The 57,039-nt window shown below is 60.0% G+C and carries 55 protein-coding genes (1 of these 55 only partly in view); 33 read left to right on the forward strand and 22 right to left on the reverse strand.

Going from position 1 to position 57,039, the window contains the following annotated elements; genetic code table 11:
• Positions 1–943, reverse strand: partial view of a 3-hydroxyacyl-CoA dehydrogenase NAD-binding domain-containing protein gene (locus FOM92_RS11025; RefSeq protein ID WP_143776921.1) — the 5' portion only. It extends 1,058 nt beyond the left edge of the window; only the first 943 of its 2,001 coding nucleotides appear in the window; it begins with the start codon at positions 941–943; its stop codon lies off the left edge, out of view.
• A gap of 160 nt (positions 944–1,103) precedes the next feature.
• Between FOM92_RS11025 and FOM92_RS11030 the strand changes: the two genes are divergently transcribed.
• Together FOM92_RS11030 and FOM92_RS11035 are read left to right on the forward strand one after the other, a co-directional pair.
• Entirely contained in the window at positions 1,104–1,748 is a 645-nt protein-coding gene (locus FOM92_RS11030; protein ID WP_143776922.1) for a PilZ domain-containing protein, read from the forward strand.
• Between the two features lie 210 nt (positions 1,749–1,958).
• Complete coding sequence (locus FOM92_RS11035) at positions 1,959–2,609, forward strand: LuxR C-terminal-related transcriptional regulator (RefSeq protein WP_143776923.1); 651 nt, start codon at positions 1,959–1,961, stop codon at positions 2,607–2,609.
• A gap of 164 nt (positions 2,610–2,773) precedes the next feature.
• Here FOM92_RS11035 and FOM92_RS11040 read toward each other — a convergent pair whose 3' ends face one another.
• Positions 2,774–5,287 carry a TonB-dependent receptor gene (locus FOM92_RS11040; protein WP_143776924.1) on the reverse strand — a complete coding sequence of 838 codons (2,514 nt, stop codon included), beginning with the start codon at positions 5,285–5,287 and terminating at the stop codon, positions 2,774–2,776.
• Between the two features lie 88 nt (positions 5,288–5,375).
• Between FOM92_RS11040 and FOM92_RS11045 the strand changes: the two genes are divergently transcribed.
• The 6 genes from FOM92_RS11045 to FOM92_RS11070 are packed head-to-tail and all read left to right on the forward strand — an operon-like array spanning position 5,376 to position 12,777.
• Positions 5,376–6,050 carry a GntR family transcriptional regulator gene (locus tag FOM92_RS11045; RefSeq protein ID WP_143776925.1) on the forward strand — a complete coding sequence of 225 codons (675 nt, stop codon included), beginning with the start codon at positions 5,376–5,378 and terminating at the stop codon, positions 6,048–6,050.
• A gap of 43 nt (positions 6,051–6,093) precedes the next feature.
• Positions 6,094–7,005 (forward strand): hydroxymethylglutaryl-CoA lyase, encoded by a 912-nt coding sequence (locus FOM92_RS11050; RefSeq protein WP_143776926.1) that lies wholly within the window; start codon positions 6,094–6,096, stop codon positions 7,003–7,005.
• 11 nt (positions 7,006–7,016) lie between these two features.
• Entirely contained in the window at positions 7,017–9,065 is a 2,049-nt protein-coding gene (locus FOM92_RS11055) for a hydantoinase/oxoprolinase family protein (protein WP_143776927.1), read from the forward strand.
• Between the two features lie 13 nt (positions 9,066–9,078).
• Positions 9,079–10,953 (forward strand): hydantoinase B/oxoprolinase family protein, encoded by a 1,875-nt coding sequence (locus FOM92_RS11060; RefSeq protein ID WP_143776928.1) that lies wholly within the window; start codon positions 9,079–9,081, stop codon positions 10,951–10,953.
• Between the two features lies 1 nt (position 10,954).
• Positions 10,955–12,145, forward strand: coding sequence for a CaiB/BaiF CoA transferase family protein (locus tag FOM92_RS11065; RefSeq protein ID WP_246087265.1), 1,191 nt, complete (start codon positions 10,955–10,957; stop codon positions 12,143–12,145).
• Positions 12,145–12,777: an isochorismatase family protein gene (locus FOM92_RS11070; RefSeq protein WP_143776930.1), complete on the forward strand. Its 633-nt coding sequence runs from the start codon at positions 12,145–12,147 to the stop codon at positions 12,775–12,777. The genes FOM92_RS11065 and FOM92_RS11070 overlap by 1 nt, the downstream gene beginning before the upstream one ends.
• 352 nt (positions 12,778–13,129) lie before the next feature.
• Here the strand turns inward: FOM92_RS11070 and FOM92_RS11075 are convergent, their stop codons facing one another.
• Positions 13,130–13,906, reverse strand: a complete 777-nt coding sequence (locus FOM92_RS11075) for an EAL domain-containing protein (RefSeq protein ID WP_143776931.1) — start codon at positions 13,904–13,906, stop codon at positions 13,130–13,132.
• 489 nt (positions 13,907–14,395) lie between these two features.
• Here FOM92_RS11075 and FOM92_RS11080 point away from each other — a divergent pair, with 489 nt between their 5' ends.
• From FOM92_RS11080 to FOM92_RS11120, 9 genes are all read left to right on the forward strand, one after another.
• Positions 14,396–14,581: a hypothetical protein gene (locus FOM92_RS11080; RefSeq protein ID WP_143776932.1), complete on the forward strand. Its 186-nt coding sequence runs from the start codon at positions 14,396–14,398 to the stop codon at positions 14,579–14,581.
• A 10-nt stretch (positions 14,582–14,591) separates the two neighbouring features.
• The gene (locus FOM92_RS11085) at positions 14,592–15,539 is read left to right on the forward strand and encodes a complex I NDUFA9 subunit family protein (RefSeq protein ID WP_143776933.1); all 948 of its coding nucleotides are present in this window, start codon (positions 14,592–14,594) and stop codon (positions 15,537–15,539) included.
• Positions 15,536–16,336, forward strand: coding sequence for an undecaprenyl-diphosphate phosphatase (locus FOM92_RS11090; RefSeq protein WP_143776934.1), 801 nt, complete (start codon positions 15,536–15,538; stop codon positions 16,334–16,336). Before FOM92_RS11085 ends, FOM92_RS11090 begins: the two co-directional genes overlap by 4 nt.
• Before the next feature lie 160 nt (positions 16,337–16,496).
• Entirely contained in the window at positions 16,497–17,939 is a 1,443-nt protein-coding gene (locus FOM92_RS11095; RefSeq protein ID WP_143776935.1) for an NAD(P)-dependent oxidoreductase, read from the forward strand.
• Positions 17,940–17,957: 18 nt separating this feature from the next.
• Positions 17,958–19,070, forward strand: a complete 1,113-nt coding sequence (locus tag FOM92_RS11100) for a DUF2059 domain-containing protein (protein WP_143776936.1) — start codon at positions 17,958–17,960, stop codon at positions 19,068–19,070.
• Positions 19,071–19,082: 12 nt separating this feature from the next.
• Positions 19,083–23,609 carry a glutamate synthase large subunit gene (gene gltB, locus FOM92_RS11105; protein WP_143776937.1) on the forward strand — a complete coding sequence of 1,509 codons (4,527 nt, stop codon included), beginning with the start codon at positions 19,083–19,085 and terminating at the stop codon, positions 23,607–23,609.
• A 145-nt stretch (positions 23,610–23,754) separates the two neighbouring features.
• Positions 23,755–24,252 (forward strand): hypothetical protein, encoded by a 498-nt coding sequence (locus FOM92_RS11110; protein WP_143776938.1) that lies wholly within the window; start codon positions 23,755–23,757, stop codon positions 24,250–24,252.
• A 189-nt stretch (positions 24,253–24,441) separates the two neighbouring features.
• A complete protein-coding gene (locus FOM92_RS11115; protein ID WP_170226868.1) occupies positions 24,442–25,479 on the forward strand; it encodes an aspartyl/asparaginyl beta-hydroxylase domain-containing protein in 1,038 nt (345 codons plus the stop codon).
• A gap of 27 nt (positions 25,480–25,506) precedes the next feature.
• Positions 25,507–27,258, forward strand: coding sequence for a DUF885 domain-containing protein (locus FOM92_RS11120; protein ID WP_143777815.1), 1,752 nt, complete (start codon positions 25,507–25,509; stop codon positions 27,256–27,258).
• Positions 27,259–27,265: 7 nt separating this feature from the next.
• Here the strand turns inward: FOM92_RS11120 and FOM92_RS11125 are convergent, their stop codons facing one another.
• The 9 genes from FOM92_RS11125 to FOM92_RS11165 form a co-directional block, all read right to left on the reverse strand.
• Positions 27,266–27,859 carry a hypothetical protein gene (locus FOM92_RS11125; RefSeq protein ID WP_143776940.1) on the reverse strand — a complete coding sequence of 198 codons (594 nt, stop codon included), beginning with the start codon at positions 27,857–27,859 and terminating at the stop codon, positions 27,266–27,268.
• Positions 27,860–27,921: 62 nt separating this feature from the next.
• Positions 27,922–28,470 (reverse strand): demethoxyubiquinone hydroxylase family protein, encoded by a 549-nt coding sequence (locus FOM92_RS11130; protein WP_143776941.1) that lies wholly within the window; start codon positions 28,468–28,470, stop codon positions 27,922–27,924.
• Positions 28,449–28,928: a disulfide bond formation protein B gene (locus tag FOM92_RS11135; protein ID WP_143776942.1), complete on the reverse strand. Its 480-nt coding sequence runs from the start codon at positions 28,926–28,928 to the stop codon at positions 28,449–28,451. Before FOM92_RS11135 ends, FOM92_RS11130 begins: the two co-directional genes overlap by 22 nt.
• Before the next feature lie 3 nt (positions 28,929–28,931).
• Positions 28,932–30,308 carry a S41 family peptidase gene (locus FOM92_RS11140; RefSeq protein WP_143776943.1) on the reverse strand — a complete coding sequence of 459 codons (1,377 nt, stop codon included), beginning with the start codon at positions 30,306–30,308 and terminating at the stop codon, positions 28,932–28,934.
• Positions 30,309–30,421: 113 nt separating this feature from the next.
• The gene (locus FOM92_RS11145) at positions 30,422–31,588 is read right to left on the reverse strand and encodes a murein hydrolase activator EnvC family protein (protein WP_143776944.1); all 1,167 of its coding nucleotides are present in this window, start codon (positions 31,586–31,588) and stop codon (positions 30,422–30,424) included.
• A gap of 4 nt (positions 31,589–31,592) precedes the next feature.
• Positions 31,593–32,015 carry a 23S rRNA (pseudouridine(1915)-N(3))-methyltransferase RlmH gene (locus FOM92_RS11150; protein ID WP_143776945.1) on the reverse strand — a complete coding sequence of 141 codons (423 nt, stop codon included), beginning with the start codon at positions 32,013–32,015 and terminating at the stop codon, positions 31,593–31,595.
• A 24-nt stretch (positions 32,016–32,039) separates the two neighbouring features.
• Positions 32,040–32,432, reverse strand: a complete 393-nt coding sequence (rsfS, locus tag FOM92_RS11155; protein WP_211347428.1) for a ribosome silencing factor — start codon at positions 32,430–32,432, stop codon at positions 32,040–32,042.
• Positions 32,433–32,444: 12 nt separating this feature from the next.
• On the reverse strand, positions 32,445–33,107 hold the full coding sequence (locus FOM92_RS11160) for a nicotinate-nucleotide adenylyltransferase (protein WP_211347396.1): 663 nt from the start codon (positions 33,105–33,107) through the stop codon (positions 32,445–32,447).
• A complete protein-coding gene (locus FOM92_RS11165) occupies positions 33,071–34,354 on the reverse strand; it encodes a glutamate-5-semialdehyde dehydrogenase (protein WP_143776948.1) in 1,284 nt (427 codons plus the stop codon). The genes FOM92_RS11160 and FOM92_RS11165 overlap by 37 nt, the downstream gene beginning before the upstream one ends.
• A 287-nt stretch (positions 34,355–34,641) precedes the next feature.
• Here FOM92_RS11165 and FOM92_RS11170 point away from each other — a divergent pair, with 287 nt between their 5' ends.
• Both FOM92_RS11170 and FOM92_RS11175 read left to right on the forward strand, forming a co-directional pair.
• Positions 34,642–35,811 (forward strand): M23 family metallopeptidase, encoded by a 1,170-nt coding sequence (locus FOM92_RS11170; protein WP_246087266.1) that lies wholly within the window; start codon positions 34,642–34,644, stop codon positions 35,809–35,811.
• Between the two features lie 7 nt (positions 35,812–35,818).
• Positions 35,819–36,235, forward strand: coding sequence for a bactofilin family protein (locus tag FOM92_RS11175; protein ID WP_246087267.1), 417 nt, complete (start codon positions 35,819–35,821; stop codon positions 36,233–36,235).
• 198 nt (positions 36,236–36,433) lie between these two features.
• Here the strand turns inward: FOM92_RS11175 and FOM92_RS11180 are convergent, their stop codons facing one another.
• The 7 genes from FOM92_RS11180 to tldD form a co-directional block, all read right to left on the reverse strand.
• Complete coding sequence (locus tag FOM92_RS11180) at positions 36,434–37,897, reverse strand: ammonium transporter (RefSeq protein ID WP_143776950.1); 1,464 nt, start codon at positions 37,895–37,897, stop codon at positions 36,434–36,436.
• A 31-nt stretch (positions 37,898–37,928) separates the two neighbouring features.
• Positions 37,929–38,267: a P-II family nitrogen regulator gene (locus tag FOM92_RS11185; RefSeq protein ID WP_143776951.1), complete on the reverse strand. Its 339-nt coding sequence runs from the start codon at positions 38,265–38,267 to the stop codon at positions 37,929–37,931.
• A 170-nt stretch (positions 38,268–38,437) separates the two neighbouring features.
• A complete protein-coding gene (locus FOM92_RS11190) occupies positions 38,438–39,142 on the reverse strand; it encodes an endonuclease/exonuclease/phosphatase family protein (protein WP_143776952.1) in 705 nt (234 codons plus the stop codon).
• On the reverse strand, positions 39,139–39,351 hold the full coding sequence (locus tag FOM92_RS11195; protein ID WP_143776953.1) for a putative signal transducing protein: 213 nt from the start codon (positions 39,349–39,351) through the stop codon (positions 39,139–39,141). The genes FOM92_RS11190 and FOM92_RS11195 overlap by 4 nt, the downstream gene beginning before the upstream one ends.
• An 8-nt stretch (positions 39,352–39,359) precedes the next feature.
• Positions 39,360–39,917, reverse strand: a complete 558-nt coding sequence (locus FOM92_RS11200) for a pyridoxamine 5'-phosphate oxidase family protein (protein WP_143776954.1) — start codon at positions 39,915–39,917, stop codon at positions 39,360–39,362.
• Positions 39,918–39,966: 49 nt separating this feature from the next.
• Positions 39,967–41,154, reverse strand: a complete 1,188-nt coding sequence (locus FOM92_RS11205) for a hypothetical protein (protein ID WP_143776955.1) — start codon at positions 41,152–41,154, stop codon at positions 39,967–39,969.
• A gap of 102 nt (positions 41,155–41,256) precedes the next feature.
• Positions 41,257–42,684, reverse strand: a complete 1,428-nt coding sequence (tldD, locus tag FOM92_RS11210; RefSeq protein ID WP_143776956.1) for a metalloprotease TldD — start codon at positions 42,682–42,684, stop codon at positions 41,257–41,259.
• Positions 42,685–42,801: 117 nt separating this feature from the next.
• Between tldD and tgt the strand changes: the two genes are divergently transcribed.
• The 9 genes from tgt (at position 42,802) to FOM92_RS11255 (ending at position 50,876) form a co-directional block, all read left to right on the forward strand.
• Positions 42,802–43,929 (forward strand): tRNA guanosine(34) transglycosylase Tgt, encoded by a 1,128-nt coding sequence (gene tgt / locus FOM92_RS11215; protein WP_143776957.1) that lies wholly within the window; start codon positions 42,802–42,804, stop codon positions 43,927–43,929.
• Positions 43,926–46,610, forward strand: coding sequence for a bifunctional [glutamine synthetase] adenylyltransferase/[glutamine synthetase]-adenylyl-L-tyrosine phosphorylase (locus tag FOM92_RS11220; protein WP_143776958.1), 2,685 nt, complete (start codon positions 43,926–43,928; stop codon positions 46,608–46,610). The genes tgt and FOM92_RS11220 overlap by 4 nt, the downstream gene beginning before the upstream one ends.
• Before the next feature lie 13 nt (positions 46,611–46,623).
• Positions 46,624–47,085, forward strand: a complete 462-nt coding sequence (locus FOM92_RS11225; RefSeq protein ID WP_143776959.1) for a peroxiredoxin — start codon at positions 46,624–46,626, stop codon at positions 47,083–47,085.
• On the forward strand, positions 47,082–47,882 hold the full coding sequence (locus FOM92_RS11230; RefSeq protein ID WP_425473384.1) for a ferritin-like domain-containing protein: 801 nt from the start codon (positions 47,082–47,084) through the stop codon (positions 47,880–47,882). Before FOM92_RS11225 ends, FOM92_RS11230 begins: the two co-directional genes overlap by 4 nt.
• A gap of 122 nt (positions 47,883–48,004) precedes the next feature.
• Positions 48,005–48,733: a M23 family metallopeptidase gene (locus tag FOM92_RS11235; RefSeq protein ID WP_143776960.1), complete on the forward strand. Its 729-nt coding sequence runs from the start codon at positions 48,005–48,007 to the stop codon at positions 48,731–48,733.
• A 109-nt stretch (positions 48,734–48,842) separates the two neighbouring features.
• Positions 48,843–49,178, forward strand: a complete 336-nt coding sequence (locus tag FOM92_RS11240; RefSeq protein WP_211347397.1) for a HesB/IscA family protein — start codon at positions 48,843–48,845, stop codon at positions 49,176–49,178.
• Positions 49,179–49,283: 105 nt separating this feature from the next.
• Complete coding sequence (gene xth, locus FOM92_RS11245) at positions 49,284–50,057, forward strand: exodeoxyribonuclease III (RefSeq protein WP_143776962.1); 774 nt, start codon at positions 49,284–49,286, stop codon at positions 50,055–50,057.
• A gap of 64 nt (positions 50,058–50,121) precedes the next feature.
• A complete protein-coding gene (locus FOM92_RS11250) occupies positions 50,122–50,535 on the forward strand; it encodes a hypothetical protein (protein ID WP_143776963.1) in 414 nt (137 codons plus the stop codon).
• Complete coding sequence (locus FOM92_RS11255; protein WP_143776964.1) at positions 50,532–50,876, forward strand: hypothetical protein; 345 nt, start codon at positions 50,532–50,534, stop codon at positions 50,874–50,876. The genes FOM92_RS11250 and FOM92_RS11255 overlap by 4 nt, the downstream gene beginning before the upstream one ends.
• A gap of 2 nt (positions 50,877–50,878) precedes the next feature.
• On the opposite strand, the gene FOM92_RS11260 is transcribed toward FOM92_RS11255, so the two are convergent.
• Positions 50,879–51,403 (reverse strand): TetR/AcrR family transcriptional regulator, encoded by a 525-nt coding sequence (locus FOM92_RS11260; protein WP_170226869.1) that lies wholly within the window; start codon positions 51,401–51,403, stop codon positions 50,879–50,881.
• A gap of 137 nt (positions 51,404–51,540) precedes the next feature.
• Here FOM92_RS11260 and guaA point away from each other — a divergent pair, with 137 nt between their 5' ends.
• Genes guaA through purT form a run of 4 tightly spaced genes read left to right on the forward strand, consistent with a single transcriptional unit; the run spans position 51,541 to position 55,252 of the window.
• Entirely contained in the window at positions 51,541–53,100 is a 1,560-nt protein-coding gene (guaA, locus tag FOM92_RS11265) for a glutamine-hydrolyzing GMP synthase (RefSeq protein WP_143777818.1), read from the forward strand.
• Positions 53,091–53,543: an AAC(3)-I family aminoglycoside N-acetyltransferase gene (locus tag FOM92_RS11270; protein WP_143776966.1), complete on the forward strand. Its 453-nt coding sequence runs from the start codon at positions 53,091–53,093 to the stop codon at positions 53,541–53,543. Before guaA ends, FOM92_RS11270 begins: the two co-directional genes overlap by 10 nt.
• Positions 53,544–53,557: 14 nt before the next feature.
• Positions 53,558–54,064 (forward strand): GFA family protein, encoded by a 507-nt coding sequence (locus FOM92_RS11275; protein WP_143776967.1) that lies wholly within the window; start codon positions 53,558–53,560, stop codon positions 54,062–54,064.
• On the forward strand, positions 54,065–55,252 hold the full coding sequence (gene purT / locus FOM92_RS11280; RefSeq protein ID WP_143776968.1) for a formate-dependent phosphoribosylglycinamide formyltransferase: 1,188 nt from the start codon (positions 54,065–54,067) through the stop codon (positions 55,250–55,252).
• Positions 55,253–55,604: 352 nt separating this feature from the next.
• On the opposite strand, the gene FOM92_RS11285 is transcribed toward purT, so the two are convergent.
• Positions 55,605–55,916, reverse strand: a complete 312-nt coding sequence (locus tag FOM92_RS11285; protein ID WP_143776969.1) for a hypothetical protein — start codon at positions 55,914–55,916, stop codon at positions 55,605–55,607.
• Between the two features lie 172 nt (positions 55,917–56,088).
• Positions 56,089–56,298: a DUF6980 family protein gene (locus FOM92_RS16255; RefSeq protein WP_143776970.1), complete on the reverse strand. Its 210-nt coding sequence runs from the start codon at positions 56,296–56,298 to the stop codon at positions 56,089–56,091.
• A 209-nt stretch (positions 56,299–56,507) separates the two neighbouring features.
• Here FOM92_RS16255 and FOM92_RS11295 point away from each other — a divergent pair, with 209 nt between their 5' ends.
• Entirely contained in the window at positions 56,508–56,906 is a 399-nt protein-coding gene (locus tag FOM92_RS11295) for a hypothetical protein (protein WP_143776971.1), read from the forward strand.
• Positions 56,907–57,039 lie beyond the last annotated feature (133 nt).

Below are 57,039 nucleotides of genomic sequence, written 5' to 3' on the forward strand. Positions count from 1 at the left end.
CGGGAATGCCCTTGGCGAGGAAATTCATCGAAATGCCGCCACCCATCGTACCTGCACCGATGACGCCCACCTTGTTCACCGTACGAAGGGGCAAGTCTTTGGGAAGACCGTCAATCTTGGCCGCCTGACGTTCGGCAAAAAACATGTGCCGCTGCGCCGCTGACTGGGAACCTCCCATCAGCTTCATAAATTCGGCGCGTTCAAAGGCCATCCCCTCGTCAAAGGGCAATTTCGTGGCGGCTTCGACGCAGGCAAGATTGGCATAGGGGGCTTCGAACCCTTTCCACTTGCGCGCATTGGCCGCCTTGAGCTGCTCGATAATAGCGGTATCGCCCTTGACCGGCAGATCGCGCGTCGCGCGCGGACCGACGGCTATCAGTTCTTTTGCATAGGCGATGGCATCTTCAGCCAGGCTGCCTTCCCCTGCTATGCGGTCGACAAGACCCATGGATGCCGCCTTGGACGCGCTTACCGGTTCACCCAGCGAACACATGGTGGCGGCCGCTTCTACACCCACGATACGCGGCAAACGCTGCGTTCCGCCGGCCCCTGGCAGCAGGCCAAGCTTGACCTCCGGCACACCCAGCTTCGCCGAAGGAACGGCAATGCGGTAATGGCAGACAAGCGCGGTTTCCAACCCGCCGCCAAGAGCGGTCCCGTGGATGGCACCGACAACAGGCTGGGTCGCCGATTCAATCGTCCGGAGCACCTGGTTGAAATCGGGTCCTTGGGGTGGTTTGCCAAATTCGGTGATATCCGCACCCGCAATGAAGGTGTTGCCGTCGCAACGCAGAACCATCGCTTCGATCTCCGGATCGTTCAGCCCTTGGTCCACCCCGTCCGAAAGCCCCTGGCGCACATGCCAGGAAAGCGCATTTACAGGAGGGTTGTTGACCACAATCACAAGGATGTTGCCAATTTTCTGCGTCGTCACGGATTGCATTCTGAACTCCTAAATTGTGGCTATTGATTTTTGCCGACGTTGGTTGATTTGGACGCGCTTGGCAAGGGCATGCCGTGTCCCGAATGCACGCAAATGTCCATCGGCCCGTTAACCTTATTCATCATGCACAAAGTTAGACTTTACGGGCAAATGGGGGAGCATGATGGACCAAATCTCAACCTTGCTGCCCAATGGGCAGTCCCTGTCGGATTCGTTGCCCGACGCCGCGAACGACCGTGACCGGCGACAGTATAGCCGTAATGTAAAGGTGATGCGCGTCGCCCGCCTGAAGGACCTGAATGTGCATGCTGAATGCCTTGGTCTTGTGCGCGATGTGTCGCCGGGCGGAATGATGATCGACGCCGATTTCCCGCTGGAGATCGGACAGACGGTTGCCATCGCCCTGCTCGATGATCAGGAATTGAAGGGCGACGTCATCTGGCTGGACGGCAAGACCGTAGGCGTTGAATTTGCGCAGCCCATAGATGTCGAGCAGATTCTGGCAAAGCCGTCGATCAAGCCCGACGGCCGCCGCGCGCGCCTGCCGCGTTTCAGGCTCGACAAGCCGGTGACGCTCCGCATTGAGGAAAAGGTGGCGGATGCCATGTTGCTTGACCTTTCCCAACGCGGCGCAAAATTCTGCTGCGATGTGAAACTGAAACTGCATGCTACCGTCCTCGTCCGATTGGACCGCGAACATGCGGTGCGCGCGACGGTCAAATGGCGGGCAGGCAATATGATTGGAGTCGAATTCCACCGGCTTCTGTCCGTCGACGAACTGGGTGTCTGGCTGAAGGATAGCTAGGGCAACGTCAGCCGAATTGCGGCTCGATTGACATCGGTGGACATATTTCTGTTCATCTTGGATGTATTTTTACATCAGGTCTGCAGAAAGGTAGCAGGCGAAATGCATCCCAATCTTGACAGTGTGCCACCCGCTAAAGCAAGAAGTAACCAGTGGGGATGGAAGGCCGAACAGTGATGCTGATTGGCAGTCGAGTTTTAAGGGTGGACGATGCAAAATATTCTACTGATCGTCGACCATAGCTTTTTCTTGCATGGGTTTTGCCAGTATCTTGGCGATACTGGCCATTTCGATGTTTCAACTGCAATCAGTGCAAATGAAGCAACGGCTAAAATAGAAGAAACACCACCCGATATTGTTGTTCTTGATCCCCGGATGAACGATGGCGCGGGCACGCAGGTTTCCCAATATTTACGACTGCATTATCCCAACATTCCAATCATATTGCTGGTTACGCAGATCGACCCTGAGCAGTCGATCGAAGCGATGCGGATGGGGGTTAAGGGCATTGCCCTGAAAGACAGCGACCCTGATTTGATGGTCGACGGAATCCGCACCATTTTGGCGGGTGGCTATTGGTTCGAGACGAACATAACGCAACCGGCGCTACAATATTCCCTGGACCGTCCCAACCGCATCAACCGCAGCGACGATCTTCTCACCAAAAGGGAGCATCAGATTGTCGATCTCGTCTGCATGGGCCTGCGCAACCGGCAGATTGCCGATCAGTGCAGCCTGACCGAAGGCACGGTCAAGATTCACCTCAACAGCATTTTCCGCAAATTGAGTGTGACATCACGTGCGGAATTGATTGTGAACCGCGAAGGCATGCGTTCCAAGAAATCCTCGTCCGCCAGTTAAGGCAGGACATCCCCGGCACAGGAAAAGGAACTGCGGCAATCGTCAGGATAAACCTGAAAGGATTGCCCGACACGGCCATTCGCTCCCTTGCCAGCCACGGAAGCACAAATGGCTGGCATTTAGGAAATGGGTGCCGGGCATCCTTGCCCCCTGTGGGTCAGGAGTTAGAATTTATATCCGACTTCAACCCCGATCAGGCGACGCGCACCCGGCGAGATGAACGAGCCGCCAAATTCGATCGCCGGGATCGCTTCGTTGATATATTTGCGATCCAGCATATTGTCGGCAAAGGCAGTCAGGTTCCAGTTTTCACCCTCCAGCCCGAAGCGCAGGTTCAGCACGCCAAAGGCATCGCGCTTGGCAACGCTGTAATTGGCATTCCCGACAAAGCCTGGCAGTGCCAGAGCAGAGATTGGCAGCAACTGGCTGAAGATGGTTGCGCGGGTCTGGTCCTGCACGGTGTGGAACCAAGTGGGTCCGGTGATGCGGTAATCGGCGCGCATCACGAGATCGAGGCTATCGTTCAGAGGCGTGTCGATCTGGCTGCCAAGGTTGATGGTATAATCAGCCGTATAGGGCGACTTGTTCCCGACCGTATAGGGCCGTGACGCATTCGCTTTAATCTCGCTGTCGGTCAGGTTGACCGATCCGAACAATTTCCAGCCGTCCACGATTTTGACCGTGCTGTTGAGCTCGACACCCTTCACATCAACCTTGTCGATGTTCGACACCACGCGCAGCAAGCCGAAAGAACCGACGAAGAATTCGAAAAACTGCATGTCGGTGATGCGCGTATAATAGCCGGCAAGGTCGAAGGTGACGCGGTTGTCAAACAGCGATCCCTTGATGCCCGCTTCAAACGCGCTCGAACGTTCCTTGCGGAACTGGTCATTGATCGTCACGCCCGCGCCGATGGCCGGCACGTTGAAGTTGGCGTTAACAAGCGCGGACGACCCTGTATTGTTGAAGCCGCCCGATTTGAAACCGATGCCCCAGTTGGCATAGATATTGGTCGAATTGTTAGGCGTGAAGCTGAGCGTCAGCTTTGGCTGCAACTGCTTGAAGCTAGCCGATTTGTCGGCGATGGCACCTGTCGCAGGAAGGCCGGGATTGATCTTGGCGCCCGTAATGGGGTCAAAAACATTGGGCACAAGATTGGACGTGCTGCGATCCTCGACATCATAGCGCAATGCGACACCGGCCTTGAACTTGTCCGATGCGGCATAGTCCACCGAACCGAAGGCGGCATACACGTCGGTCTTGAACTTGTCGTAGAAAAGCTGCGATGTCGGGTTGCTGCTGCCCGGTGCGTTGTACAGCGAGGTGCTGACACCCTGGCCAAGATCCGCGCCCAGGCTGACGCCCACTTCGCGGTCAATATGCAGGCCATATACGCCCAACTGCCAGTTCAGCGGACCGTCATTGTTCGATGCCAGACGGATTTCCCCGCTGATATCCTTCTGGTTGCGGATCTGAAGCTGCGTACCGTCGCAGGTCGTAGGGCTATAGGCACCGAAGGTCGAACCGGTCGCGGGTGCAAAGATGAAGGGGACGGGAATCTGCCCGATAAAGCCCGGCGCGTTTACAGGGAAACCGGTCAGCGCCGCGGTGGTTGCAAAGCACTGGTTCTGCACCGCCAGATTGGTGGCGTTCGCAGGAGCGCCAAGGGCAGGCGAGATATAGCGGGCAAAGTCCGCCGAGGTGCCGTCTGCCGTCAGGCTCTGGTCAACATCGGAATAGAGCGCCCAGGCGGTCAGCTTGGTCGATCCGAAATCATGTTCCAGCTTGACCGAGAAATCGATGGACTTCTGATCATTGGTCGGGCGGATATTGCCATAATAGCCGAGCTCATGGTCATCGACATCTTCGAAGAAGGCGCCGCCAAAGGCTTCGATATGGAATACGGAGTTGAAGTTGATCGATGCGCCGGAAAGCTTCGCATAGCGGGCCTTCACGTCAATATTGGTCGTCTCGCCCAGATCGGCCATGAAACGGCCATCGATCGAATAGACTTCCTGATCGTCGACAACTTTGCGGTCAAGGAAGGTGTTGCGGTAAAAACCGTCGGTAGTCCGGTAATTCCCCGAAAGCACAAATCCGGCATTGTCGCCGAGCGGCGCCGAAATATAGGCCGTGCCTTCTATGGTCTTTTCATTGGCGTAGCTGAACTTCACCGCCCCCTCGAGTGCATCGCCCGGCTTCACCGTCGAAATCACAATGGCACCGGCCGCGGCATTGCGTCCGTAGATAGCGCCCTGCGGACCTTTCAGGATTTCGATCTGCCGCAACGTTCCCTGTGTCTGGTTCAACTGCGCGGTGTTGGTTTTCAAAATCCCGTCGACGACCAGCGCGACGGAGCTTTCCGCGTCGCGTGCGCCGTTGATACCGCGAATGTTGATCTGCGTATCACCGGCCTCTGCCGTGCCGGTAACGATGGTGACGCCCGGCGTCAGTTGCGCGAAACCCTGGGCATTGTCCGCCCCTGTCTTGGACAGCGAGTCGGCGTCGATCACCGAGACCGATGCGGGTACTTCGACAAGCCGTTCATTCTGCCGGCGGGCGGTGACGATGATTTCTTCAACCTCGGCCCCGTCTTCAGCATCTTGCGCGAACGCCATGCTGGGCAGCATTGCGGCGGCCGCAATGGACGTGAGGAGTGCACTTTTGGTGATACGCATGTAACAAAACTCCCTTGATATCGCTTTTATTGCTTTCGTAGCAGCTTATTGTATACAAATACCATTCGTCAAGAGGAGCATTATACCTATGTCCCGGGCCTCGGATCGCGCCTATGATCATATCCGCAACATGATCCTGTCGGGGGAATTGTCGCCGGGCGAACAGATCCGCGAGGAAGCTCTGGCGGAGCTTTGCGGCGTTTCGCGGACCCCAGTGCGCGACGCCCTGCGGCGGCTGGAGGCAGAGCTTTTCATCCGCCGGAACGAATCTCAGCGCAGCTTTGTCGCCGACTGGTCGCTGGATGATCTGGAAGAGGCATTCCAGTTACGCGCCATGCTGGAGGCCTATGCCGCCCGGCGTGCGGCAAAGCGGATCAGCTGGGACCAGCTGGCGCGGCTGCGATCCCACAATGATGCGATCCACCACGCAATCACCGCGCCTACGCCGGATATTCCGAAATTTCTGGACCATAACCGGCAATTCCACGCCATCGTTCTGGAAGCCGCGGGCTCCGGACGCCTCGCGGGCATGCTGGCGCAAGTTATCGAGCAGCCCGTCGTTCTGCGCACGGCGAAACAATATGACATGGAAAATCTGAAACGGTCCCATCATGAGCATGACGAATTGCTGATCGCGTTCGATAACCGCGACGGCGAATGGGCCGCCGCCGTCATGACAGGCCATATTCGCCGTGCCTTCCATGTCTATGCCGCAGCCCATTCGGGCGATGCCGATATCCGAAGGACGGATGAAGCCGCATAATCCTGTTTGATTTTGTATACAATTATGGCATCATTTGGCGGTGATGAGTATTCCCGACCGTATTGAGTTTGTCGAAGTCGGGCCACGCGATGGCCTGCAAAATGAGAAGCTGCTTGTGTCCACGCAACACAAGCTGGCGCTGATAAACCGTGCCATTGACGCAGGCGCGCGGCGGATTGAAGTGACGAGTTTCGTCAATCCCACCCGCGTCCCGCAAATGGCCGATGCCGAGTCGGTCTGCGCGGGGCTGCCGGTGCGGGACGACACGACCTTCATCGGCCTTGTCATGAATTTACGCGGTGCGGAACGCGCGCTTGCCACCGGCCGGATTGACCAGTTGGGCGCCGTTTCGGTGGCGACCGACCGCTTCGCCATGGCCAATCAGGGACAGACCAGCGACGAATCGGTCGCGGCCGCCAAGGCCATTATCGCGCTCGCAAATGCCGAAGGCCGCACGGCCCAATGCACGATCGCCGCATCGTTCGGCTGTCCGTTCGAAGGTGAAGTCGCGCAGGACCGTGTCGTGGAAATGGCGGCCTCGCTGGCCGAGGCGGGTCCTGTGGAAATTGCCCTTGCCGATACGATCGGTGTCGGCAACCCAGCGCATGTCGCGCAACTGGTGGCACGGGTGAGCGCGGCAATTGCGCCCCTTCCGGTGCGTGTCCATTTCCACAACACGCGCAACACCGGCCTTGCCAATGTCTGGGCCGCCGTGACCGCAGGCGCCAGTATTGTAGACGCCTCTGTCGGCGGTCTCGGCGGCTGCCCCTTTGCGCCCGGTGCCGCCGGAAATGTTCCAAGCGAAGATGTTGTCTATATGCTGGAACGTGCAGGCGTTGACACCGGAATGGATCTGGACCGCCTGATCGGGACCAGCCGCTGGCTTTCGGAAATTATGCAAAGAAAACTGCCCGGCATGGTGGCGCAATCGCCCGCCTTCCCCGCGGCGGCATAAGGGAGAAAAACATGGGTTATCGTTTGGGAGTTGACGTAGGCGGGACATTTACGGACCTGTTGCTGTTCAATTCCGACACTGGAGCTTTCTGGCGCCACAAGACACCTTCGACCCCGCACGACAGCAGCGAAGGTATTTTAAATGGTGTGACCGCAATTTGCGGACAGGCAGGTGTCGCAACCGCCGAGATCGACTATTTCCTACACGGAACGACGGTCGCCACCAATGCGGTCCTGGAAGGTAAAGGCGCACGCGTCGGCCTGATCGTGACCGAAGGCTATCGCGACATCATGCAGATTGCCCGGTCCTACGTCCCCGGCGGGCTCGCCGCCTGGATCATCTGGCCCAAGCCGACACCGCTGGCCGCGCTCGAAGATACGGTGACGGTGGGCGGACGCATGAATGCGCAAGGCCAGGAAGTACGCCCCCTGGACGAGGCGGGCGCCCGCGCCGCGCTGACCCAGCTAAAGGATAAGGGCGTCGAGGCGATCACCGTCAGCTTTATGAATGCCTATACAAATGGCGCGCACGAGGCACGTGTCGGCGAACTGGCGCGGGAGATTTTCCCCGACGCGCCGATTTCTCTCAGCCATGAAGTGCTGCCCGAAATGCAGGAATATGAGCGCACCTTGACCACCGTCGCCAATGCCGCGGTCCGACCGGTGGTCAGCAAATATGTATCGAACCTGCGCGACAAGCTCGCCGTCTCGGGCTTTTCGGGCAAATTGTCCCTGCTGCGTTCCGACGGCGGCCTGATGTCGGCGCAGAAGGCCGAAGAGCACCCGGTGAACATCCTGATGTCCGGTCCTGCGGGCGGTGTTACCGGCGCGCTCTGGGTCGGGAAAAATGCAGGCATCAAGAATATCCTGACGCTGGACGTCGGGGGCACATCAACCGATGTGGCGCTGATCGAAAATCTGGAGCCTCGCCGGGTACGCACTACCGAAGTCGGCCATCTAGCCGTGCGCGCATCTTCGCTGGATGTAAAAACCGTTGGAGCCGGCGGCGGTTCGATTGCCTATGTCCCCGAACTGACCGGTGCATTGCGCGTCGGTCCCCAATCGGCCGGTGCCGTGCCGGGACCTGTGGCCTATGGCAAAGGCGGTGAAGCACCGACCGTGACCGACGCCAATGTCGTGCTCGGCTATCTTCCGGAAAATCTGTTGGGCGGCAGTTTCCAACTGGACCGCGAAGGCGCGAAAAAAGCCGTGCAGACCATTGCCGATGCGCTGGGCATCGACCTGATGGCGGCGGCCCGCGGTATCATCGATATCGTGAACGAAAATATGTTCGGTGCGCTGCGGATGATTTCGGTGCAGCAGGGCTATGACCCGCGCCATTTTGCACTGATGGGCTTTGGCGGCGCAGGTCCCCTGCACGTCAATGCCGTGGCCCGGTTGATGGGCAGTTGGCCCGCCATATCGCCGGTTTCGCCCGGCGTGCTCTGTGCATTGGGTGATGCCACCACACGGATGCGGACCGAGACGGCACGTTCCTTCTCGCGCCTTGCCACCACAACCGATGCGGCGGAGCTGATCGCCATTTTGAAGGAAATGTCCGACCAGACACGGGCCGAACTGCGGTCCGACGGCATATCCGAGGCGGATATCACGAGCGAGTTTGAAATCGACGTGCGCTATGCAGGGCAGGCCTTTGAAGTGCCCCTGACGATCACGCCCGAAATTCTGGAACGTGACGGCATCGACGGCATCCTGCGCCGGTTTGACGAAGAACATCTGCGGCTGTTCACCTTCAACATGGATACCCCGCACGAGATTGTGAACCTGCGCGCGGTCGCCCTTGGCCAGGCGCTTGATCTGCCCGCGGCGGAACTGCCCAAGGGCGATGGCAATCCGGCCGCAGCAAAGATGCGCGACCATGTCCTGTGGATGGACGGAAAGGAACAGGCGGCCATCATCTACGATCGGGCGAAGCTGAGACAGGGGGATATCATCCCGGGACCGGCCATCGTTATCGAGATGGATTCCACCACATTAATCGAAACCGGCTGCGTCGCGACTGTCGACAAGGTTGGCAACATCCTGATCAATCTGGCTTGAGGAGAAACAGCCCATGCCCGCCACCATCATTCAGACCAATCACACGCCTTTTGAAAAAAAGGCGATCGATCCCGTCACACTCGACATCATCGAAAACGCCCTGCGCAACGCCCGGATCGAAATGGACGCGACGCTGGTCCGTACTGCCATGTCGCCCGGCATCCGGGAACAGGGCGATGCATTCCCGCTGATCGCGGACCACACAGGCAAGATGATCGTCGGCCAGTTCGGCAGCTTCATCGGCGGCTTCCTCGACAACTGGGAAGGCACGCTGGAGGATGGGGACATGATTTTCCTGTCCGACCCCTATTCCTGCGCCGGCGCCGTCAGCCACAGCAACGACTGGCTGGTCCTGTTGCCGGTGTTCAAGGACGGACGGCTGATCGCCTATACCTCCATGTTCGGGCACCAGTCCGACATCGGCGGCAAGGTTGTGGGTTCGATGCCCATCAACGCGCGTTCGATTTTCGAAGAAGGCGTCCGTATTCCGCCCGTGAAAATCTGGAAAAAGGGGGAATATAACGAGGATCTGATGCGGCTTGTCATGCACCAGACGCGCAAGCCCGACTGGTGTCAGGCGGACCTCAACGCCCTTATCGCGTCGTGCCGCGTTGCTGCGCGCCGGGTGATCGAGATGGCGGCGCGTTTCGGCGACGATGTTTATATTTCGGCAACGCAGGAACTTCTGGCCCGCAACCACCGTGCGATGAAATCCCTGATCGCCATGGCCATTGGCGAAGAACCCGTCAGCTTTGAAGATTATATCTGCGACGATGGCATGGGGTCGGGCCCCTATAAGATCAAATGCACCATGTGGCGCGAAGGCGAAAAGGTCGTCCTCGATTTTTCAGGAACGGACCCGCAAAGCCAGGCGTCGATCAACTTCTATCTCAATGAAAATATGTTCAAGATGTTCTTCGGCATCTACATGATCATGGTCTTCGATCCGCAGATCCTGTTCAACGACGGATTCTACGACTTGATTGATGTGCGGATCCCCGAAGGATCGCTGCTGAAGCCCAAATTCCCGGCGGCGCTATCGGGACGCACCCACGCGCTGGGCCGCATCTTTGATATTTTGGGTGGCCTGTTGGGGCAGAAGACGCCCGAATTTCTCAACGCCGCCGGCTTTTCATCGTCACCGCACCTCTTCTATTCGGGCAACGACAAGAAAGGTGACTGGTTCCAGCTTTTCCAGATCGGCTTTGGCGGAATTCCCGGTCGGCCGATGGGCGACGGGCCCGACGGCCATTCGCTGTGGCCGGGCTTTACCAATGTGCCGAACGAGTTTCTCGAGCGTTACTTCCCGCTGTTGATCGAGCGTTATGAAACCGAACCCGATAGTGGTGGCGCAGGGTTGCACCGGGGCGGCAACGGCATTCACATGACCTACCGCTTCCTTGCCAGCGGCACCATTTCGATCCACGACGACCGCTGGTTCGTACCGCCTTGGGGCGTGAATGGCGGGGAACCCGGCAAACGCGCGCGCAAGGTCCTGGAAAAGGCCGATGGCACTGCCCAGATTATCGGCAACAAGGTCGAGGATGTCCATGTCGAGGAAGGCGACCAGCTTCACTTCATCACCTGGGGTGGCGGTGGCTGGGGCGATCCGCTGGAACGCGACCCTGCTCTGGTTGGCAAGGAAATCATCCAGGGACTGGTAACCGTCGATGGTGCCAGGGCCTATGGCGTGGTTGCCGCATCCAACGGGGATATCGATCAGGCCGCGACCGAAGCCCTGCGCACAAAAATGCGGGCGGAGCGTCCGGCCCTTGAACTGTTCAACTATGGCCCCGGTGTCGAACAACTTCGCGCTTCCTGCTTTGCCGAGACCGGCCTGCCAGCGCCCGTTCAGCCCCAATGGGCACTATTGGAGGCAGCGGAGTAACGTGGAAAACACCGGTGCACTAAAGGATATCCGCGTCATTGAGCTCGGCCAGTTGATTGCCGGGCCCTTTTGCGGACAGTTGCTGGGCGATATGGGCGCAGAGGTCATCAAGGTCGAACCGCCCGGCCAGGGCGACCCGATGCGTAATTGGGGTCGCGGCGACGACAAGCTGTGGTGGGAAGTGGTTGCCCGCAACAAAAAGGCCGTGTCGGCCAATCTGCGTATTGCGCAGGGCCAGGAACTGGTCCGCAAACTGATCGCCACAGCCGATATCCTGATCGAGAATTTCAAGCCCGGCACCATCGAAAAATGGGGCTTGGGTCCGGATGTGTTGCAGGCGATCAACCCGAGGCTGATCATCGTGCGCGTGTCGGGCTATGGCCAGACCGGTCCCTATTCCTCGCGCGCGGGTTTTGGCGGCATAGGCGAAGCCATGGGCGGGTGGCGCTATATTGTCGGCGATCCCGACCGCGCCCCCAGCCGCATGGGGGTTTCGATCGGCGACACGCTGGCGGCGACCTATGGCTGCATGGGCGCGCTGGCGGCGCTGCATGCCCGCGAAACCACAGGCAAGGGCCAGATTGTCGACAGCTCGCTGTATGAATCCGTGCTGCAGGTCATGGAAAGTGTTGTCCCGGAATATCACTGGTCGGGCTATATCCGGGAACGGTCCGGATCGTTCCTGCCCGGCATCGCACCGTCCAACGTGTACCAGTGCAAGGATGGCGAATATCTGATCGGTGCCAACCAGGACGCGGTATGGGCGCGGCTTGCCGCCGCCATGGGGCAACCCGAACTGGCCAAGGACCCCCGTTATGTCGACCATGTATCGCGCGGGCGAAACCAGATCGAGCTGGACGCGCGGATCAACGAATGGACCAGGACGTTGACGGTCGACGAACTGGAAGACTTGATGATCGAATATTCGATTCCCGCCGGAAAAATGTATCGCGCGCCCGAAATGCTCGCCGATCCGCATTTTGCCGCGCGCGATTCCATCATCGATGTGGAAACCGAACGCTGGGGCAAGCTGAAGATGCAGAATGCCTTCCCCAAATTGTCGGACACGCCCAGCCGCGTCCGCACGCCCGCACCGTCCGAGGTCGGGCAGCATAATGCGGAAATTTATGGTGGCCTTCTGGGGATGGACGAAAGCGAGATTGCCGCGTTGAAGGCTGCGGATGCCATTTGATGGATGATGTGAAGGCCAATTATGCCGGGGCGTTTGACGGGCATCTGGCCTTTGGCAAGCGGCCCGCCCTGCTGATTGTCGATGTGGTGATGGCCTATCTGGAGCCTGCATCATCGCTCTATGCCGGCGTTGAAAGCGCGTTGGCGAGCAATGAGCGTCTGGTTGCCGGGGCGCGCGAAAGGAACATCCCGGTCATCTTCACACATGTGGAGTATGAACCGGGCGGCGCGAATGGCGGGCTCTTTTACCGCAAGATCCCGGCGCTGCGCGCATTTGACGCAGGGTCACCCTTGGGGGCGTTTCCGCCGACCTTGCAACCGGCAGAGGGCGACATCGTCATCAGCAAGCAATATGCCTCGGCCTTTTTCGGGACCGGTCTGGATCGCATATTGCAGGACAGGGCGATCGATACGCTTCTGATAACCGGATTTTCGACATCGGGTTGTGTCCGGGCGACGGCGCTGGACGCGTTGCAATATGGCTTTGCCCCCTTTGTCGTGCGTGACGCATGCGGAGACCGGCATCCCGCACCCCATGAAGCGAACCTGTTCGACCTGCAGGCCAAATATGCCGAGGTGGTGAGCGAGGCGGAGGCGGTTGCGCTGATGCAAAGCGTCGCTCAGCCGATTTAGGTTTTTGGGCCCATTTAGGTTTTTTGGATGCGGATCGGCTGAAAAAGGGAGGAATGATGGCCATGAAGAGCCGTCATTCCCCCATATAAGGCGATACCAATGGTCGGGAAGGATGCGTACCACCCGACAAAATCCAGCCATCCGCAAAATTTGGATGACGGGTTTCCGGCGTCGGTCAGCGAAAGAGGGAGGCCCTTTCGAAAGGCCGACGCCAGAACTCGGAAATTTGCATCCGGCGCACTTCCAAACTTGCTGACATGGTAGTGCGACCGATATGCAATTAAGCTTTATTCTCCTGCATCCGCCCCGGGTGTTTCACCGCAGAGCATCCGCCATAAATAAACCTGCTGCATCATGCGTTGCTGACCAGACGAAGCGCGGGGCGTGATTTGCGAAGCCGCCACTGGTGCAGCCCGGCGGGCCGCCCGACATGATGGCCCTGATAAAAATCGACCATGGTCTTGGGAAAACGGAGAATATCCGCCTGGCTTTCCAGACCTTCCACCACGAGCGCGGCGCCATAGGTCCGCGCCAAAGCCGCCTTTTCCAGAAGCTCGGCGGTGACCGCCTGTCCGCTTTTAATCCGCAGCTTGACCAGCGCGGGATAAAGCACGGAGAGATAGAGCGCGGTCGAGTTCCCTTCGCCAAAGTCATCAACCACCATCTGCATCCCCAGGCCTTCAAGGGCGCTCGCAAATTCGGCGGCATATAGCATATTGGAAATGGCGTGCGTTTCCGTCACCTCGACATAGAGACGGGGGCATATTTCCGCCGCTTCTTTCAGGCGCGCGACGATTTCCGCACAGGCATCTTTCTTGCTGAGCGTCGCGCCGGAAATGTTCACACCGATATTGATGTCCCGATTTTCCAGCAGCGCCACAATCGCAACGTCGAAACTATGTATGTCGAGCGCGATGATGTCGCCCGTCACTTCAAGCCATTCGATAATGGTCTGCGTCCGCCGCTGGTCATCATCGGCACCGGCGAAGCGGGCCAGTTGCTCGAAATAGAGGGTTTCCTGCGTGGCAGCGCAGATTACCGGCTGATAGACATAGCTGACAGCGTTAATGCCATCCGCGCTGGTAATCGGGAAATGTTTCTCGCCATCTGTTTTGGTCTGATATGCCATTCTGGCCAATTCCTTTACCGGTCCAACACAACGAAAATCGATTAACTCAACGTCCCTGCCTCTGGCCGCAGCCCCGATCGGAGGGGGCCACCGCCCTCATGTGAGGGGGAAGACTAACAAGCTAAAGCCTCCCCCCTCGTGTGGTGACGATGGATTTAATGGCGCTCACTCAGTTGCGACCCGAGCTTGAGCTTGCGCCCCATCGTCGATGCCGACAGCTGGAGACCCGATGAGGGACCTGCCGACATATCCGGATGAACTTTTGCCAGATCAAACGAGCGATCGTGGCAGAGCCCATATTCAATCCTGCTATCTATCTGTATTCATGTTATTAAATACAAAATGACAGCCTGCATATATTGTTGCCGCCAGACCCATATATTCGTTCCGGCAGCGTCTTCACTAGTTATAGATAGCAATACTATGTATGTCAATATGCTTTTCCAGCGCGATCCCAGAGACGATATCTTGTTGAAACTAGGCAACTAAGTGAATCACCGGCCACGGGCAGTGCGTGCGCCACCCTTTGCGATTGCCCGCCCGATGCACGCTACGCGCGTCGACAATGTTGATTCGACACCCCACCCGCCACAACTACCCGTCCTGAAGCGTTTATCGGCCTTGAAAGCCGTCCGGCGGTCGTGCAAAGCGCAGGCAACATATCGCGATGCGTGACGGAGTATTTATGCAAGGCAAATTAGTTACCATTTTCGGCGGCAGCGGCTTTCTGGGCCGCTATGTCGCGCAGGAATTGCTGGCCAAAGGCGTGCGCATCCGGGTGGCCTGCCGCAACCCGTCGACCGCCATCTACATCAAACCGCTCGGCAATCTGGGTCAGGTCCAGCTGGTGGCCGCCGATGTCCGCAAGCCGGGCAGCGTCAAACGTGCCGTTGCCGATGCCGACGCAGTGATCAATCTGGTCGGCAGCTTTGCCGATATGGATGCCATCCAGAATCTGGGTGCGGGCAACATCGCGCAAGCGGCGGCCGAACAGGGCGTAAGCGCATTGGTGCATATTTCGGCCATTGGCGCCGATCCCGAAAGCGCTGCGGAATATGGAAAGAGCAAGGCCGCCGGTGAAGCCGCGGTGCGCGCGCATTTCCCGAATGCCACCATCCTGCGCCCCTCAATCGTGTTCGGACGCGAAGACCAGTTCATAAACCGTTTCGCAGGGCTGATCCGCATGCTGCCTGTCGTCCCCGTCATTGGCGGATCCACGCGGTTCCAGCCAGTTTTCGTGGGCGATGTTGCCAAGGCCGTCGCTGCCGCGCTGACCGGCCCGGGCGGCGAAACCCTTGAGCTGGGCGGTCCGGAAATCCTGTCGATGCTGGACCTCAACCGCTGGATCGCCAAGGCCATTGGCCGGGATCCGCTTTTCATCGAAGTCCCCGACGCCGCCGCGCAATTGCTGGCACAGACGACCGGCTGGCTGCCCGGTGCACCCATTACGATGGACCAGTTCCGCATGCTCGGAAACGATAATGTCGTCACCGGCACAGACGGGCTTGCCGCCTATGGCATTGTTCCAACGCCGCTGGATGTGGTCGCGCATGACTGGCTCAGCCTCTACCGCAAGCATGGGCGGTTCGGCACAACATCTGAACGTGCATCCTCGGCGGATGCCCGGGCATGACAGATTGGCTGGTTGCAATCATCCTCGGCATTGTCGAGGGTCTGACCGAATTTCTCCCCGTATCTTCCACCGGCCATCTCATATTGGCGACCGAGCTGCTGGGTTATGATGCGGGGCGCTGGGCGATATTCAACATCGCGATCCAGCCCGGGGCAATCCTGGCCGTGGTGGTCCTGTATTGGCGGACATTTGTCGAAGTCTTCAAAGGGCTGTTCACGCTGGAATCGGGCGCGGTTGCCTTTGTCCGCAATCTGCTGCTCGCCTTTTTCCCGGCCGTCCTTTTGGGCCTTGCCTTTGGCGATATCATCGAGGTGATGCTGGAAAATGCGGTGATTGTGGCATGGGCCCTGATCATTGGCGGCTTTGCCATATTGGTCGTCGAAAAATATGCCAAGCCTGTGGAAAGCGGCGGCGTGGCGGCATTGTCGGTCAAGCAATCCGCGATGATTGGTCTGGTGCAATGTCTGGCCATGATCCCCGGCGTCAGCCGTTCGGGCGCGACAATCCTGGGCGCGATGTCGCTGGGCATTGATCGCAAGACCGCCGCGGAATTCAGCTTTTTTCTGGCCATGCCGACACTGACCGGCGCGACAATCCTGCAATTGTTCAAACATCGGGATCAGGTCAGCATGGATGATATGGGCCTGATCGGCATCGGTTTCCTTGTGTCGTTCGTGGTGGCGTGGATCGTCATCAAGGCATTTCTCGCCGTCGTGACCCGTTACGGATTTGGGCCTTTTGCCTGGTACCGAATCATTGCCGGAACCGCCGCTTTGATCTGGCTGGCGCAAAGATAGGTCCGAAACGGAATTATTTTATTGTAATAAAATTACGGCGGCGTGAAACTAGCAAAAAGAAATGCCAATTTAAGTCAACAAAACTGACCTAATTTGACGGTTTCGACGTGACAGCGGCGGTGGAGCGGTCTATGCGCGACGCGATATAAAGGAGCGCGTCGTGGCCAAAGACCCTATGCTGAAATTCGTATCCAAGGCGCAGGCCTACCCCGAAAAGCGTGCGCCCGAGCTGCGTGCCGAGGATTTTGACGAAATTGCCAAGCGCTACGCACCCGAGGCTGCCGCCGATCAGGCATCGCGCTGCTCGCAATGCGGCGTGCCCTATTGTTCGGTCCACTGCCCGTTGCACAACCATATTCCTGACTGGCTGCGACTGACCGCCGAAGGCCGTTTGCGCGAGGCCTATGAACTTTCGAACCTGACCAGCACCATGCCCGAAATCTGCGGCCGCATCTGTCCGCAGGACCGGTTGTGCGAAGGCAATTGCGTCATCGAATTTTCGGGGCACGATGCCGTCACCATCGGCTCGGTCGAAAAATATATCACCGACACCGCCTGGGAACAGGGTTGGGTGGAACCCATCGAAGTCGGCCCCGCGCGGGGACAATCGGTCGGTATCATCGGTGGCGGGCCCGGCGGACTGACGACCGCAGAATATCTGCGGGTCGCAGGATATGATGTCCATGTTTATGACCGTTATGACCGCATGGGCGGATTGCTGACCTACGGCATTCCCGGATTCAAGCTGGAAAAGGATGTCGTGATGCGCCGCATCAAGCGGCTGGAAGACAGCGGCATCATCTTCCACTGCAATTTCGAGGTTGGCCGCGACGCTCCCCTCGACGATCTGCGCGCGAAACATGACGCGGTGCTGATTGCGACGGGCGTCTATAAGGCACGCGATATCAAGACGCCGGGCATCGGCCTTGCCGGCATTGTGCCTGCCCTCGATTATCTGACCGCATCCAACCGCAAGGGCTTTGGCGATACGGTCGAGGCTTTCGAAAGCGGCGCGCTCAATGCCAAGGACAAGGATGTTGTTGTCATCGGCGGCGGCGACACCGCGATGGATTGCGTCCGCACCGCCATCCGGCAGGGTGCGAAGTCGGTCAAATGCCTCTACCGCCGGGATCGTGAAAATATGCCGGGTTCGCAGCGCGAGGTGGCGAACGCCGAAGAGGAGGGCGTCGAATTTGTATGGTTGTCAGGACCCAAGGGCTTTGACGGCACCGACAAGGTCGAGCGGGTCCATGTTTCCAAGATGCGTCTTGGCGCACCCGATGCATCGGGTCGCCGCGCGCCCGAACATGATCCCGCCGGCGACTTCACCGTCAATGCCGATCTGGTCATCACCGCGCTCGGCTTTGAAGCCGAAGACCTGCCCGTTCTGTTCGGTGCACCCGATTTGAACGTTACCCGCTGGGGCACCATTCGCGTCGACCACATGACGCAGATGACCAATCTGGACGGTGTTTTCGCCATTGGCGACATTGTGCGCGGCGCAAGCCTTGTCGTGTGGGCCATCCGCGACGGACGCGACGTCACGCAGCATATCCACAACTGGTTGCAGGCTAAGGCAAAAGCGGCAAAAGTCGCGGCCTGACCATTGGGGAGACACAAGATGCTGAAACCGATTATCGCCGCGTTACTGATGACCACCGCCGTTCCGGCGCTGGCGGTACCCGAACAACCCGGCATGAGCGACGTCACGAAGGACCCGGTCGATGCGGCAGGGGAAAAGGCGCTGGGCGATGTCATGTCCATCTTTTCAAAGATGTTCGACACCAGCGACCAGCCCGAGCCGGAGCCGGCACGCCTTGCACTGGCGCAGGTGACGGCGGCAAAGCTGTTACCGGACGGGGCCTATAGCAAGATCATGGACAGCATGCTGGGCAAGATGCTGACCCCGCTATTCGAAATGATGCCCGGATTGACCGATGCACAGATTGCACAGGCAACCGGCGCGCCTGAAGACACGGTCGCGACGCTGTCCGAAGACAAGAAAGCCGCCGTCACCGCGATTATCGACCCGTACCATAAGGAACGTGGCAAGCAGATGGTCGATGTCATGAAACCCCTGATGGCCGAGGCGATGGCCATCATCGAGCCTGCGATGCGCACCGGTCTTTCACGGGCCTATGCGCGCAAGTTTACAGCGGCGCAACTGACCACGATCAACGGCTTTTTCACGACCCCGACCGGTGCGGCCTTTGCGCAGGAAAGCTTCGCCCTTCAGGCCGACCCGGAAGTGATGCAGGCAACGTTCAAGGCCTTTCCCGCCATCATGGGCAGCATCTTTAGCGACCAGGCCAATTTGAAAGCGAAGTTTGATGCTCTGCCCAAACAGCGCACGTTGAAAGACCTGTCCGAAACCGAATTGAAGCAGCTGGCAGGGCTGCTGGGCGTCGAAATCAAGTCCCTGGCTGACCATCGCGACGGCTCGGCAACGGCCAGCACCAGTACGCCCGAAACAGGCGAGGAACCCTGGTATGCCGAAGAAAACTGGCAGTCCGCCGCACGCAGCAAAGCAACCAAATTGTCCGATGCTTATGTGAAGGCCAATGAAAAATCGGAAGCCGCCTATGCCGCCTATGAGGACGCGCAGGTTGCTGCCATTGACGAGGCACGCCAGCGCTTCCTTGCCCAGGGGTGGAAGCCGGAGCCGGCACCCGAACCCATGGCCGCCGAAGACATCCCCGACAACGCCGTCCCGCCACCCGCCGCGCCTAAATAACGGACATCACGCATGACACATCATTTCCCCACCGCAGAACATGAACGCCTCGCACGCGAGGGCATGTATCATCCCGAATCCGAAGGCGATGCCTGCGGTGTCGGCCTGATCGCGGCGACCGATGGCAAGCCGTCGCGGCGCGTCGTTGCGGCGGGGATCGAGGCGCTGAAGGCGGTGTGGCATCGCGGTGCGGTGGATGCCGATGGAAAGACCGGCGACGGTGCAGGTCTGCATATCGACCTGCCCGTGCGCTTTTTCGACGATGCGATTTCGGACAGCGGCCACCGGCCCATGCCCAACCGTCTGGCCGTCGGCATGGTGTTCCTGCCGCGCACCGATCTGGGTGCGCAGGAAAATTGCCGGACTATTGTCGAGGCCGAGATTATCGATGCCGGTTACACCATCTATGGATGGCGGCAGGTGCCGGTCGATGTGTCGGTTATCGGCACCAAGGCGCAGGCGACGCGTCCGGAGATCGAGCAGATCATGATCGCCGGCCCGATGCCGGACGAAGTGGACGCGACCGAGTTCGAGAAAAACCTCTACCTCATCCGCCGCCGGATCGAGAAGAAGATCATCGCCGCGCAGATCCGTGATTTCTACATCTGCTCGCTGTCGTGCCGCTCGATTGTCTACAAGGGCCTGTTCCTGGCCGAAAGCCTGTCGGTCTTTTACCCCGATCTTCAGGACGACCGCTTTGAAAGCCGGGTCGCCATTTTCCACCAGCGCTATTCGACCAACACCTTTCCCCAATGGTGGCTCGCGCAGCCTTTCCGTGGCCTTGCGCATAATGGCGAGATCAACACCATTCGCGGCAACCAGAACTGGATGAAGAGCCACGAGATCAAAATGGCCTCCATCGCCTTTGGCGCGCAGTCGGATGATATCAAGCCGGTCATCCCCGCAGGGTCGTCGGACACCGCCGCCCTCGATGCCGTGTTCGAAACGCTTGTCCGTTCGGGCAAGGAAGCGCCGACGGCCAAGCTGATGCTGATCCCCGAAGCATGGCAGTCCAACCCCAATATCCCCGCGACCCACCGCGCCATGTATGAATATATGGCCTCGGTCATGGAGCCGTGGGATGGCCCCGCCGCGCTTGCCATGACCGACGGGCATTGGGCCGTTGCAGGCGTCGACCGCAATGCCTTGCGTCCCCTGCGCTACAGCCGGACGTCGGACAATCTGCTCGTCATCGGTTCGGAAACCGGGATGGTTGTGTTGCCGGAATCGACCATATTGGAAAAGGGCCGCTTAGGCCCCGGGCAGATGATTGCCGTCAATCTGGATGAGGGCAAGCTCTACCGCGACGGCGAATTGAAAGACCGTATTTCGGCGGAGCAGGATTATGGCGCGCTCGTCAAAGGGTTCCGCCGCATATCCGATTTGCCCGAAGCATCCGGCGACGCGCTGCCCGCATGGAGCCGCGCCGAACTGACCAAGCGCCAGATCGCCGCCGGAATGACGCTTGAGGATGTGGAAATGATCCTCGCGCCAATGGTCGAGGATGGCAAGGAAGCGATCGGGTCGATGGGCGACGACACCCCCCTCGCCGTGATCAGCGACAAGCCGCGCCTGATCAGCCAGTTCTTCCGACAGAATTTCAGCCAGGTCACAAACCCGCCGATCGATTCCCTGCGCGAACGGCATGTGATGAGCCTGAAAACACGCTTTTCAAACCTTGCCAACATCCTGGATGAAAAGAGCCAGAATGCCGACGTTCTGGTGCTGGAAAGCCCCGTTCTGACCGCGAGCGAATGGCACCGGTTGAAGGCCGCCTTTGGCCCCGTCGCCGCCGAGATCGACTGCACCTATGACATCGCGGCCGGACAGGAAGGCTTGCGCGCGGCCATTTCCCGCATCCGTGAAGAGGCCGTCGAAGCGGTCCGCATGGGCAAGTCGGAACTGTTCCTGACCGACGAAAATATCGGCCCGGACCGTGTCGCCATCGCGATGATCCTGGCGGCAGCGGCGGTCCACACGCATCTCGTCCGCAACGGCTTGCGCAGCTATTCGTCGATCAACGTCCGGTCCGCCGAATGTCTCGACACGCATTATTTCGCCGTGCTCGTTGGCGTCGGCGCGACAACGGTCAACGCCTATCTCGCAGAAGCCGCCATTGCCGACCGCCACGCCCGCGGTCTTTTGGGGGACATGAGCTTTGAAACAGCCGTCGGCAATTACCGCACGGCGGTCAATGAGGGCTTGCTGAAGATCATGTCCAAAATGGGCATCGCCGTCATCTCCAGCTACCGCGGCGGCTATAATTTCGAGGCCGTCGGCCTCAGCCGCGCGCTGGTCAACGATTTCTTCCCCGGCATGCCGAACAAGATTTCGGGCGAAGGTTACCACTCGCTCTACGTCAACGCGCGCGACCGGCATTCCGAGGCCTTTGACAGCGCGGTTGCGCGGCTTCCGGTTGGCGGTTTCTACAAGCAGCGCAATGGCGGCGAAGCCCATGCCTATTCGGCGGGCCTGATGCATCTGCTGCAAAGCGCCGTCGCCAACGACAGCTATTCGACCTACACGCAATTTGCGCAGGGCGTGAAGGAATTGCCGCCCATCTATCTGCGCGACCTGCTGGAGTTCAACTTCGCCAAGGAGCCCGTGCCGATTGACGAGGTTGAGGCGATCACCGAAATCCGCAAGCGTTTCGTAACCCCGGGCATGTCGCTGGGCGCACTGTCGCCCGAGGCGCATGAAACGCTGGCCATTGCCATGAACCGGATCGGGGCGAAGGCCGTGTCGGGTGAAGGCGGCGAAGACAGCAAACGCTTCAAGCCTTACGAAAATGGCGACAATGCCAACAGCGTCATCAAACAGATCGCCTCGGGCCGCTTTGGCGTGACGGCGGAATATCTGGGCGCGTGCGAGGAAATCGAAATCAAGGTCGCCCAGGGTGCAAAGCCTGGCGAAGGCGGGCAGTTGCCCGGTTTCAAGGTGACCGAGATGATCGCACGGCTGCGGCACTCGACCCCTGGCGTCATGCTGATCTCGCCCCCGCCGCATCACGATATCTATTCGATCGAGGATCTGGCCCAGCTGATCTACGACCTGAAGCAGATCAACCCGCGCGCACGCGTCTGCGTCAAGCTGGTGAGCGCCGCCGGGATCGGCACGATTGCTGCGGGCGTTGCCAAAGCGCATGCCGATGTCATTCTGGTTTCCGGCAATGTCGGCGGCACCGGCGCATCGCCCCAGACCAGCATCAAATATGCCGGCACGCCATGGGAAATGGGCCTGTCCGAAGCCAATCAGGTGCTGACCCTCAACGGGCTGCGGCACCGGATCAAGCTGCGCACCGATGGCGGCCTCAAGACCGGCCGCGACATTGTGATCGCCGCCATTTTGGGCGCTGAGGAATTCGGCATCGGAACGCTCAGCCTTGTCGCCATGGGCTGCATCATGGTGCGCCAGTGCCATTCGAACACCTGCCCCGTAGGGGTGTGCGTACAGGATGAGGAACTGCGCAAGAAATTCACAGGCACACCCGAAAAGGTCATCAACCTCATGACCTTCATCGCCGAAGAAGTCCGCGAGATTCTTGCCAAGCTCGGCTTCCGCAGCCTTGACGAAGTGATCGGCCGCACCGAATTGCTGCGGCAGGTCAGCCGCGGTGCAGAACATCTCGACGATCTCGACCTCAACCCGATCCTGGCGAAGGTCGATGCGCCGGACAGCGCGCGTCGTTTCTCCATCCCGACCTTCCGCAATGAAGTACCGGACAGCCTTGATGCCCAGATGATCCGGGATGCGAAGCCCGTATTTGAACGGCGCGAGAAGATGCAACTGACCTATAATGTCCGCAACACGCATCGCGCCGTCGGCACCCGTTTCTCGTCCGAGATTACGCGCCTTTATGGCATGAAGGATCTGGCCGAAGACCATGTCCATGTCCGCCTGCGCGGGTCGGCCGGCCAGTCGCTCGGCGCATTCCTTTGCCAGGGCATCACGCTGGAAGTTTTCGGCGATGCCAATGACTATGTCGGCAAGGGCCTTTCGGGCGGGACGATCATCGTCCGTCCGACCGTGAGCAGTCCGCTGGACAGCCAGCATAACAGCATCATCGGCAACACCGTTCTTTATGGGGCGACCTCGGGCAAATTATTTGCCGCAGGTCAGGCGGGCGAACGTTTTGCCGTTCGCAATTCCGGCGCGCAGGTCGTGGTCGAAGGCTGCGGTTCCAATGGTCTGGAATATATGACCGGCGGCATGGCGGTCATATTGGGCAAGGTCGGCAGCAATTTCGGGGCCGGGATGACCGGCGGCATGGCCTTTGTGCTCGACCCGGACGACAGCTTTGCATACAACGCCAATCCGGAAAGCATCGTGTGGCAGCGCCTCGACAGCGCATATTGGGAAGAGCAGCTCAAATCGCTGATCATGGCTCATGCACACAGCACGGACAGCGCATGGTCGCGGTCGATCATCGATGACTGGGATCGCCGCCGCGGGGAATTCTGGCAGATCTGCCCGAAGGAAATGCTGAGCCGTCTTGCCTATCCGCTATCCGACAAGGCTACGCTGGAAGCGGCGGAGTAACGCACCGCAGAATTTACAATCCTTTACCAAGATTGCTGCCGGATGAGCGTCTTGTTCAGCCTAGAATCAGACTGGACCCTTTAAAGGACCGCCAACGGCAGCTTCGCCGCCACGCCCTTTGCGGCGGTGAGTGAGGATGATGGTTATGCGTTCCAAATTGGGTGTCATCGGGATTGCTTTGCTGGGCGTGTCCGCGCCGGCAATGGCACAGGACATTGAATTTCGTCCGGGCACGGGCGTCAGTGCGCCGGATATTGCCCCTGAAGATGCCAATGGCGTCAACGAAATTGCGGAACGCATGGCCGATCCGCAGATGCAGGACAGGATTGCATCGGCTGTCGAAATCATGACCCGGACGGTCATGGACATGCCGGTGGGGCCGCTGGTGGAATCGATCGAAAAGGCACGTCCGGGCACGGTGAAACGGGATATCCCCCGCGACGCGACGCTTGCCGATATCGCGGATCGCGATGCCGAGGCCTTGCCCGAAAAGCTGGGTGAAGGCAGCCGTCAGATGCTGTCCATGGCGGGCAGTCTGGCGCAGGCGATGGCCGCGATGATGCCGGAATTTGAACGCATGGGCCGCGCGATGGAAGAAAGTTTCAAGGCCGCCAAAACACAAGCGCGCAACGCGCGGAACTGAACAGGATAAAAGACGAAACCGGTTGGGGGCATTTGACCGGTATAACCCTGCCAAGGGGTTCGTCACGTCCCTGCGGGTCGCTCATCTTCGGATGAAGACGGGGACGTGGGTCGGTGCAGGGCCATCTTCTGAAGAGGCTCTGCACCATCCCGTTGCCAAAAGGTCGCCGGGCAGCTTATGGTCGGCGCAATGGCCGTTTCCGAACCTGTAACCCCGCCCGATCTGATGTCCGAAAGCGACGCGGAAGCGCGACTGACGCGGGACCGGTTTGATATTTCCGCGCTGGTGGCAAAGGCGGACCACAGACGCGAGGCGGGTGACCGGCGGGCGGCCAATGCCTATTATGCCGCGGCATTGCGCATAGGAGCGGCGCGTCCATCAACCGATAGCGGTGTCGTACGCGACCTGCAGCGTGCCGAACAGGGCACCCAGTGGCTGGGGGAAATGTTCCGGCAGGCACTTGTCGATGCCCTTGAGGCCGCGGGCTACCCGCGCGAAAAGCAGCATCCCCGTTTTCGCGCGTCACTGGACATGATGCTCGGTATCACGCAACGCCCGCCCGAATACCGCCAATATCCGCAAAAGCCGATGGCGCATTATTATCCCGATGTGGAATATCTGCAGTTCGCCGACACGCGAAAATATGACTGGGTGCCGAAAATCGAAGCCGGATTCGAGGCGATGAGGGCCGAGGCGATGGCCCTGCTGGCCGACCATCAGGGTTTTGAACCCTATATGAAAACCACCGGAGAGCGGCCCCAGACGGACCATCACGGGCTGCTGGAAAACCCGGACTGGAGCACACTTTATCTGTGGCAGAATGGCGCGCCGGTCGAGGAACATATAAAGCGCTGTCCCATCCTTTATCAGGCCATACTTGACCATGCGCCGCTCTGCCATATCGGCCCGCGCGCACCGTCCATCATGCTATCCCTGCTGCGTCCGGGGGCCAGAATTCCACCCCATATGGGCATGCTGAACAGCCGCCTGATCTGTCACCTGCCCCTGATCGTTCCGCCCGATTGCGGCTTTCGCGTGGGTAGCGAGACGATTGCGTGGCAAGAGGGCAAGATCATCGCATTTGACGACAGTGTGGAGCATGAGGCGTGGAACAACAGCGCCTATGACCGGCTCGTCCTGATCTTCGATATCTGGCGGCCCGAAATCACCGCCGAAGAACGCGCGCAAATTAGGGCGATGTTCGCCGCAGTCGACAATTACCGGTAATTTATGAAGGAGGGATCTGTGCCAAAAATGTTGAAGGCTTTCACGCTGGCCGCGCTGCTGTCGTCGGCAGCGCCCGTCTATGCGGATGCCAATGCCGATCTGAAGGCACTGGTCGACGCCTATTGGGCCGACACGCTGAAGGAGGCGCCGATCTTCGCTAGTTCGCTGGGTGTCGACACCTATGCCCGTGAGGTCGGCGATTACACTCTAGCCGCGTCGGACCGCAGGGCGGCGAGTGCGGCGGCCTTTCTTGCCAAGCTGAACGGGATTCCCCAAGACCAGCTTGACGCCGCCAGCAAGGTCGAGGCGGGCATTTTGGCACGCAGCCTGAACAGCACGATCGAGGGCAACCGCTTTGGCCAGCGCGCCATCAACTTCACCACTTATTCCAGCTGGCACCAGAATTTCGCTGGCATGGCGAACAACCTGCCTTTCCGCACCAAGGCCGATTACGAAAGCTATAATGCGCGGCTGGCGCAATATGCGAAGGTGAATGACGAGAATATCGAGGTCGCCAATGTCGCCATTCGCGGCAAATATACGCAGCCCTGCGAAACGCTGCAGGGTTTTGAGGCGACGGTCACCGGCCTGATCGCCGCCGACCCGAAAATGGCACGCCACTATGCCCCCTATGCCCGCCCCAAACCCGAAAGCCTGTCCGCGGCCGAGTTTGATGCGCTGGCGGCAGAGGCAGCAAAAACCATCGAAACGGTCGTCTACCCTGCTTTGCGCAAACAGCTCGATTGGTATGTCAAAAGCTACAAGCCCGCCTGCGCCAAGGCCCCCGGTGTGTCGGCCCAGCCGGGCGGCGCGGCCTATTACAACTTCCGGATCCGGGAGGAAACGACCACCAATCTGACTGCCGACCAGATCCACAATATCGGCCTTTCGGAAGTCGCCCGTATTCGGGCCGAGATGGTCGACGTCGCGAAAAAGGCAGGCTTTGACAGCCGCGAAGCCTTTATCGAGCATCTGCGCACCGACCCGCAATATTATGCCAAGACACCGGAAGAGCTGATGGAAAAGACGGCGCGGGTCGCCAAGTTCATCGACGGAAAAATGCCCAGCCTGTTCGGCAATCTGCCGCGCCTGCCCTATGGCCTGCGGGAAATTCCGAAGGAAACGGCAGAAGGGACAACAACCGCCTATTATAATCCGGGGTCACCCGAAGTCGGCATTTCGGGCACCTATTATGTCAACACATCCAAGCTGAACCAGCGGCCGTTTTGGGAAATACCCGCGCTCAGCATGCATGAGGCAGTTCCCGGCCACCATCACCAGATCGCGTTGCAACAAGAATTGCCGTTATCCGAGTTCCGCAAAAACGGCGCCTTCTTCACCGCCTTTGTCGAAGGCTGGGGCCTTTATTCGGAGCGGCTCGGGCTGGAAATCGGGCTTTATGATACGCCGGCCAAGGATATGGGCCGCCTGTCCTACGAAATGTGGCGCGCCTGCCGCCTTGTTGTCGATACCGGCATCCATGCCAAGGGGTGGACCAAGCAGCAGGCGATCAATTTCATGACCGATAATAGCGCGCTTTCGGCGGCCAATATAGAGGCTGAGGTCAACCGCTATATCAGCTGGCCGGGTCAGGCGCTGGCCTATAAGCTGGGCGAACTGAAAATCCGGGAACTGAGGGCCATGGCGACGAAGGAGCTGGGACCCAAATTCGACCTGTCCGCCTTCCACGATGCCGTGCTGCGCCAGGGGGCGGTGCCGCTTGACGTGCTTGAAAGCCAGATCAGGGACTGGGTCGCCAGCGAAAAGGCGAAAGGCTAAGGGTCTCTTATTTGGGCTCGGGCAGCGGCTCTGCGTCCGCTGCCTGACGCTCGGCGGCTTCCTTTGCGTCCAGCTCGGCCTGCAGGCGCGCTTCGCGTTCGGCGCGGCCCTTTTCAAATTCCTTCACCCGCTCTTCCACGGCGGCGGCTTCGGCATCGATGCCCGCCATGCGCTTGGCGCGTTCGGCGGCGATCAGGCGGCCAAAGGTGATGCCGGGATCCTGCGCCTTTTCGGCATAGGCCCGGTCAATTTCTTTCAGGCCGCAGCCTGTGAAACCGCCTGCTCCCGATGGCGAGCAGCTCATCGTGCCGCTGGCACCCACATATTCATAGGCCTTGATACGTTCCGACATCGCCTGGTTGCGGGGGTCATTGGGGTCACCGCGCAAGTTGGACGGGATGCGATACCGGTCGGCCTCATCCATGCGGGCGCAGACCACGATTTCGTCGCCGGTGCTTTCGGGGCATTTATCATCGCCATAAACGATCAGCTGGTTGATCTTTTCGTCACCGGGCTGGCTGGCTCCGCTGTCTTGCGCATAGGATGCGGACGCCGCCAGCAACGCTGTTGTCGTCAGGACCAGTTTGGCAAATCGTGTCACGATGCATTCTCCGTTAAATCTTGCTTCGCCTTGGGACCTCAACACTGAACCGACGATGAAGTTCATATCCTTTTGGAAACGGCAATCGCGGTCCGGCATCCAAGGCGGATAATCGCGCTCATCAGGGGATAGGCAGGCGCGCGCTCCGCACCTTCGGCAAGGGCGGTAGCCTTGTGCTCCAGTTCTTCGGCCTGAAATTCGGCAACCCTAGCGGACAGTTCGGGGTCGCTATCGCCCAATTCTTCGAGCTGTTCGGCATAGTGCCGGTCAATTTCGGTCTCGACCGCAACGGTACAGGCCATGGCCGCCTCGGGTCCGATTGCGGCGGTCACCGCGCCAAGGGCGAATCCGGCCACATCCCAGACAGGATGCAACAAGGTCGGGCGCACGCCGCGTTCCGCCATCATCTTGTCAAAGGCGGACAGGTGCCGCTCTTCCTGTTCGGCCATATGGGCAATGCTGCGCGCGGCCGGCGACCGGTCGCCCATGACGGCGAGTTGCCCTGCATAGATACGCTTGGCGCCATATTCCCCGGCCTGGTTGACACGAATCATGCTCTTGATCGCGTCGGAACGCTGGGCTGCGGTTTTCAGGATGTTTTGCTGCGCCATATTGTCCACAAGATGGCGATTGCGCCGCCTGTCGACAAGAGGAAATTATACCCCGCCAGCGAAATGCCGAATAAAGTCCAGGGCGCGGTATCGCAGCGGACGAGCGGGGCGTTCATGATGGACTTGAGCAGTTCGTCGCCGGTCCCCGAAATCGTCGCGGTGCAGGATGTCAGGCCTTCCCACCATCCATATTCGACACCGGCATGAAAGCCGCCGATCAGGCCGCTCGTTAAAATGCCCAGCGCCGCCAGTGCGACCAGTGCCTTGCGGTAAGCGGGATTGCCCACGAAAAAGGCGATGGTCGCAAGGGCAACCGCCTCGAAATGGGGATAGCGTTGCCACCAGCACATCTCGCACGGCGGCAGCCCGCCAATATATTGCGAGCCATAGGCCCCCGCCAGCAATCCGGCAGGCAGCAGAAAGGCCAGCCAATGCGCAAAACCGATTTTTTGGTTCATCGCTTAATTCTGTGCCTTACCCTTTACCGGCTTTTCGGCCAGCTTCATGGTTCTGGTGCCCAAACGGTTGAGCGTTTCCATGGCGTAATGAAGCTGGAAGTCGGTAATGCCCTTGGCCTTCAACTGCTCGGCCGTCAGGGCAAAGCGGGGATCGTCGGCGATATCTTCTTCCAGTTCCTTCGCATTATCCTGCATCTCGTTGATCAGGTGGCGGCGAAGGTCGGATTCGCGGATGGCAACGCGCTTTTTATAGTCCGGATCGGAAAGCTGTGGCACCTGGATGTCCGGCTTGATGCCGCCTTCCTGCACCGAGCGGCCCGAGGGCAGATGGTAGCGCGCGACGGTCAGGCGCAGGCCGGTATCCCGCGTCAACGGCAGAACATTCTGCACCGACCCCTTGCCAAAGCTGCGCTCGCCCATGACGAGACCGCGGTGATGGTCCTGCAGGGCGCCGGCGACAATTTCCGATGCCGAAGCAGATCCTGCGTCCACCAGCACGATGATCGGCGCGCCGCCGGTCACATCGCCGGGAACAGCCCGTTCGGCCCACCAGCGTTCGATGTCCCGCTTGTCACGGCCGCGTTCCGATACGATCTCTCCGCTGGACAGGAAGGCGTCCGACACCGCGACCGCCTCGTCCAATATGCCACCGGGGTTGGACCGCAGGTCGATGATATAACCCAGCGGCTTGCCACCGAGCGATTTCTTGATGCTCGATACCGCGGCAACCACATCTGCGCCGGTCTCTTCGGAAAAGCCGGTAATGGTGATCAGCCCGATACGGTCCTTGACCTCCCAACGGACGGGCTTGAGGTCGATGATGGCGCGGGTGATAGTGACATCAAAGGGCGCATCGCGACCGGGCCGCACAATGGTCAGCTTGATCGAAGTCCCCGGCTCGCCGCGCATCGCCTCGACCGCTTCGTCCAGCGTGCCGCCGAAAATCAGTTTCCCGTCAAGATGGGTGATATAGTCGCCCGCCTTGATCCCTGCCTTATCGGCAGGGGTGTCCTTGGTCGGGGCGATGACCTTGACCGCTTCATCCTCAAGCGTCACCGACAGGCCGAGGCCGCCATATTCGCCATCAATCTGAGTCTGCAGGCTGCTGAAGTCCGACTTGTTCAAAAAGCCGCTGTGCGGATCAAGGCTGGCCAGCATGCCCTGGATGGCACCTTCCATAAGCTGCTTGTCATCAACCTTGTCGACATAGCTGGATTTGACTTTCTTGTAGACGGCAAGAAACTGTTCCAGCTCGCGGATCTGGTCGGCCTGCATCTGTGCAGCGGTTTTCTGCTGCGCACTTTGCGCCAGCAATACGGTCGCCGGTACGCTAATGGCGAGAGCCAGAGCCAGGGTGGAAGGAAGCAGACGCTTTTTCATAGGATAATCCAGTCCTTTAATCAGGACACCTTCTATAGTGCGCCTGAACCAATGGTGAAAGCGCGTTTACCACGAACGTCAAAACTTAAGCCATGAACGTATAGGAACGCGTGTCAGCGCAGCAGCGCGGCAATATCCATAACGCGGCCGTTCTTGCGCAGTTCCACGCCAATCTCGCTGGTTTCACGGCCGGCCTCACCCAGCGGGCTGCCCTGCCGGACCAAATCGCCCCGCGCCACACGGACGTTCCCCAAATGGGTGATGAGGCTGTTCCAGCCCTTGCCATGTTCCAGGATGACGATCTGCCCATAGCTGCGGTAGCGTCCGGCAAAGGATACCTTGCCCGCCGCCGGGGCCACAACCCGCGCCCCGGGGGCGGCCGAAAGGCGGACGCCGCGTTCCCGGTATCCGGTCGCGTTGAGTTCATTGAAACCGGAAACAAGCTTGCCCTGCACTGGCAGGATATAGGCCCCTGCCTTCGCCTCCACCTGCCGGTCATCGGCAAGGCGCAGCGCCGGCCCCGACAGTGCGGCCAGTTCGGCGGCGGTCACGCTGCCCAACCGTTCGGTGTCGATACGCCCGACAATGTCGCGCGCCCGTTCGCCCTGCGCAATCGCCCGTTCAAATTCGATGGCGGCATTGGCGGCAAAATCATCCGCCTTGCCCCGCGTACTCCCCTCCAGCCGGGCCAGCGCCGCCCGGCGATTCGTCAGGCGGCTGCGCGCATCGCCCAGGGTTTGCAAGGCGAGCAATTCCTGCGCGCGCAATTCATTCTGGCTGGCGATTTGCTGGCGCAAGGCATTGGTGCGCGCGACAATCTGGGGCTGCACGGTCGCCATGACCGCACGCACATGGATATAATCTTCGCGGTGCCCGGGCTGCGCCATCATCAGGGCCGTCGGGCGTCCGGTCATCTGCTGCAACGCGGCGTTGAGGCGCAGGATCGGTTCGCTTTGCTGGCCCAATAATTTCTGCTGCGCCCGTTGCCGACGACTGATGATCGCAATCCGCGCATTGGCGGCCTCGATCTGCGCCTCGGCGGCGGCAATCTCGGCAGACAGCACGGCGCGCTGGGCGACGATCCGGTCGGCGGCGCTGGCGGCATTGCTGGCCTCTTGCCGCAGCATCTCGCTACGGCGCTCCGCCCGCACAGCCTTGAGCTTGGCATCGCGCAGCGCCTGTTCCTGCCCGTCCTGTGCCGACCCATTCTGCGCCATCAGCGCGGCGGCAAAACCGACAGGGGCGAGTGCCAGCAGCGACAGGGTCAGGGCAAAACGCATGCGCCTACCCCTCGCGATGATAGGGATGGTTGGCAAGTATGGCGGTTGCCCGGAACAATTGTTCGGCAAGCATCGCGCGCGCCATCAAATGCGGCCATGTCGCCTTGCCAAAGGCAATCAGCCTGTCTGCGGTCCCGCGTTCGGCGTCGCTGAATCCGTCCGCTGCGCCAATCAGGAAGCGCGTTTCGCGGACCCCTTCGTCCTGCCATTTTCCCAGAAGGCGCGCGAATTCCATCGAACCCATCTGTTCGCCTTTTTCATCGAGAAGGATTGTTTTGGCAGGTGCATCGCCTGCGGGAACTTCGCCGCCACGATCGGGCAGCTCGCTATGTTTTACAGGCCAGCTGATTCGCTTGAGATATCGCTCAACCAGCTCGGCTTCCGGCGATCGGCCGATCTTCCCGCGCGCAATGATGTGCAAACGCATGGCCATGACCGGCGGGAATGGAAATCAGGCCGACGCGGTTTCAGGCGCGTCGCCGAAAGCCCACATACGTTCCAGATTGTAGAAGCTGCGCACTTCGGGCCGGAACAGATGCACAATCACATCCTCGGCATCGATCAGCACCCAGTCCGCCGAAGGCAGGCCTTCGATCCGGGCATGACGGCCGGCCTGCTTGATCCGCTCGGACAGCTTCTGCGCCATCGATGCGACCTGCCGGGACGAACGGCCGGAGGCGACGACCATATGGTCGGCGATGTTGCTTTTTCCTTCGAGGGGGATCGTAACAACGTCCTGCGCCTGATCATCGTCGAGCGACTTCAGGATGAGTTCATGGAGCTTTTCAGGGCTCAGTACGGGTCCCTTGGCCTTGGCGGCGGTGGGGACGGAAGCGGAATCTATCAAGTGTGCTCCTTACAGAACAATTTTATGGGTGACGCCATCGCGTGCGCCAGTTCCTGAAAATCGCTGATACCAATGAGGGTCGGCGCGGCGAATTGCGGTTGCCGAACGAGGATCTGGACGAAAGCGCAAAAAGACAAGCGCTGGCGTACTCCATCTTGTCCAGTGATGACGCTGGTCCGGACGCCGGACAAACCGCCTGAACCAGGCCATTGCGGGACCCGCAACAGCCTTTGCATCATAGCCGGGTCTTGCGATAACTGCAATCGGCATCAATCGCGCAATGTCTCTCCACTGCCGCCAGTGATGAAATTGCAACAGATTGTCCGCCCCCATGATCCAGATAAACCGCACTTTGGGGTATCGGGCGACGATCTTGCGCAGCGTATCGACCGTATAGACCGTACCCAGTTCGCGCTCGATTGCCGTGACCTTTATCGGGCTGCGCCGCGCCTGCACCTGCGCAGAGCCAAGCCGCGCCGCAAGCGGGGCCATCCCTGCCTTGGGCTTTAAAGGATTGCCGGGCGAGACCAGCCACCAATATTCGTCCAGATCGAGCGCATCGATGGCAAACAGGCTGATATCCCGATGCCCGCCATGCGCGGGATTGAACGAACCACCCATCAGGCCGATGGTTTTCAAGGCCGGATATGCCCCTGGCCGTGCACGAGCCATTTATAGGTGGTCAAACCTTCCAGAGCGACGGGTCCGCGGGCGTGCAGACGGCCGGTCGCAATGCCGATTTCCGCGCCCAGACCGAATTCGCCGCCATCGGCAAACTGGGTTGAGGCATTGTGCACGACGATGGCGCTGTCCACCTCGGCCAGGAAGCGCGCCGCGATTGCATCATCGCGGGTGATGATCGCATCGGTATGGTGCGAACCGTGGCGGGCGATATGGTCCAGCGCCTCGTCAAGGCCGCCGACCATGCGTGCGGAAATGACCGAATCAAGATATTCGGTGTCCCAATCCTCATCCTGCGCGGACACGGTCCGGGGGTCGAGTTCCATCAGCGCATCATCTGCCCGGACTTCGCAGCCTGTGTCCAATAACGCCGCGATCAGATCGGCAGGTGCCGGATAATCCTGATCGATCAGCAACGTCTCGGCTGCGCCGCAAATGCCGGTGCGCCGCATCTTGGCATTGACGATGATGGCATTGGCCATCGCGGGATCTGCATCCTTGTGCACATAGATATGGTTGATACCGTCCAAATGCGCGAGCACCGGAACCCGTGCCTCGTCCTGCACCCGCGCGACCAGCGATTTGCCACCACGCGGGATGATCATGTCGATGGCACCCTGTGCGCGCAGCATTGCGCCGACCGCGGCGCGATCCTGCGTCGGCACCAGTTGGACCGTATCGGCAGGAAGGCCTGCCGCGACGATGCCGGATAGCATGGCCTTATGGATGGCCCGGTTGCTGTGCACCGCCTCGCTTCCGCCGCGCAGGATGACGGCATTACCGGCCCGCAAGCCAAGGGCCGCGGCATCGGCGGTTACATTGGGGCGGCTTTCATAGATAATCCCCAACACACCGATGGGGATACGCACGCGGCGCATGACAAGGCCATTGGGCTGCGTGCGGGTGTCGATCACGTCGCCCACCGGATCGTCCAGCACCGCCACCTGATCGATGGCATCGGCGACGGCGGAAAGACGGCCTTCGTCCAGTTTCAGCCGGTCAAGCATCGCAGGCGAAAGGCCCGCCTTTGCCCCGGCGTCCATATCCAGCGCGTTCGCCGCAATGATGGCTTGGCACTCTTGCCGAAGCGCAGCCGCCGCGGCCTTCAGCGCGGCAGCCTTGGTCGCATCGGACGCCAGCGCAAGCACCCTGGCCGCAGCGCGTGCCTTTGCCGTCATCTCGGCGATCAGTTGATCGGGGATTGGCAGCTGGTCCGGAAGGTTGTGCGCGGCAGTCATGGGGAATCCCGTAGAGAATCCGCGGAAAAATAGAAAGCAGCCTTGCCAAAAACGCCATTATCAAAAGGTTGCGAATCGGTCTTCTTGTAAGTATCTGATATCATTGTTTTATTTTAATTTTCGAATTTTTGCAAACAGTTTCAACCGGTCACAATTGGTCAAATTGGTAACGTTTTCCACAACTCACCGTGTGACTCGCCCGATTCGTCACGACTCCGCCCCAACCGATTCGCCCGCACCCTTCAGACCTGCTACCGGCGCTGCACAAATAAAAAATGGGGTGGGTCGTGTCGCTACAGACCAGATTGACTGGCTGGAAAAGCCAGATCGCTGGATGGTTTATTGACCGCGAATTTTTCATGCGGGCCAATGGCCAAGTCCGGTTCTTGAAGATTTCCGCACAACTGCAACGTCGCGTTGCAGGGGTAACCGCTTTCATCGTCGCCGCGTGGCTGATTGTCACGCTGGGCATGGCCGTGAACCAGGTCAGCGTGTCCATCGAACGGATGGCGCTGAATGAGAAAGAGGCCAAGGTCGAATCCGCCGAGGAACGCGTCGCCAACTATCGCGGTTCCATCGACGAGGTAACCAAAGACCTCGAACGCCGGCAGAAAATGCTGGAAAGCCTGAGCGACCAGTATCTCGATGAAATTCCCGCAGCGGCCGCAAGTGAGTCCGAAACGACGACCGAGGCCGACAAGACCGTCAAGACCATCAGCGCCCTCGTCCCTGAAGCCGCCGGTCTGGCGCGCATTGAAGCCCGGCAGATCCGTTTTGCCGAACTGATGACAAAGGTGGCACAGGCCCGCACGCAAAAGGCAGAGGCCGCCATCCGCCAGTTCGGCCTGAACCCCGACATATTGGCACGGCAGGCCACCAGCGCACAGGGTGGTCCGTTCGAATCCTTCTTTGGCAGTTCCAAAAAGGATGTGCGCGATCCCCGCTTTACCAGACTTGCCATGTCGCTGGGCCGGATGGATGCGATGGAACGGGCGCTGGCCGCTATTCCCACCTCCATGCCCGCCGCCGTCATGATGATGTCGAGCGGCTTTGGTTATCGCAGCGATCCGTTCACCGGCGCTGGCGCAATGCATAATGGTCTTGATTTCAAAGGACCCATCGGGACCCCCATATTGGCCGCCGCGGATGGCCGCATAACCTTCGCCGGGTCGCAAGGCGGCTATGGAAATACAATTGAAATCACGCACGCTAATGGTTTGGTAACCCGTTATGCCCACTTGTCTGGTTTCAACGTCAGGCACGGCCAGAAGGTCGCGCGTGGCGCGCAAATCGCGCGGATGGGCAGCACAGGTCGTTCGACGGGCAGCCATCTGCATTTCGAGGTCCGCCTGAATGGACAGGCAATTAATCCACGGAAGTTTTTGGAGGCTAACCCTGATGTTCTCGAAGTCCAAAGCGTCGCCGGAATCCGTGCAGACACCAGCGCAAAGGAATAATGGCAGCGTGCGTAACAATAGTGGTCACACTTTTTCCATCATCGCGTCCGACGTCGAAATCGTCGGCAACCTGAATGCCCGCGTCGATCTGCATATCGACGGCAAGATTCAGGGCGATGTGACCTGCGGCAATCTTGTCCAGGGTGAAGGCAGCATCATCGCCGGCAAAGTCATCGCCGAATCCGCGCGCCTCTCGGGCAGCGTCGAAGGATCGATCGAGGCCAATGACCTCGTGATTGAATCGACCGCCCGCATTACCGGCGATGTCGTCTACACCAACCTGACCATCGCACCCGGTGGCCAGATCGAGGGCAAGTTCCGGCACAAATCCTCCGGCGGTGCACCCAGCATCAGCCGCACCACGGTCGACATCAGCAAAGTCGCCGACCCGCTGATCCTTGGCAACGAATCCAAGGTCGCCTGAACACAGCGGCATCGCATAGAAAAGGCGGCCCTTTCGGCCGCCTTTTTTGTTGCCCGCAATCTACCTTTCCTTGCGCAAAATAAAAATGGCCCGAACCATCTGGTCCGGGCCGTAAGTTGGATGTTCGCGGGAGGAACATCTTGAGGAGGCGGGGCGTAAAAGGAGAGGAGAGAACGCCCCGCCGCCAAGCTTTGAAACTCAATAATTGTAGGCGCGTTCCCCATGGCTGGAGAGGTCCAGACCTTCGCGCTCCGCCTCTTCGGTCGGACGCAGGCCGGTGGTGAACTTCAGACCGTAGAACAGCACTGCCGAAACAATAGCGGTCCATGCCACGGTGATGCCCACAGCCTTGATCTGCGTAATGACCTGCGCGGCCATGTCGTAGGTGCCGGGAACAGCCGGGAATACGGTGTAGTCGAAGAAGCCCTGACCACCCAGCGCCGGGTCGGCGACGATGCCGGTGCCGATTGCGCCGACGATACCGCCAATGCCGTGCACGCCAAAGACGTCGAGCGTGTCGTCATATTTCAGCTTGTTCTTCACCACTGCGACGAACAGGTAGCAGACGGCCGATGCGACGAAGCCGAGGAGGATCGACGTCATAGGTGCCGCAAAACCGCTGGCCGGTGTAATCGCAACCAGACCGGCAACCGCACCCGTCACCGCGCCAAGAAGCGAAGGCTTGCCGTGGTGCAGCTGTTCAATGATGCACCATGCAACCGCAGCAGCCGCCGTGGCAACAAAGGTGTTGATGAAGGCGAGTGCCGCCAGGCCATTGGCTTCAAGGTTGGAACCGGCGTTGAAACCGAACCAGCCCACCCACAGAAGCGAGGCGCCGATCATGGTCATGGTCAGGCTGTGCGGCGGTGTCGCTTCCTTGCCAAAGCCGACGCGCTTGCCGACGATAAGGCATCCGACGAGGCCAGCGATACCGGCGTTGATGTGGACAACCGTGCCGCCTGCAAAGTCGAGAGCGCCCATGCCCCAGAGGAGGCCATAGTCGGTCGGTGCGTCAACCAGGAAGTCCGGGCCGGCCCAATACCATACCATATGCGCGATCGGGAAATAGGCGAAGGTCAGCCACAGCACCGTGAAGATCATCAGCGGGGTGAACTTGATACGCTCCGCAAAGGCCCCGACGATCAGCGCGGGCGTAATGCACGCAAAGGTCATCTGGAACACCACAAAGGCATATTCCGGGATGTAGACATTGTTGCTGAAGGTAGCGGCCAATGTTGTTGCATCCACACCGGCGAGGAACGCCTTGGACAGACCGCCGATGAACGGGCCGCCGCTGGTGAAGGCAAGGCTGTAGCCATAGCTGACCCAGACAAGCGCCGCGACCGAAACGATCATGAACACCTGCATCAGCAGGCTCAGCATATTCTTGGTACGGACAAGGCCGCCATAGAAGAGGGCAAGTGCCGGAATGGACATCAGCAACACCAGGGCCGAGCTGATCAGCATCCAGGTGGTGTCGCCCTTGTCGACCATCGTCGCCATCTGCTCGACTGTAGGAGCCTTGATGGGACCTTCGGCCACAGCGGCAGTCGCTGCCGCGGCACCATCGGCTACTGCTTCGGCAGCCTCCTGTGCAAAGGCGGGCAGGGCGGCGAACAATGTCGCCCCTGCCGCACCTATGAATTTCAGTGTTTTGGACATTTTATGGTTCCCCTAGCTTGATATTGTCGCGTCAGAGCGCGGTTTCGTTGGTGTCACCGGTCCGGATGCGTAACGCACCGGCGAGTTCGAATTCGAAAATCTTGCCATCGCCGATTGCGCCGGTTTCGGCGGCATGCTGGATGGCTTCGATAACCGCGGGCGCCTGATCGGTTGCACAGGCAATCTCGATCTTCACCTTGGGCACCATGTTGGTCTCATATTCTGCGCCGCGGTAGATTTCGGTCTGGCCCTTTTGACGGCCGAAGCCTTTGACCTCGGTCACTGTCATGCCCGACACGCCCAGCGCCGTCAGCGCCTCGCGGACCGGGTCAAGCTTGTGCGGCTTTATCACTGCAATAATATATTTCATGCACACCCCCGTTGGTTGTGCAGTGCAATATGCAAACGGTGTGCCAGAATCGCAGAGTCACGGAATCCGTGCATTTTGGGTCCGGACCCGGGCCGAAGGCTCCCCCCGACCCCTTAACAATTGCTTAATTATTGGGCAGTGATTTCATACTGCCTAAATATTGTGCAATACTAGCCGATGTCGATTGCCGCCCAAATAGGCAGATGGTCCGACGCCTGTTTCGACAGGGGCGAAACATGGCAATCAGCGGCGGTCACACGGACTTCATGGCTGACGATGATACGGTCCAGCCGCGCCACCGGCCGCGCGGTGTGAAAGCTTTTGGGTGTCTGGACCAGCCGGTGGTGGTGGAAGGCAAGCTCGCTCAACGCCCCGCTGTCCGACCATTGGTTGAAATCCCCCATCATGACCGTGGGCATCAGCCGCGGGCAGGCATCAATCGCCGCGAGCAGCGCGCGGACCTGCTTGCGCCGCCATAGCCCCGACAGATCGAGATGCACGCCAATGACGCGCAGCGCATGGCCCGCCACCGACAGCTCGGCCATCACCGCGCCCCGCGGTTCCAGCGTCGGCATCTCGATAGGTTCGGCATGGCGCACCTCAATGCCCTTGCGCACCAATATCGCATTGCCGTGCCAGCCGATCGCCGCCGGGCGGAAGTGCAGCGGAACAGGCATCCAGGGTGTCTCCGCCTCCAACATCGCCAGCGGCAATGCGCTGACCCGCGCGCCGAAACGGCGGTCCACCTCTTGAAGGGCGATGATATCGGCATCGATTTCCTTGAGCACACGGACGATACGGTCCGGATTGCGCCGCTGGTCGAGACCGACCGCCTTGCGTATATTATAGGAAGCGACCTTTACATTGTGGCTCATACGCCGCCCAGTTCGCGTAATATCATTTCGGCCTCGTCCCGTTCTTCGTCCAACACCATAAGACGGACGGGGATGGCAAAAGCTGCGCTGTCGGCGATATTCATTCCGGAATCGAAGGTCACCGCAAGCAATCCGTGCGATTCAAGCAGGGTGCGGGCAATTTCGGCTTCTACGCCATTGGGGTACCGGGCCAGTTCGACAAGCGACATGTGTCGGATTAGGCCGGTCCGAAATAGCGGTCGGTTGGTCGGGTCGGCAGGCCGTCAATGCTTTTCGTCCGGCCCTTGGTTTTCGTCAGCCACGCTTCGGGATCGGCCTGCGCATGATATTTGGTCAGCGTGTCGCGTTCGCGGTCCAGCGTCATGAAGGGCACGCCCCAGCCGCAACTGCCCTGAACACTTTCGACCTCGATCACAAAAATCTGCCGCGTGCCGGGCAGGATAGTGAAATGCGCAGCGAGCGCGTCCCATTCGTCATCCTGCGGCAGGACCGGACGACCGCGCCCGTAAATCCGCAGGATCAATGCCGGGCGGTCGAAATCGCAGAACATGATGGTGATGCGTCCATCCGCCGCCAGATGCGCGTGGGTTTCATTGCCCGAACCACCCAGATCCAGATAGGCGACACGCGATGGCGACAGCACCCGGAAACTGTCATACCCCTTGGGCGACAGGTTGATCCGTCCGTCCGCAGCCGCCGTCGCGGTGAAGAAAATGGGTTGCTTGCCGATCATCTCGACATGTTTGTCCGTCAGCGTTTCGGTAAAATCTGCCATGCACCTGTTGTGACGCAATTACCGGTGCAGCGCAACCCGGGCTCAGGACCTAACAGGACGAACCGGGGATCGGAATGCCAAGCGGCCCCTTGCACGCCTTGGGCTTGCGCGCGGGCGCACCATCCTGTCCGGCGGCACTTCCCATGGCGCCCATGCCGGTCATGAAGCTGGCAGAGGAACGAAAACGGACCTTGGCGGTCCAGTCGATATTCCAGACGGCCTTGGGATCGGCGGGTTTGGGCGGGAAGGAGAAATTTTCCTCCGGACCAAAGGCATTCATGCTGCCGAACATCATGCCGCCCGCGGCGGCCTTCGCCTCGGCAGGGATGGAACAGGTGGTCTGGGTGGGTGGCATGACATTTTTGGCCGCAATCTGCCTTTGCACCTCCGCCGGTGCAAGCCAGTCCATACCGACACCATTGTCCCTGCTGCTGGCCGAGGTCCACATCACCAGATCACCACCCTGCCCCGCACGCTCCATTCCGCCCATGGCCCAGGCGACATATCCCGTTGCGGTGGGCACGCTGCTCCATTTCAAAAGGATCGCGCCCAGTTGCTCGGATGGATTGACGTTCAGCGCGGCCATATAGTCGTTCATCACCGCAAATTTGATTTCCGGTGTGTAGGCGCTCGCCACCCGGTGCTCACCGCGCAGCGACGAACCGGACTTGGGTTGCTTGCCGCTCTGCCCGTTGGGCCACCATGCGGCATTGGCATCGCGCGCCATTGCTGCCGCCTGCATGCCGCGCATCTGGGCAGGCATATTTGCCGGCATCTGCGCGGTGGGCATTTTGGCAAAATCGATAATGAAGGGCTGCCCCTTGGGCGCCTTGGTGTAACAGCCCCAGAACATCAGAAGGCGTCCCTTGGGCTTTTCCATGCCGCGCGGGTCATAATCCCGGTCGGGTTTGGATGGCTTGCCCGGCGCGTCGCCGATCAACGGGACGGACTTGCCCAATTTGGCGCTGGGCTGGAAAAAATGGTCCGCCTTTTCGGGCTGCTGCGGCGAAGGCGTCGCGGAGGTCAGTTTAAGCTCCAGCATATAACTGTCGCCGCCACCGCCGAACATTCCGCCAAGCCCGCCGCCCATCATTGCGCCCATGCCCATGCCGGACATGGTCGAGACGTCCATGCTGTACTGAGCCTTGGGGCCGGTTGTTTTCTGGGCCGAGCCGGGAACAGTCACCAACAAGGCCGTTGCGGCCGCACACGAAAGATATCCTGAAATTGAACGCATGTTTCCACTCCTGGGTTTCCGGACCTGTTAGCCCGGTCAAACATGCGACCCGATTCTCGTTACGGGTTAACTATATGCCTGTCGGAAAACGAAGCAAGCCTCTTACCCCGCCGTGCCTCCGACGGTCAGCGCGCTGACCAGCGTCGTGGGCTGCCCGACGCCTGCGGGAACGCTTTGGCCCGCCTTGCCGCAGATGCCGACACCTTCGTCCAGCGCCATGTCGTTGCCGATGCCGGTCACATTGTTGAGTGCGGTAAAACCGTCGCCAATCAATGTCGCGCCCTTGATGGGATCACCCAGTTTGCCGTCCTTGACCAGATAGGCCTCGGTGCAACTGAACACGAATTTGCCCGACACGATATCGACCTGCCCGCCGCCGAAGCTTTTGGCGAAAATGCCGTTTTTGACGCGGCTCAGCAGTTCGGCGGGATCATCATTTCCGCCCCGCATGAAGGTATTGGTCATGCGCGGCATCGGCGCATGGGCATAGCTTTCCCGGCGGCCATTGCCCGTCGGCTCCACACCCATAAGACGCGCGTTCATACGGTCCTGCATATAGGCGCGCAATATGCCATCCTCGATCAGGACATTTTCCTGTGTCGGCGTGCCTTCATCGTCAATCGACAGCGATCCGCGCCGGTTCAGCATCGTGCCATCATCAACCACGGTTACGCCGGGGGCCGCCACACGCTGGCCGATCTTGCCCGAAAAGACCGATGAGCCTTTACGGTTGAAATCGCCTTCCAGCCCATGGCCCACCGCCTCATGCAGCAGGACGCCCGGCCAGCCCGGCCCGAGCAGGACGGTCATCTCGCCCGCAGGGGCCGCGACCGAGCGCAAATTGGTAAGTGCCTGGGCCAGCGCCTCGTCAATGGCATGTTCCCATTCATGGTCTTCGAACAGCTTGTCGTACAGATAGCGACCGCCAAAACCGTAATTGCCGCTTTCGCGCCGGTCGCCGTCCTGCGCGACGATGGAAACGTTCAGACGCACCAGAGGGCGCACATCGGTGGCGACGAACCCGTCGGCGCGCACGATTTCCACGACGGTCCAGCTGCCCGACAGGCTGACGCTGACCTGTGCGACACGCGGATCGCGGGCGCGGGCGGCGGCATCGATTTTCTGGCACAGCGCGACCTTCTGCGCGAAGGGTACCAGTTCCAGCGGATTGCCATCGGTATAAAGATGCCGGTTATTCCGGCGCGGCGGGGGCGCGGGCTGGTCCTTGGCCGGGTCGAGCAGCTTCAGCGTTTCGCCCGCACGGCGGATGGCGGCCTCGCTCATATCATTGGCGTGGCTGAACCCTGTCATCTCGCCCGAAACACCGCGCAGGCCGAAGCCCGATCCGGTCGAATAATCCGCCATTTTCAGCCGGCCATCGTCAAAGCCGAAGCTTTCAGTGGCGCTATATTGCAGATAGAGCTCCCCGTCATCGCAGGCCTTGAGCGCCTCGCGCGTCAAACGCTGGGCCGCATCGGGGTCGAGCAGGCCGGGTTGATACAGATAGGAACGGGGATCGGTATAAGTCATGCCCCCTATATGGAGAAGCAATGTTGGCGGGAAAAGGTCTAATATAAATATCTCTGCGGCGGACCGGTGGCGCCGCACGCCCTTCCCTCTGCAACCAACCCTGCTAAAGCGACGGCGATGAAAAGCCGATTCCAGTTTTCGATTTCCGCCACCAGCGGCAAGGCCCGCACCGGCACCATCCAGATGATGCGGGGCGAAATCCGCACGCCCGCCTTCATGCCCGTGGGCACCGCCGCAACGGTCAAGGCCATGCGCCCTGCCGAAGTGCGCGCAACCGGGGCCGACATCATTCTGGGCAACACCTATCATCTGATGCTGCGCCCGGGGGCCGAGCGCGTGGCGCGGCTGGGCGGGCTGCATAAATTTTCCGGCTGGGACCGGCCGATCCTGACCGACAGCGGCGGCTATCAGGTGATGAGCCTGTCGGCCTTGCGCAAGATAACCGAAGAAGGCGTTGCCTTTTCGAGCCATCTCGACGGGTCGAAGCATATGCTGTCGCCCGAACGGTCGATGGAAATCCAGCGCCTTCTGGGTTCCGACATCGTCATGGCCTTTGACGAATGCCCCGCCAATGGTGTCAGCCGCGACGAGGCGATCAAGTCCATGGAATTGTCGATGCGCTGGGCAAAGCGGTCGCGCGATGCCTTTGATGCAGGGGGCGAGCATGCCGGGGTGGCCGCCCTGTTCGGTATCCAGCAAGGCTCCCTCGACGAGGAATTGCGCAAGCGGTCGGCCGATGCGCTGATCGATATCGGTTTTGACGGCTATGCCGTGGGCGGCCTTGCCGTGGGCGAAGGGCAGGAGGCGATGTTCGCCTGCCTCGACTATGCGCCGGACCAGTTGCCCGCCGACCGGCCACGCTATCTGATGGGGGTGGGAAAGCCCGACGATCTGGTCGGCGCGGTCGAGCGGGGAATCGACATGTTCGACTGCGTCCTGCCGACCCGCAGCGGACGCAATGGACAGGCCTTCACCCATTCCGGACCCATCAACATCCGCAATGCCAAATTTGCCGAGGACCAGGGCCCGATTGACGACCGTTGCACCTGCCCTGTCTGTGCCACATGGACACGGGCCTATGTGCACCATCTGATCCGGTCGGGCGAGATATTGGGCGCGATGCTGATGACGCAGCATAATCTGCATTATTACCAGATGCTGATGGCCGATATGCGCGGCGCCATTGCCGAAGACCGTTTTGCGGCCTTTGCCTCCGATTTCCGGCGGGACTATCTGGGCTCATGACCGCGCTTCGCAACGCCATCGACCGCGCATCGGCGAACAGCCCCTTTCTTTCGGGGCTGATGGAACGCAATGCCGACCTGATGGCGCTGATCGAGGCGGGCGATCTGGATGCCGCGCTGCACAGCGCACTGGCGCGCCAGTCGGAGAGTGTGGGCGCGACCCTGCGGCAACAACGGCAGGGCGTCGCGCTGGTCACGGCGCTGGCCGATCTGGCCGGCATCTGGGACCTGACCCGCGTCACCCGCATCCTTTCGGATTTTGCCGACCATGCGCTGGACGAGGCGATCGCGGCGGCCATTGAGGAACGCGTTCCCGGCGCCCCCAATCAGGGTTTTGCCGTCATCGCGCTCGGCAAACATGGCGGGCGGGAGCTTAACTATTCCTCCGACATAGATCCGATTTTCCTCTTTGACCCCCGCACGCTGCCGCACCGCGAACGGGATGATGTTGCCGAAGCTGCCGTCCGCTACGGGCGGCGCGTCATCGAATTGCTGTCGGCGCTCGATGCCGATGGCTATGTCTTCCGGGTCGACATGCGCCTGCGCCCCTCGCCCGAGGTCAGCCCCATCGTCCTGCCGGTCGAGGCCGCGATCAGCTATTATGAATCAAGCGCGCTCGCATGGGAGCAGGCGGCCTTCATCCGGTCGCGCGTCTGTGCCGGGGACCGGGCGCTCGGCGATTATTTCCTCAGCGCCATACAGCCGTTCATCTGGCGCAAATCGCTTGATTTCGGGCAGCTTAAAAACATCACAGCAATGACGGCGCAGATCCGCGACCATTATGCCAAGGGGCAGAAAATCGGCCTCGGCTATGACCTGAAACGTGGCCATGGCGGCATAAGAGAATGCGAATTTTTCGCGCAAGCGCACCAGTTGATCCACGGTGGCCGCGACGTCGCGCTGCGCAATCCCGACACGCGCGAGGCTCTGGCCGCGCTGGCGGCTGCCGGCTGGATCAAGGCGGAGGAGGCCGAAGCCCTGGACGCCGCCTATGAACAGTTGCGGACGGTCGAACACCGCCTGCAAATGCACAGCGACCGGCAAACGCACAGCATTCCCGACAATCCCGAAACCGCCGATGCCGTCGCGCGGCTGCACGGGTTGGCCGACGCCGACGCGCTCATCGCGCTTATCCGGCCCATCGCGACATCGGTTGCCGCAATCTACGACCGGATGGTGGACGCCAGCGGCAGCGACGGCCCGCGCATGGCCGAAGACGGTCTGCCGCTGGAGGAACAGCTCAGCGATCTGGGCTATGCCGACCCGGCGGCGGTGATGCAGCGCATGGCCCGCTGGCGCAGCGGCAATATCCGCGCCATCCGCAGCCCGTCGGCCCGCGACGCGTTCGAGGCGGTGCTGCCTGCCTTGCTGAAGGCGCTGGCCACCGCGCCCGATTCCGACCGGGCCATCGCCCGCTTCGACAATATGATCGAGGCGATGCCGAGCGCGATCAATGTGTTCCGCCTGCTGGAGGCACGGCCGGGGCTGCTGCAACTGGTTGCCGATATATTGAGCTACGCCCCCACACTCGCCGACGACCTCGGCCGGCAGAGCCGCTATCTCGACGCCCTGATCGACACCAGCGCCATGGATCTGCCGGGCGACGTCCCCGACCTTCTCGCCGCGATGCAGCGGCGGATTGGCGCGGCGGACTATCAGTCCACGCTGGATATCGTGCGCGATTATGTGGGCGAAAAGCGGTTCGCGCTGGGTGTGCAGCTGATCGAGGGGCGCAACGATGCCCTCGAAATCGCGCGCAGCTACGCCCATCTGGCCGAGGCGGCGTTACAGACCCTGACCACCGCCACCGTGGCTGAGTTTGAAAAGGCGCATGGCAAGGTTCCGGACAGCGAACTGGTCATCCTCGCGCTCGGGCGTCTGGGCGGCGAGGCGCTGACCCATGCGTCGGACCTTGACCTCATCCTACTGTTCACCGGCGACCATCTCGCCGAATCCGACGGCCCGCGCCCGTTGGGGGCCACCCAATATTATAACCGTCTTGCCCAGCGCGTGATCGCATCGTTGAGCGTGCCGACCGCATCGGGTGCTCTGTACGAAGTCGACACGCGCCTCAGGCCCTCGGGCGCCGATGGCTTGCTGTGCGCAACGGTCAAGAGCTTTGCCCAATATCAGCGCGAAAATGCTTGGGATTGGGAGCATATGGCCCTGACCCGCGCGCGCGTGCTGTTCGGGTCGGATGCCGCCCGCGCCGAGGTGGGTGCCATCATCGACGGCGTCCTGCGCACATCGCGCGACAATGCGAAAATCCTTGGCGACATTGCTGGCATGCGCCGTGACATGGCCGCGCACAAGCCGCCCAAGGGCGATCTGGATGTGAAGCTGCAGCCGGGCGGTCTGGTCGACATGGAATTCATCATCCACATCGTGCAACTGACCCGGCACGAAGGTCTGGTGCCGCAACTGGGCCCGGCGATCCGGATGCTGGTGACCGGCGGACATCTGCCGCCGGAATTTGCCGATGCCTACGGGTTGCTGGGGCGTTTGCTGGTGATGGTCCGGCTGATTGCCCCCGATTGCAACACCCCGCCGCCCGCGGCACAGATGCTGATCGCCAAAAGCCTGGGCTATGCGGACTGGGACGCGCTGACGTCTGCAATTAGGGATTATCGCGGGATTGTCATCGCTGAGTGGGAGCGCCTATTTGGCCCACGCGATTTTTGAAGGATAACCGAAAATGACCGATGTAAACGACACCCTTCCCGATGTGACGGTGCTGGACAGCGAAGGCGCCGCGCTGAACCTTGCGGCACTGAAAGGGCCTTTCGTGCTCTATTTCTATCCCAAGGCCGATACGCCGGGATGCACGAACGAGGCGAAGGACTTTACCGCGCTGGCATCCGAATTTGCGGCACTGGGCTGCCCTGTCTATGGCATGTCCAAGGACAAGCCGGCAAAGCTTGCCAAATTCGCCGCCAAATATGGCCTGAATGTCAGGCTGCTGTCGGACGAGGCCAGCGACGCGACCGAAAAGATGGGCGCATGGGTCGAAAAGTCGATGTACGGCAAAAGCTATATGGGCATTGACCGGTCGACCTATCTTGTCGGCAAGGACGGCAAGGTGAAACAGGTCTGGCGCAAGGTGAAGGTCAAGGATCACGCCGCCGAAGTGCTGGCCGCGGCAAAGGCGCTTGGGTGAACGCACCAATCGCCAACCCTGTAACACTGGGCCAGGCCTGCCAATCCGTTCTGCTGACCGCCGACCCTTATGCCAAGGTCATGGCGGCGCGGGCGGCGGCGCGGCAGTGGCGGCTGGGGCGGCTGGCGCACAGCTTTGATGTGCCGATGCCGGACACCCCGGCACGCCCCGAACATCCGCAGCTTCTCGCGCCCGGCATGATGCCCAAAAGGCGCAAGGGCGGAACCGAGGCCAACCGCATCGCGCTGTTGCACGCGCTGGCGCATATCGAATTTGTCGCGATTGATCTGGCCTTCGATCTGGTCGGCCGTTTTGGCGACCAATTCCCTGCCGCCTTTGCCGATGACTGGATGAAGGTCGGCGCGGACGAGGCCATGCATTTTGTGCTGCTCGACCGGCGGCTGCGGCAATTGGGCAGCCATTATGGCGCGCATCCCGCACATGACGGCCTGTGGGAATCGGCGTACGAGACGCGCCACGACGTTCTTGCACGGCTCGCCGTCGTACCGATGGTATTGGAAGCACGGGGCCTCGATGTAACGCCGGTGACCATCACCCGGTTCGAATCGGCAGGTGATTCGGTGTCCGCAAAAATCCTGAATCGCATCTATAATGACGAGATTTCCCACGTTTTTGCCGGAACAAAATGGTTTGAGACGGGTTGTTCCGAGCACAGAATCTTACCGAAAGATTACTGGAAATTGCTGGTAAACCGTCACTTTCGGGGGTCCGTTAAGCCCCCGTTCAACGACTCAGCGCGTTTGAGCGCCGGTTTATCCCGCGATTATTATGCATAGGTTGCATTGCCCGGAACTCTCCGTCACCAATCCTTCACATAAGGGGTGGGCAGAAAAACTGCCTTGGTGAAACTTCGGGGCTGCGCAAAAGCGCGGGTCGCAACATAAGGTACTAAAACACTATGGTTCGCAGCGCTTTGGCCAAAAGCCAATCACTGACCTTCAAAGTTGTTTCCGCGCTTGGCATCCTGGTCGCCGCTTCGGCAATGACCCCCGCTTACGCAAATTCGGCTGCCGCTTCTGATACCTTCCGCGTAAAGCCGGAAGATCTGAAAGCCAACCAGACCGCTCTTGGAACATCCGATCCCGAATTCCGCGCCCTCAACGACAGCTGGGGCCGCATCGTTGGCGCTTCGACAAAGGTCGAAGTTGCCGTTCCCTCGATCAACCCTGTCGAGGTCATGAAATTTTCGAGCGGCTTCGGTTACCGGAACGCTCCGACACGCGGCGCAAGCCGTAACCACAAGGGCATCGACATCCCCGGTCCCGTTGGCACCCCCATTTATGCAACCGCCGATGGCGTCATCGGTCGTGCGCAGTGGGTGAGCGGCTATGGCAAATATGTCGAAATCAACCACGGCAATGCCGTTCAGACCCGCTACGGCCATTTGTCGGCGATGAATGTGACGCCGGGTCAGCGCATCCGCAAGGGTGACATCCTCGGTTATATGGGCTCCACGGGTCGCTCCACCGGCAGCCATCTGCACTATGAAGTGCGTATCGCAGGCGAAGCCATCAATCCAACCGCCTTCCTGTCGCCTGTGACAGTCGATCAGGCGAAATCAAACATCTTGCTTGCCAGCAAAACAACTGATAGCAACGCCATAGGCGGGCCAGCTGAAGACGAGTAAGCTTACCGGCTAAACGCATCACCTTTGGGAGAGGGTGTAAATTTGGGGGCTGGCAAAGGAAACTCTGCCGCCCCTTTTCTTTATCTGCGGCACAGCCTACATGGGGTGTATGTCTGAAACGCCTGCCATATCCATGACCGATAACGCCGCCCGCCGGGTGGCCGAAATTGCCGTCAAGCTCGGCAAACCGCCCATTTTGCGTCTGTCGGTGGAAGGTGGCGGCTGCTCCGGCTTCCAATATCGCTTCGGTCTTGCTGAAACGGTCGAGGCGGATGATATCCGGACCGACGGAACCGGCGCATCACTGGTGGTCGATCCCATCAGCCTGGATCTGGTGCGCGGCTCGGCGATCGACTTTGTCGAATCGCTCGGCGGCAAATCTTTTCAGGTCACCAATCCGCAGGCGCAGGCCGGATGCGGATGCGGTTCCAGCTTTTCGGTCTAGGCCGTGAACGCATAAAACCACCGCTGCGGCACAGAACCGCATGCAAAATTTCCAATCACCCCAGATGTGCTCTGGCGCTTCGGACCAACTGCGCTAAAACGGGCTATGCGTATCGCGACTTACAACATCAATGGTGTCAAGGCCCGGCTGCCGCGTTTGCTGGAATGGCTGGACGAAACCAAACCCGACATTGCCTGCCTGCAAGAGGTGAAATCGCAAGACGACGGCTTTCCGGTCGGCGAATTTGAACGCGCGGGCTATGGTGCGATCTGGCACGGGCAGAAATCCTTTAACGGCGTCGCCATCCTTGCCCGCAACGCCAAGCCTGTCGAGGCGCAGCGCGCACTGCCCGGCGATCCCGAGGATGAACATGCCCGATATCTGGAGGCTGATGTTTTCGGGCTGCGCGTCGCCAGCATCTATCTGCCCAATGGCAATCCGCAACCGGGGCCCAAATTCGATTACAAGCTGAAATGGATGCAGCGCCTGCGGGCGCGCGCAGCCGAGTTGATGGCGGCGGAGATACCGGCCGTGCTGGCGGGCGACTATAATGTCATCCCGACGCCCAAGGATATCTGGTCGGCTTCCGCCATGCTGGACGATGCCCTGCGCCAGCCGGAAAGCATTGCAGCCTACCGCACATTGCTCGCCGAAGGATGGACGGACGCGCTGGCCACACATTATCCGCAAGGGGGTGTGTGGACCTATTGGGATTTCCAGGCCGGTGCCTGGCAACGCGACCATGGTTTCCGGATCGACCATCTGCTGCTCAGCCCGGTCGTGGCCGACCGGCTGATCGCGTGCGGCGTGGATAAGGACCATCGCGGCCGCGAAAAGGCGAGCGACCACGCGCCGACATGGATCGAACTGGCCGCGTAATTTAGTATTGTAGCAGTCGCTACATTTTGTTAGACAGCATCCGACCGGCGGAAGGATGCTTCGTATGAATGACAGCCAGACCAATCGAATAGGACTGACCCAACGCCAGACGCTGTTGCTGGTTGCCACCGGTGCGGCTCTCTGGTTCGTGGCTGCTGTGCTTTTACGCATCATTGCCCCGATGGGCGCGCTTGAAGGGACAATGCGTGGTGTCAGCTATGCGTTAGTTATTCCCGGCACCTTACCCTTTGTCTTTCTCACCAGATGGATTGCGCGCCTGCGCGACGACCAGATGGGGATTGGCATTGCCTTAGCGACTATGACCGCGTTGCTGATCGACGGTATCGTCGTTGCCTGGTTCCCTGCGGTTTATGGGGGGCATCTGCCGCAGGTGACCAACTGCGCGGCCATCATATTGTGGGGCGCTGGTGTCGCCATTCTGCTGGGTTTTTTCATGAACAAGGGAGCACTAAAATGACGCTGTTTCGGCTTTTACTTATGACCATCATCACGGTTGTCGGTGTCTATACCGTCTTCGTCGTTGCCGATCATGGTCTGGACCTGTTGCCCATCTTCTTCGGCGACATCGCCAAGATGGAATGGCCCGGCCAGTTCAACATGGACTTTTTTGCTTTCCTGACGCTCGGCGCGACATGGATCATGTGGCGGCACCATTTCTCGCTTGCCGGCATTGCTCTCGGCTTTTGCGTATTCGCAGGCGGCGCGCCTTATCTCAGCATCTATCTACTGGTGGCGAGCTTTCAGGCCAACGGAGATGTAAAGGAAATGCTGCTCGGCAAACGCCGCGCTGCGGCCTGACCTTACAACGCCCTGGCGTTGATATCATCAAGGCCGAGGCTTTTCAGCAAAAGCATGCCTTCAATCGTGACGAGCAGACGCGCCGCATCGACGTCGCGCTGCTCCTCGCTTTCGGACAGAAGCTGCGCCTTGCCCCATTCGTAAAAGCCGCGACCAATCTGTTCGCCCACGGCGCGGAAAAAAGAGTCGCCCATCGCGGCGCGCGAGGCAACCTCCAGCCAGATCCGCATATAGGGCCATAATTCGTCGACAAAGAGCATGGCAGCCAGATTGGCGCGCAACGTTTCGACAGGGACGGGAACCGACGCGGTCCGTTCCCCCAATTTCGTGACCAGCCGGGCGGAGATTTCCTCCAATATGGCCGTAATGATCTCCGCCTTGTCGGCAAAATAATAGAGCAGCATCCGGTCGCTCGTCCCCGCCGCCTTGGCCAGCGGGCGCAGGCTCGCCGCCGACAGCCCTTCGGCAAGGACATGCTCGGTAAGGCGCTGGATGATTTCCTGGCGGCGGGAGTCGGGCTTTTTCACAGGCGCACCATAAGGGCGGCGTAACCAACCCCGCAAGCGCATTTAGGAAATCCGGCCAAGGCACGGCTCTGCAAATAGTTTGCCGCCGCCGCTGCGCCGATATGGACAGCGGCGGCGGTTATGCCTATCGGCTGGTCATGTCGATTCAGCCATCAGATTCCATCCTCATCATCGATTTCGGGTCGCAGGTGACCCAGCTCATAGCCCGCCGCGTGCGCGAGGCCGGGGTCTATAGCGAAATCGCCCCCTTCAACGCGGCGCAGGCGGCTTTTGACCGTATGCAGCCCAAGGGCATCATCCTGTCGGGCGGCCCTGCCTCCACCACCGAGGCGGGCTCCCCCCGCGCGCCGCAATGCGTTTTTGACAGCGGCCTTCCGATATTGGGCATCTGCTATGGCCAGCAGACCATGATGATGCAGCTCGGCGGCCATGTGACGGGCGGCGAGGGCGGCGAATTCGGCCGCGCCTTTATCGAGGTTGAAAAGCCCTGCACCCTGTTCGACGGCCTTTGGGGCGAGGGCGAAAAGCATCAGGTGTGGATGAGCCATGGCGACAAGGTGACAAGCCTTGCCCCCGGCTTCGAAGTCGTCGCCACCAGCGACGGCGCGCCCTATGCCTTTATCGCCGACGAGGCACGGCGCTATTACGGCATCCAGTTCCACCCCGAAGTCGTGCACACCCCCGATGGCGCAAAGCTGATTTCCAACTTCGTGCATCAGGTCTGCGGCCTTGCCGGCGACTGGACCATGGCCGAATTCCGCGCCACCAAGATCGCCGAGATCCGCGCCCAGGTCGGCTCCGGCCGCGTCATTTGCGGCCTGTCGGGTGGCGTTGATTCCTCTGTCGCCGCGATCCTGATCCACGAGGCGATCGGCGACCAGCTTACGTGCGTCTTTGTCGACCACGGCCTGCTGCGCATGAACGAACGCGAACAGGTCGAAACGCTGTTCCGTGACCACTATAATATCCCGCTCGTCGTAGTCGATGCCGAGGCGCGCTTCATGGCGGGCCTTGCGGGCGTCACCGACCCTGAGAAGAAGCGCAAGTTCATCGGCGCGGAATTCATCAATGTGTTTGAGGAAGAAGCGAAGAAGATCGGCGGCGCAGACTTCCTCGCGCAGGGCACGCTCTACCCCGATGTGATCGAAAGCGTATCCTTCACCGGCGGGCCTTCGGTTACGATCAAGAGCCACCACAATGTCGGCGGCCTGCCCGCGCGCATGAATATGAAGCTGGTCGAACCGTTGCGCGAACTGTTCAAGGACGAGGTCCGCGCTCTGGGCCGCGAACTCGGCCTCAACGACCTGTTCGTCGGCCGCCATCCCTTCCCCGGCCCCGGCCTTGCCATCCGCATACCGGGCGAAGTCACCAAGGAACGCTGCGACATCCTGCGCAAGGCGGACGCGGTCTATCTCGAGGAAATCCGCAACGCCGGTCTCTACGACGCCATCTGGCAGGCCTTTGCCGTATTGCTGCCCGTCCGCACCGTCGGCGTGATGGGCGACGGGCGGACCTATGACAATGTCTGCGCCCTGCGCGCCGTCACCAGCACCGACGGCATGACCGCCGACATATACCCGTTCGACAGCGCCTTTTTGAGCCGCGTGTCCACGCGCATCATCAACGAGGTCAAGGGCATCAACCGCGTCGTCTACGACTATACATCAAAGCCCCCGGGCACGATCGAATGGGAATAGAACGGCTTGGCCCCGACGATATCGCCTCGCTGCGTGCGCTGAACGCGCTCTTTGCCGAGGCGTTTGAGGAACCCGACAATTATCTGGCCACCCCACCGTCGGACGCCTATCTGCAGGAACAGCTGGGAAATCCAGCCAGCATCATTTTGGTGGCGCGCGACGGTGCGGCCATTACCGGCGGCCTTGTGGCCTATGTGCTGCCCAAATTCGAACAGGCGCGTTCGGAAATCTACATTTACGATCTGGCCGTCGCCGAGACGCACCGCCGGCGCGGCATTGCAACGGCGCTGATCGCGCAGCTCAAGGACATCGCGCGCAAGTGCGGAAGCTGGGTAATCTATGTGCAGGCCGATTATGGGGATGATCCCGCCATCGCGCTCTATACCAAGCTGGGTATCCGCGAGGATGTCATGCATTTCGATATTGCGCCTGCAGCGGAATAGGACAAGATCGCCCCATGGAACAAATTGCGACACAGATCAGCGGCGGATGCCAATGCGGTGCGGTGCGCTATCATGCGACTGCCGTGCTCGACACATCGCACATCTGCCATTGCCGGATGTGCCAGAAGGCGGTGGGCAATTTCTTCGCCGCCCTGATCGGTATCCCGCGCGATGCCTTTACCTGGACACGCGGGACGCCTGCCCTTTTCCAGAGCTCGGATCCTGTCACCCGCGGTTTCTGCCGCGATTGCGGGACGCCGCTGCTCTATGATTATGCGTCGAGCGCGCATCTAAACGTCACCACCGGATCGCTCGACAACCCCGCCGCCTTCCCGCCGCAGGTGCAGTTCGGCGCGGAGGGGCGCATGCCCTGGTTTGGCGACCTGTCCACCCTGGCCGACGAAGGCAGCACCGAAGACACTATGGCGGAATATGTCGGCGAAATCCGCGCCAGCAACCACCAGCATCCTGACCATGACACCGACCAGTGGCCCGACTGCCGACCTGAGGGAGGATTATAAATGACACCAACTGCAAAAATCCTGCTGCTCGGATCGGGCGAACTGGGCCGCGAATTTGTCATCGCCGCCAAACGGCTTGGCTGCCATGTCATCGCCTGCGACAGCTATGCCGCGGCCCCCGCCATGCAGGTTGCCGACCAGTGCGAAATCTTCTCCATGCTCGATGCCGCCGCGCTGGGCGCCGCGATTGAAAAGCACCAGCCCGATTTCATCGTTCCCGAAATCGAGGCGATCCGGACCGAAATACTGGCCGATTATGAAGGCAGGGGCTTCACCGTCGTGCCCTCGGCCCGCGCCGCCCAGCTGACGATGAACCGCGACGCCATCCGCGACCTTGCCGCATCGGAACTGGGCCTCACCACATCACGATACCTCTATGCCGAAAGCCGGGAGGAACTGCACGCCGCCGTCGCCGAACTGGGCCTGCCGCTTGTCGTCAAACCCGTCATGTCCTCATCGGGCAAGGGCCAGAGCACGATGCGCAGCGAAGCCGATATCGACGCCAGCTGGGACTATGCCGCCGCCGGCATGCGCGGCGACCGGCTGCGCGTGATTGCCGAACAATTTATCGATTTCGATTATGAAATCACCCTGCTGACGATCCGCGCGCGCGACGGCGTCCATTTCTGCCCGCCCATCGGCCACCGGCAGGAACGCGGCGACTATCGCGAAAGCTGGCAACCCACCGCCATGTCCGCTGCGGCGTTGCAGGCGGCGCAGGATATGGCGGCCAAGGTCGTCGATGCCCTGGGCGGCTATGGCCTGTTCGGCGTCGAATTTTTCGTCAAGGGCGACAGCGTCATCTTCTCCGAACTGAGCCCGCGGCCGCACGACACCGGCATGGTGACGCTGGTGTCGCAGACATTGAACGAATTCGATCTGCACATCCGCGCCATATTGGGCCTGCCGATTCCGGAGATCACCCTGCTCGGCGCGTCGGCCAGCGCCGTCGTCCTCGCCGACCGCGACTGCAGCGATTTCAGCATCACCGGCCTTGCCGAAGCACTAGCACTGGCCACCCCCGACACCCATGTCGACGCCCGCATCTTCAGCAAACCGGTCACCCGCCCCTACCGCCGCATGGGCGTCACGCTGGCACGGGTGACCGACGGCAACACTGACAAAGCCCGCACGATCGCCGTCGCCGCGGCGGGCAAGATTGCAATCAACTATAGCGTGCCGGAGTAAGGGTGGCCATTTCCGGCATTCGGAAAGGCTGGAACAGGGTCCGAACCTAACCCGTTCCGCTCACAAATCGGCGCGGCGTTTGGGGATAGGTCGTGCCGGTTTTTTCGTCAGAAGAAAAAAGGGGAAGAAGGAAAAAAGAAATCCGCCCGACACACCACCCGCACCCGGCCCTTCTTTCTTTTTGCTCTTCTTTCTTCCACCCAATTCTCTGGCACTAACGGGCATTTACAGCTCCGCTGCGGAAGCCAAAGAACCAAGTGTGAGCCGGTGCCTTACCGAATGGCAGGTTTCAGTATGCCCAAAAACTATCGGGAACGACCGGAATGTTGTGGAAAGCGGACAAAAATATGCGTTAGATGGCGAGGTCCTCACGCCAGACCACTTTGTCTCCCCAGTAGCGAATGACAGGTGGAGTGTCGTCGAGGCGAAGCTCAAACCAGAACTGATCATTCCAAAGCGTCTCACTGCCGCTCGTCATGCCACCAAGTATGATACCGCCTCCCTCCTCTCGGTCGGCATGGTCTACGCTCCACCGCATCTCGAACCCGCCAATGGCCACATTAATGATCCCGTCCCACTCGTCGATGGGTTGGAAGCGGACGGTATATGGGCCTTCAGCGCCGGTGAAAGACAGACTGAAGTCCGATGGAACAGTCGTTCTCATTCGACCAGTCTGCCACACAGCGGTCTTGTCCGCAATGTTGTCGTGTCCCGACAGGCAGCTTTTTATTGCAAACTGTCCCAAAGCGGCCCCTCGTTCACCCGATGAGCCAACGGCAGATAACGAAGGCTTATAATTATGGCCCCAATGACCGGAAAGTTGTGGAAAGCTGCCCTCAGTCCAAGCCGTTTGGAAGCTTAGTCGCGCACCAAGGGCAGTATGAAATTGTGATGACCGAGTGGCCTCCGTCATGGATGATAAGACCATAGCTATCTCTATTTTCAGAATAATAGATGAGACAGTCAGGGCAATCAAATCGGTCTGGATGCATGTCGCAAATATTCTCGACATTTGAGCGCATCATTTCACAACAGTGTTTGGTCATGCAGTTATTTTCCAGATTTATTCAATGTCCGCAATGTTGTCGTGTCCTGATAGTCCGCTTTTATCGTAATTTGTCGGAAAGCCGCCCTTCATTCAGATGATTAACCAACGGCAGCTATCGAAAGCGTAAAATAGTCGCCTTAATGGCAGCTTTGTTGTGGGAAGCGGACATTGCTCGCTTTGAACACGCTTTGACGTTAGGCAAACGCGATGAGCACGCCGAACCACATCTACATTCGTTTTGTCTGCTTTCGGTCGGTCGAGGGCCAGCGGCAACGGTTAGGTGTTTTTCAGGCATTGGATGAAGCAAAAGACTGCGATTTTGCGCCATTATGGGCCTTGCGCCAAATTGACGAGACATATGTTTGGTTTAAGGAAAATCTCAAGGTCCCTAGCCATTTTGAGAGGACTTGGGGCGGTCAAGGACGGTCCGGACTATCGTGGTTCAAACCCTCTGCCATTGAGCACATCAAGCAAATGCATCAATTAAAATTGGCGGTTGAGGAATGCGGCCTGCACGTTGAAATACTGACAACAAGAGACCCTGGGTCGGTAATTTGGCAGGACGAACACCAACTGGTCGCTGATCCGGGAAATAGAAAGTTCTGACGGTCCGCAATGTTGTCGTATCCGGAAAGTCCGCTTTCGATCTGGGATTTCCATTAACAGACATATTCCCCCTCTCCCCTTTAGGGGAGAGGTACGTAGTCTTATGGCTTTAGCCATTAGACGAAGTGGAGAG

Source organism: Sphingorhabdus contaminans (assembly GCF_007280415.1).
Taxonomy (GTDB): domain Bacteria; phylum Pseudomonadota; class Alphaproteobacteria; order Sphingomonadales; family Sphingomonadaceae; genus Sphingorhabdus_B; species Sphingorhabdus_B contaminans.

Excerpts from the sequence above, each read along its gene's own strand:
- FOM92_RS11030 (WP_143776922.1), top strand. The coding sequence starts at position 1,104 with ATGATGGACCAAATCTCAACCTTGCTGCCCAATGGGCAGTCCCTGTCG.
- FOM92_RS11035 (WP_143776923.1), top strand. The coding sequence starts at position 1,959 with ATGCAAAATATTCTACTGATCGTCGACCATAGCTTTTTCTTGCATGGG.
- FOM92_RS11040 (WP_143776924.1), bottom strand. The coding sequence starts at position 5,287 with ATGCGTATCACCAAAAGTGCACTCCTCACGTCCATTGCGGCCGCCGCA.
- FOM92_RS11045 (WP_143776925.1), top strand. The coding sequence starts at position 5,376 with ATGTCCCGGGCCTCGGATCGCGCCTATGATCATATCCGCAACATGATC.
- FOM92_RS11050 (WP_143776926.1), top strand. The coding sequence starts at position 6,094 with ATGAGTATTCCCGACCGTATTGAGTTTGTCGAAGTCGGGCCACGCGAT.
- FOM92_RS11055 (WP_143776927.1), top strand. The coding sequence starts at position 7,017 with ATGGGTTATCGTTTGGGAGTTGACGTAGGCGGGACATTTACGGACCTG.
- FOM92_RS11060 (WP_143776928.1), top strand. The coding sequence starts at position 9,079 with ATGCCCGCCACCATCATTCAGACCAATCACACGCCTTTTGAAAAAAAG.
- FOM92_RS11070 (WP_143776930.1), top strand. The coding sequence starts at position 12,145 with ATGGATGATGTGAAGGCCAATTATGCCGGGGCGTTTGACGGGCATCTG.
- FOM92_RS11075 (WP_143776931.1), bottom strand. The coding sequence starts at position 13,906 with ATGGCATATCAGACCAAAACAGATGGCGAGAAACATTTCCCGATTACC.
- FOM92_RS11085 (WP_143776933.1), top strand. The coding sequence starts at position 14,592 with ATGCAAGGCAAATTAGTTACCATTTTCGGCGGCAGCGGCTTTCTGGGC.
- FOM92_RS11090 (WP_143776934.1), top strand. The coding sequence starts at position 15,536 with ATGACAGATTGGCTGGTTGCAATCATCCTCGGCATTGTCGAGGGTCTG.
- FOM92_RS11100 (WP_143776936.1), top strand. The coding sequence starts at position 17,958 with ATGCTGAAACCGATTATCGCCGCGTTACTGATGACCACCGCCGTTCCG.
- gltB (WP_143776937.1), top strand. The coding sequence starts at position 19,083 with ATGACACATCATTTCCCCACCGCAGAACATGAACGCCTCGCACGCGAG.
- FOM92_RS11110 (WP_143776938.1), top strand. The coding sequence starts at position 23,755 with ATGCGTTCCAAATTGGGTGTCATCGGGATTGCTTTGCTGGGCGTGTCC.
- FOM92_RS11115 (WP_170226868.1), top strand. The coding sequence starts at position 24,442 with ATGGCCGTTTCCGAACCTGTAACCCCGCCCGATCTGATGTCCGAAAGC.
- FOM92_RS11120 (WP_143777815.1), top strand. The coding sequence starts at position 25,507 with ATGTTGAAGGCTTTCACGCTGGCCGCGCTGCTGTCGTCGGCAGCGCCC.
- FOM92_RS11130 (WP_143776941.1), bottom strand. The coding sequence starts at position 28,470 with ATGGCGCAGCAAAACATCCTGAAAACCGCAGCCCAGCGTTCCGACGCG.
- FOM92_RS11135 (WP_143776942.1), bottom strand. The coding sequence starts at position 28,928 with ATGAACCAAAAAATCGGTTTTGCGCATTGGCTGGCCTTTCTGCTGCCT.
- FOM92_RS11140 (WP_143776943.1), bottom strand. The coding sequence starts at position 30,308 with ATGAAAAAGCGTCTGCTTCCTTCCACCCTGGCTCTGGCTCTCGCCATT.
- FOM92_RS11145 (WP_143776944.1), bottom strand. The coding sequence starts at position 31,588 with ATGCGTTTTGCCCTGACCCTGTCGCTGCTGGCACTCGCCCCTGTCGGT.
- FOM92_RS11150 (WP_143776945.1), bottom strand. The coding sequence starts at position 32,015 with ATGCGTTTGCACATCATTGCGCGCGGGAAGATCGGCCGATCGCCGGAA.
- FOM92_RS11160 (WP_211347396.1), bottom strand. The coding sequence starts at position 33,107 with ATGGCTCGTGCACGGCCAGGGGCATATCCGGCCTTGAAAACCATCGGC.
- FOM92_RS11165 (WP_143776948.1), bottom strand. The coding sequence starts at position 34,354 with ATGACTGCCGCGCACAACCTTCCGGACCAGCTGCCAATCCCCGATCAA.
- FOM92_RS11180 (WP_143776950.1), bottom strand. The coding sequence starts at position 37,897 with ATGTCCAAAACACTGAAATTCATAGGTGCGGCAGGGGCGACATTGTTC.
- FOM92_RS11185 (WP_143776951.1), bottom strand. The coding sequence starts at position 38,267 with ATGAAATATATTATTGCAGTGATAAAGCCGCACAAGCTTGACCCGGTC.
- FOM92_RS11190 (WP_143776952.1), bottom strand. The coding sequence starts at position 39,142 with ATGAGCCACAATGTAAAGGTCGCTTCCTATAATATACGCAAGGCGGTC.
- FOM92_RS11195 (WP_143776953.1), bottom strand. The coding sequence starts at position 39,351 with ATGTCGCTTGTCGAACTGGCCCGGTACCCCAATGGCGTAGAAGCCGAA.
- FOM92_RS11200 (WP_143776954.1), bottom strand. The coding sequence starts at position 39,917 with ATGGCAGATTTTACCGAAACGCTGACGGACAAACATGTCGAGATGATC.
- FOM92_RS11205 (WP_143776955.1), bottom strand. The coding sequence starts at position 41,154 with ATGCGTTCAATTTCAGGATATCTTTCGTGTGCGGCCGCAACGGCCTTG.
- tldD (WP_143776956.1), bottom strand. The coding sequence starts at position 42,684 with ATGACTTATACCGATCCCCGTTCCTATCTGTATCAACCCGGCCTGCTC.
- tgt (WP_143776957.1), top strand. The coding sequence starts at position 42,802 with ATGAAAAGCCGATTCCAGTTTTCGATTTCCGCCACCAGCGGCAAGGCC.
- FOM92_RS11220 (WP_143776958.1), top strand. The coding sequence starts at position 43,926 with ATGACCGCGCTTCGCAACGCCATCGACCGCGCATCGGCGAACAGCCCC.
- FOM92_RS11225 (WP_143776959.1), top strand. The coding sequence starts at position 46,624 with ATGACCGATGTAAACGACACCCTTCCCGATGTGACGGTGCTGGACAGC.
- FOM92_RS11235 (WP_143776960.1), top strand. The coding sequence starts at position 48,005 with ATGGTTCGCAGCGCTTTGGCCAAAAGCCAATCACTGACCTTCAAAGTT.
- FOM92_RS11240 (WP_211347397.1), top strand. The coding sequence starts at position 48,843 with ATGTCTGAAACGCCTGCCATATCCATGACCGATAACGCCGCCCGCCGG.
- xth (WP_143776962.1), top strand. The coding sequence starts at position 49,284 with ATGCGTATCGCGACTTACAACATCAATGGTGTCAAGGCCCGGCTGCCG.
- FOM92_RS11250 (WP_143776963.1), top strand. The coding sequence starts at position 50,122 with ATGAATGACAGCCAGACCAATCGAATAGGACTGACCCAACGCCAGACG.
- FOM92_RS11255 (WP_143776964.1), top strand. The coding sequence starts at position 50,532 with ATGACGCTGTTTCGGCTTTTACTTATGACCATCATCACGGTTGTCGGT.
- guaA (WP_143777818.1), top strand. The coding sequence starts at position 51,541 with ATGTCGATTCAGCCATCAGATTCCATCCTCATCATCGATTTCGGGTCG.
- FOM92_RS11270 (WP_143776966.1), top strand. The coding sequence starts at position 53,091 with ATGGGAATAGAACGGCTTGGCCCCGACGATATCGCCTCGCTGCGTGCG.
- FOM92_RS11275 (WP_143776967.1), top strand. The coding sequence starts at position 53,558 with ATGGAACAAATTGCGACACAGATCAGCGGCGGATGCCAATGCGGTGCG.
- purT (WP_143776968.1), top strand. The coding sequence starts at position 54,065 with ATGACACCAACTGCAAAAATCCTGCTGCTCGGATCGGGCGAACTGGGC.
- FOM92_RS11285 (WP_143776969.1), bottom strand. The coding sequence starts at position 55,916 with ATGAGAACGACTGTTCCATCGGACTTCAGTCTGTCTTTCACCGGCGCT.
- FOM92_RS16255 (WP_143776970.1), bottom strand. The coding sequence starts at position 56,298 with ATGACCAAACACTGTTGTGAAATGATGCGCTCAAATGTCGAGAATATT.
- FOM92_RS11295 (WP_143776971.1), top strand. The coding sequence starts at position 56,508 with ATGAGCACGCCGAACCACATCTACATTCGTTTTGTCTGCTTTCGGTCG.